This is a genomic window from Sporofaciens musculi (genome assembly GCF_009830285.1).
Lineage (GTDB): Bacteria > Bacillota > Clostridia > Lachnospirales > Lachnospiraceae > Sporofaciens > Sporofaciens musculi.
Window position 1 is genome coordinate 1 of record NZ_WUQX01000001.1, and the last position, 57,671, is coordinate 57,671.

At 42.9% G+C, this 57,671-nt stretch carries 56 protein-coding genes and 7 pseudogenes (1 of these 63 running past the window's edge); 13 read left to right on the top strand and 50 right to left on the bottom strand.

The genetic code is table 11. The annotated features are described in order from the left end of the window. Positions 1-375: 375 nt before the first annotated feature. The 33 genes and pseudogenes from GN277_RS29650 to GN277_RS32280 all read right to left on the bottom strand — a co-directional run bounded on the left by GN277_RS29650 (position 376) and on the right by GN277_RS32280 (position 25,893). Positions 376-675, bottom strand: coding sequence for a chemotaxis protein CheW (locus GN277_RS29650; protein WP_244324517.1), 300 nt, complete (start codon positions 673-675; stop codon positions 376-378). A 110-nt stretch (positions 676-785) separates the two neighbouring features. Continuing rightward, a pseudogene (locus GN277_RS00010) lies at positions 786-1,267 on the bottom strand (chemotaxis protein CheD). 261 nt (positions 1,268-1,528) lie between these two features. Further along, positions 1,529-1,675, bottom strand: a complete 147-nt coding sequence (locus GN277_RS29655) for a hypothetical protein (protein WP_244324518.1) — start codon at positions 1,673-1,675, stop codon at positions 1,529-1,531. A gap of 5 nt (positions 1,676-1,680) precedes the next feature. Further along, on the bottom strand, positions 1,681-1,842 hold the full coding sequence (locus GN277_RS29660) for a chemotaxis protein CheC (RefSeq protein ID WP_244324519.1): 162 nt from the start codon (positions 1,840-1,842) through the stop codon (positions 1,681-1,683). A gap of 58 nt (positions 1,843-1,900) precedes the next feature. Continuing rightward, complete coding sequence (locus GN277_RS00020; protein WP_159748800.1) at positions 1,901-2,611, bottom strand: flagellar hook-basal body protein; 711 nt, start codon at positions 2,609-2,611, stop codon at positions 1,901-1,903. 72 nt (positions 2,612-2,683) lie between these two features. Then, a complete protein-coding gene (locus tag GN277_RS00025; protein WP_159748802.1) occupies positions 2,684-3,430 on the bottom strand; it encodes a flagellar hook-basal body protein in 747 nt (248 codons plus the stop codon). After that, positions 3,411-4,124, bottom strand: coding sequence for a sigma-70 family RNA polymerase sigma factor (locus GN277_RS00030; protein WP_244324520.1), 714 nt, complete (start codon positions 4,122-4,124; stop codon positions 3,411-3,413). The genes GN277_RS00025 and GN277_RS00030 overlap by 20 nt, the downstream gene beginning before the upstream one ends. A gap of 122 nt (positions 4,125-4,246) precedes the next feature. Further along, positions 4,247-6,330, bottom strand: a pseudogene (flhA, locus tag GN277_RS00035) (flagellar biosynthesis protein FlhA). After that, entirely contained in the window at positions 6,327-7,130 is an 804-nt protein-coding gene (locus GN277_RS00040) for an EscU/YscU/HrcU family type III secretion system export apparatus switch protein (protein WP_244324522.1), read from the bottom strand. The pseudogene flhA and the gene GN277_RS00040 overlap by 4 nt, the downstream one beginning before the upstream one ends. Next, complete coding sequence (locus GN277_RS29665) at positions 7,106-7,393, bottom strand: EscU/YscU/HrcU family type III secretion system export apparatus switch protein (RefSeq protein WP_244324525.1); 288 nt, start codon at positions 7,391-7,393, stop codon at positions 7,106-7,108. The genes GN277_RS00040 and GN277_RS29665 overlap by 25 nt, the downstream gene beginning before the upstream one ends. 59 nt (positions 7,394-7,452) lie before the next feature. Next, positions 7,453-8,173, bottom strand: a pseudogene (locus tag GN277_RS00045) (flagellar biosynthetic protein FliR). Positions 8,174-8,189: 16 nt separating this feature from the next. After that, on the bottom strand, positions 8,190-8,450 hold the full coding sequence (locus tag GN277_RS00050) for a flagellar biosynthetic protein FliQ (RefSeq protein WP_159748804.1): 261 nt from the start codon (positions 8,448-8,450) through the stop codon (positions 8,190-8,192). A gap of 17 nt (positions 8,451-8,467) precedes the next feature. Beyond that, the gene (fliP, locus tag GN277_RS00055; RefSeq protein WP_159748806.1) at positions 8,468-9,124 is read right to left on the bottom strand and encodes a flagellar type III secretion system pore protein FliP; all 657 of its coding nucleotides are present in this window, start codon (positions 9,122-9,124) and stop codon (positions 8,468-8,470) included. Beyond that, entirely contained in the window at positions 9,124-9,474 is a 351-nt protein-coding gene (fliO, locus tag GN277_RS00060) for a flagellar biosynthetic protein FliO (protein WP_159748808.1), read from the bottom strand. Before fliO ends, fliP begins: the two co-directional genes overlap by 1 nt. Positions 9,475-9,494: 20 nt before the next feature. Then, entirely contained in the window at positions 9,495-10,940 is a 1,446-nt protein-coding gene (gene fliN / locus GN277_RS00065) for a flagellar motor switch protein FliN (protein ID WP_159748810.1), read from the bottom strand. A 39-nt stretch (positions 10,941-10,979) separates the two neighbouring features. Beyond that, positions 10,980-11,381, bottom strand: coding sequence for a flagellar basal body rod protein FlgC (gene flgC / locus GN277_RS00070; protein WP_159756215.1), 402 nt, complete (start codon positions 11,379-11,381; stop codon positions 10,980-10,982). A gap of 53 nt (positions 11,382-11,434) precedes the next feature. Then, positions 11,435-11,794 (bottom strand): response regulator, encoded by a 360-nt coding sequence (locus tag GN277_RS00075; protein ID WP_159748812.1) that lies wholly within the window; start codon positions 11,792-11,794, stop codon positions 11,435-11,437. Positions 11,795-11,874: 80 nt separating this feature from the next. Beyond that, entirely contained in the window at positions 11,875-12,921 is a 1,047-nt protein-coding gene (locus GN277_RS00080) for a flagellar motor switch protein FliM (RefSeq protein WP_159748814.1), read from the bottom strand. Between the two features lie 23 nt (positions 12,922-12,944). Then, positions 12,945-13,700 (bottom strand): OmpA/MotB family protein, encoded by a 756-nt coding sequence (locus tag GN277_RS00085; RefSeq protein ID WP_159748816.1) that lies wholly within the window; start codon positions 13,698-13,700, stop codon positions 12,945-12,947. A gap of 12 nt (positions 13,701-13,712) precedes the next feature. After that, on the bottom strand, positions 13,713-14,528 hold the full coding sequence (locus tag GN277_RS00090) for a motility protein A (protein WP_159748818.1): 816 nt from the start codon (positions 14,526-14,528) through the stop codon (positions 13,713-13,715). A gap of 33 nt (positions 14,529-14,561) precedes the next feature. Then, positions 14,562-14,819 carry a flagellar FlbD family protein gene (locus GN277_RS31940; protein ID WP_334296659.1) on the bottom strand — a complete coding sequence of 86 codons (258 nt, stop codon included), beginning with the start codon at positions 14,817-14,819 and terminating at the stop codon, positions 14,562-14,564. 48 nt (positions 14,820-14,867) lie between these two features. Further along, entirely contained in the window at positions 14,868-16,247 is a 1,380-nt protein-coding gene (locus GN277_RS00100) for a flagellar hook-basal body complex protein (protein WP_159748822.1), read from the bottom strand. Positions 16,248-16,369: 122 nt separating this feature from the next. Next, positions 16,370-16,777 (bottom strand): TIGR02530 family flagellar biosynthesis protein, encoded by a 408-nt coding sequence (locus GN277_RS00105; protein ID WP_159748824.1) that lies wholly within the window; start codon positions 16,775-16,777, stop codon positions 16,370-16,372. 42 nt (positions 16,778-16,819) lie between these two features. Continuing rightward, complete coding sequence (locus tag GN277_RS00110) at positions 16,820-17,389, bottom strand: flagellar hook assembly protein FlgD (RefSeq protein ID WP_159748826.1); 570 nt, start codon at positions 17,387-17,389, stop codon at positions 16,820-16,822. A 14-nt stretch (positions 17,390-17,403) separates the two neighbouring features. Then, positions 17,404-18,645, bottom strand: a complete 1,242-nt coding sequence (locus GN277_RS00115; RefSeq protein ID WP_159748828.1) for a flagellar hook-length control protein FliK — start codon at positions 18,643-18,645, stop codon at positions 17,404-17,406. Positions 18,646-18,797: 152 nt separating this feature from the next. Then, positions 18,798-19,250 (bottom strand): flagellar export protein FliJ, encoded by a 453-nt coding sequence (gene fliJ, locus GN277_RS00120; RefSeq protein WP_159748830.1) that lies wholly within the window; start codon positions 19,248-19,250, stop codon positions 18,798-18,800. Further along, positions 19,247-20,547: pseudogene (fliI, locus tag GN277_RS31945) on the bottom strand (flagellar protein export ATPase FliI). Before fliI ends, fliJ begins: the two are co-directional and overlap by 4 nt. Positions 20,548-20,559: 12 nt before the next feature. Next, a complete protein-coding gene (locus GN277_RS00130; RefSeq protein WP_244324528.1) occupies positions 20,560-21,315 on the bottom strand; it encodes a FliH/SctL family protein in 756 nt (251 codons plus the stop codon). Beyond that, positions 21,299-22,350, bottom strand: a pseudogene (gene fliG, locus GN277_RS00135) (flagellar motor switch protein FliG). Before fliG ends, GN277_RS00130 begins: the two are co-directional and overlap by 17 nt. Further along, on the bottom strand, positions 22,337-23,926 hold the full coding sequence (gene fliF / locus GN277_RS00140) for a flagellar basal-body MS-ring/collar protein FliF (protein ID WP_159748832.1): 1,590 nt from the start codon (positions 23,924-23,926) through the stop codon (positions 22,337-22,339). Before fliF ends, fliG begins: the two are co-directional and overlap by 14 nt. Before the next feature lie 86 nt (positions 23,927-24,012). Continuing rightward, a complete protein-coding gene (locus tag GN277_RS00145; RefSeq protein WP_159748834.1) occupies positions 24,013-24,357 on the bottom strand; it encodes a flagellar hook-basal body complex protein FliE in 345 nt (114 codons plus the stop codon). A 127-nt stretch (positions 24,358-24,484) separates the two neighbouring features. Further along, positions 24,485-24,859: a flagellar basal body rod protein FlgB gene (gene flgB / locus GN277_RS00150; RefSeq protein WP_159748836.1), complete on the bottom strand. Its 375-nt coding sequence runs from the start codon at positions 24,857-24,859 to the stop codon at positions 24,485-24,487. Positions 24,860-24,949: 90 nt separating this feature from the next. Beyond that, positions 24,950-25,893: pseudogene (locus tag GN277_RS32280) on the bottom strand (lytic transglycosylase domain-containing protein). Between the two features lie 427 nt (positions 25,894-26,320). Here GN277_RS32280 and GN277_RS00160 point away from each other — a divergent pair. Further along, the gene (locus GN277_RS00160; protein ID WP_204162681.1) at positions 26,321-28,183 is read left to right on the top strand and encodes a methyl-accepting chemotaxis protein; all 1,863 of its coding nucleotides are present in this window, start codon (positions 26,321-26,323) and stop codon (positions 28,181-28,183) included. 117 nt (positions 28,184-28,300) lie between these two features. Here the strand turns inward: GN277_RS00160 and GN277_RS00165 are convergent, their stop codons facing one another. The 6 genes from GN277_RS00165 to GN277_RS00190 all read right to left on the bottom strand — a co-directional run bounded on the left by GN277_RS00165 (position 28,301) and on the right by GN277_RS00190 (position 33,322). After that, complete coding sequence (locus GN277_RS00165; protein ID WP_159748838.1) at positions 28,301-30,328, bottom strand: glycosyltransferase; 2,028 nt, start codon at positions 30,326-30,328, stop codon at positions 28,301-28,303. Further along, positions 30,325-30,558 carry a hypothetical protein gene (locus GN277_RS00170; protein ID WP_159748840.1) on the bottom strand — a complete coding sequence of 78 codons (234 nt, stop codon included), beginning with the start codon at positions 30,556-30,558 and terminating at the stop codon, positions 30,325-30,327. The genes GN277_RS00165 and GN277_RS00170 overlap by 4 nt, the downstream gene beginning before the upstream one ends. Continuing rightward, positions 30,555-31,559 (bottom strand): hypothetical protein, encoded by a 1,005-nt coding sequence (locus tag GN277_RS00175; protein WP_159748842.1) that lies wholly within the window; start codon positions 31,557-31,559, stop codon positions 30,555-30,557. Before GN277_RS00175 ends, GN277_RS00170 begins: the two co-directional genes overlap by 4 nt. A gap of 47 nt (positions 31,560-31,606) precedes the next feature. After that, positions 31,607-31,762 carry a hypothetical protein gene (locus GN277_RS00180; protein ID WP_159748844.1) on the bottom strand — a complete coding sequence of 52 codons (156 nt, stop codon included), beginning with the start codon at positions 31,760-31,762 and terminating at the stop codon, positions 31,607-31,609. A 174-nt stretch (positions 31,763-31,936) separates the two neighbouring features. Continuing rightward, positions 31,937-32,395: a glycosyltransferase gene (locus GN277_RS00185; protein WP_159748846.1), complete on the bottom strand. Its 459-nt coding sequence runs from the start codon at positions 32,393-32,395 to the stop codon at positions 31,937-31,939. A gap of 99 nt (positions 32,396-32,494) precedes the next feature. Next, positions 32,495-33,322, bottom strand: a complete 828-nt coding sequence (locus GN277_RS00190) for a flagellin N-terminal helical domain-containing protein (RefSeq protein ID WP_159748848.1) — start codon at positions 33,320-33,322, stop codon at positions 32,495-32,497. A 267-nt stretch (positions 33,323-33,589) separates the two neighbouring features. Here GN277_RS00190 and GN277_RS00195 point away from each other — a divergent pair, with 267 nt between their 5' ends. Beyond that, on the top strand, positions 33,590-34,096 hold the full coding sequence (locus GN277_RS00195; protein WP_159748850.1) for a hypothetical protein: 507 nt from the start codon (positions 33,590-33,592) through the stop codon (positions 34,094-34,096). Positions 34,097-34,260: 164 nt separating this feature from the next. Continuing rightward, positions 34,261-34,524 (top strand): hypothetical protein, encoded by a 264-nt coding sequence (locus tag GN277_RS00200; protein WP_159748852.1) that lies wholly within the window; start codon positions 34,261-34,263, stop codon positions 34,522-34,524. Between the two features lie 346 nt (positions 34,525-34,870). Here the strand turns inward: GN277_RS00200 and GN277_RS00205 are convergent, their stop codons facing one another. From GN277_RS00205 to GN277_RS00220, 4 genes and pseudogenes are all read right to left on the bottom strand, one after another. Next, positions 34,871-36,910, bottom strand: a complete 2,040-nt coding sequence (locus tag GN277_RS00205) for a tetratricopeptide repeat-containing glycosyltransferase (RefSeq protein ID WP_159748854.1) — start codon at positions 36,908-36,910, stop codon at positions 34,871-34,873. Between the two features lie 136 nt (positions 36,911-37,046). After that, entirely contained in the window at positions 37,047-38,990 is a 1,944-nt protein-coding gene (locus GN277_RS00210; protein WP_159748856.1) for a glycosyltransferase, read from the bottom strand. Between the two features lie 83 nt (positions 38,991-39,073). Further along, a pseudogene (locus GN277_RS00215) lies at positions 39,074-39,904 on the bottom strand (flagellin N-terminal helical domain-containing protein); the annotation flags it as partial. 155 nt (positions 39,905-40,059) lie between these two features. After that, positions 40,060-40,677 carry a recombinase family protein gene (locus GN277_RS00220; protein ID WP_159748860.1) on the bottom strand — a complete coding sequence of 206 codons (618 nt, stop codon included), beginning with the start codon at positions 40,675-40,677 and terminating at the stop codon, positions 40,060-40,062. A gap of 171 nt (positions 40,678-40,848) precedes the next feature. Between GN277_RS00220 and GN277_RS00225 the strand changes: the two genes are divergently transcribed. The 6 genes from GN277_RS00225 to GN277_RS00245 all read left to right on the top strand — a co-directional run bounded on the left by GN277_RS00225 (position 40,849) and on the right by GN277_RS00245 (position 47,207). After that, complete coding sequence (locus GN277_RS00225; protein WP_244324529.1) at positions 40,849-41,598, top strand: glycosyltransferase family 2 protein; 750 nt, start codon at positions 40,849-40,851, stop codon at positions 41,596-41,598. 17 nt (positions 41,599-41,615) lie between these two features. Next, positions 41,616-41,927 carry a hypothetical protein gene (locus GN277_RS29675; protein WP_244324530.1) on the top strand — a complete coding sequence of 104 codons (312 nt, stop codon included), beginning with the start codon at positions 41,616-41,618 and terminating at the stop codon, positions 41,925-41,927. Between the two features lie 209 nt (positions 41,928-42,136). After that, positions 42,137-42,970, top strand: a complete 834-nt coding sequence (locus GN277_RS00230) for a flagellin N-terminal helical domain-containing protein (protein ID WP_159748862.1) — start codon at positions 42,137-42,139, stop codon at positions 42,968-42,970. 96 nt (positions 42,971-43,066) lie between these two features. Beyond that, positions 43,067-43,375, top strand: coding sequence for a glycosyltransferase (locus GN277_RS00235; protein WP_159748864.1), 309 nt, complete (start codon positions 43,067-43,069; stop codon positions 43,373-43,375). Beyond that, complete coding sequence (locus GN277_RS00240; protein ID WP_159748866.1) at positions 43,348-45,183, top strand: hypothetical protein; 1,836 nt, start codon at positions 43,348-43,350, stop codon at positions 45,181-45,183. Before GN277_RS00235 ends, GN277_RS00240 begins: the two co-directional genes overlap by 28 nt. Further along, a complete protein-coding gene (locus GN277_RS00245; protein ID WP_159748868.1) occupies positions 45,180-47,207 on the top strand; it encodes a glycosyltransferase in 2,028 nt (675 codons plus the stop codon). The genes GN277_RS00240 and GN277_RS00245 overlap by 4 nt, the downstream gene beginning before the upstream one ends. A 22-nt stretch (positions 47,208-47,229) precedes the next feature. On the opposite strand, the gene GN277_RS00250 is transcribed toward GN277_RS00245, so the two are convergent. The 4 genes from GN277_RS00250 to GN277_RS00260 are packed head-to-tail and all read right to left on the bottom strand — an operon-like array spanning position 47,230 to position 49,684. Next, positions 47,230-47,565 (bottom strand): hypothetical protein, encoded by a 336-nt coding sequence (locus GN277_RS00250; protein ID WP_159748870.1) that lies wholly within the window; start codon positions 47,563-47,565, stop codon positions 47,230-47,232. 5 nt (positions 47,566-47,570) lie between these two features. Further along, positions 47,571-48,056, bottom strand: a complete 486-nt coding sequence (locus GN277_RS00255; protein WP_159748872.1) for a hypothetical protein — start codon at positions 48,054-48,056, stop codon at positions 47,571-47,573. A 34-nt stretch (positions 48,057-48,090) separates the two neighbouring features. Next, entirely contained in the window at positions 48,091-48,576 is a 486-nt protein-coding gene (locus tag GN277_RS31075; protein WP_322101233.1) for a PD-(D/E)XK nuclease domain-containing protein, read from the bottom strand. Next, a complete protein-coding gene (locus GN277_RS00260) occupies positions 48,563-49,684 on the bottom strand; it encodes an AAA family ATPase (protein ID WP_322101234.1) in 1,122 nt (373 codons plus the stop codon). The genes GN277_RS31075 and GN277_RS00260 overlap by 14 nt, the downstream gene beginning before the upstream one ends. Before the next feature lie 275 nt (positions 49,685-49,959). Between GN277_RS00260 and GN277_RS00265 the strand changes: the two genes are divergently transcribed. From GN277_RS00265 to GN277_RS00275, 3 genes are all read left to right on the top strand, one after another. Further along, positions 49,960-50,823, top strand: coding sequence for a flagellin N-terminal helical domain-containing protein (locus tag GN277_RS00265; RefSeq protein WP_159748874.1), 864 nt, complete (start codon positions 49,960-49,962; stop codon positions 50,821-50,823). Positions 50,824-50,902: 79 nt separating this feature from the next. Then, entirely contained in the window at positions 50,903-52,990 is a 2,088-nt protein-coding gene (locus GN277_RS00270; RefSeq protein ID WP_159748876.1) for a glycosyltransferase, read from the top strand. Next, positions 52,975-55,002 (top strand): glycosyltransferase, encoded by a 2,028-nt coding sequence (locus tag GN277_RS00275; RefSeq protein WP_159748878.1) that lies wholly within the window; start codon positions 52,975-52,977, stop codon positions 55,000-55,002. The genes GN277_RS00270 and GN277_RS00275 overlap by 16 nt, the downstream gene beginning before the upstream one ends. Before the next feature lie 400 nt (positions 55,003-55,402). On the opposite strand, the gene GN277_RS00280 is transcribed toward GN277_RS00275, so the two are convergent. The 3 genes from GN277_RS00280 to GN277_RS00290 form a co-directional block, all read right to left on the bottom strand. Continuing rightward, entirely contained in the window at positions 55,403-56,491 is a 1,089-nt protein-coding gene (locus GN277_RS00280) for a hypothetical protein (RefSeq protein WP_159748880.1), read from the bottom strand. A gap of 250 nt (positions 56,492-56,741) precedes the next feature. Then, positions 56,742-56,894 (bottom strand): hypothetical protein, encoded by a 153-nt coding sequence (locus tag GN277_RS00285; protein ID WP_159748882.1) that lies wholly within the window; start codon positions 56,892-56,894, stop codon positions 56,742-56,744. A gap of 336 nt (positions 56,895-57,230) precedes the next feature. Beyond that, positions 57,231-57,440, bottom strand: a complete 210-nt coding sequence (locus GN277_RS00290) for a hypothetical protein (RefSeq protein WP_159748884.1) — start codon at positions 57,438-57,440, stop codon at positions 57,231-57,233. A gap of 131 nt (positions 57,441-57,571) precedes the next feature. Between GN277_RS00290 and GN277_RS00295 the strand changes: the two genes are divergently transcribed. Beyond that, positions 57,572-57,671 carry the 5' end (the start) of a helix-turn-helix transcriptional regulator gene (locus tag GN277_RS00295; RefSeq protein WP_159748886.1) on the top strand. It continues 146 nt past the right edge of the window, so 100 of the gene's 246 nt are visible here — the first part of the coding sequence; the start codon lies at positions 57,572-57,574; its stop codon lies beyond the right edge, outside the window.

Sequence of the window (57,671 nt, forward strand, 5' to 3'; positions counted from 1 at the left end):
TCAGACGATGTCCATCCATCTCCGGGAAGAATTAATAAAGTAATCAACACGCCATTCTTTTTGCATAGAAGTCTGGCTCTGCTTCTAATACTCTCAAGAAATTCCCATGCTTCCCGTCATTATTGAAGGGCCACAGATTAGTGTATCCTGTCGAAAAAGAGAACTGAGATTTGCCTTGGTCAGCAGAATCGAATCCTCTGCAAGAATACTCTGGTCTTGTTGAACCTGTCGCCCAGTTTGTCAATATCTGATACTTTGAATACTGTTTTGGTGTACTTCTGCAACAATCTTCTAAATCAATGTAGAATTTGAAATAAGAGCTTATCTCCACACTGGGCGATACCTGTAGCAACGCCGTCTTTGTTTGTCAGCGCCTTATCCGGCTGGATGGCCTCCCTGGAACTCCCTGTTGATACCAACCACAGAATGTACACGGATCACAATGTGCATCTTATTGAAATTCGTAATGATAAACAGATCTCTGTCCTTCTTATCTCCACATTCTCCTGTCAGGTATTTAGGAAGATTAATCACCGTCAGCGTCTCTCTTGGCTTAAAGATCCCTTCAACAGCATCGTGGGAATGTGGGATTGGCTTAACTTTATCCGCCATCATAATCTCCAGCACCTTTGCCACATTAATTCCATACAACTCACCGAATATGGTAAACTGCATAACTTCAATTTCATTTGTTCAGATTCCAATAAAATTTCTGTATTAGCCATACACTCACTCCTTTACATTCTATGTATATCTATCGACGCAATATTCATCCGAAATAAGAGCTAAAGCATCTTCTCCGGCTTTCCTGCTGACCGGACGTATACATTCCCCGTAGTCACATCCAAAAGCATGGTTCTCGCATAATTTGCCCCGACATCTTCACTGGTAAACGTAACCCCTCAGCCATCAATATCCTTTTCACATTCTGTGCATTTCTCTCGCCGATATTCCCAAGACCTCCATTGCCCTTCATCTCGAACATCTTGGCTCCACCTGCAATCTTGCATACCATCCGCGATTTTGACCCCCCAAACGCAGTAAGTTTGCGAAGTGTCTCACGGATACCTGTATCCATGAACTTAAATACATTTCCATCCTTCGCACCGCTCTTTTCAGGAAGCATAATATGAAGAAGCGCTCCTAGCTTAATCATCGGATCATAAAAAGAAACACCGATGCAAGACCCCAATGCATACGTAATCAGTATGCCCTCCTGTCTCGTCATCTTCATATCAGCAATTCCAACTGATATCTTCTTCTCCATCTATCATTCCACTCCTAGTTTTCATAAGAACATTTAAAGACTCTACATCAGGCAGAAGCAGCATATTACTATTTAATGCTTTTCCGTCTATTTTGAATTTGCCAGTTATCATCATAATAATCCTGTCTGGATTTGCCCCATCATCGCGATTGGCACGCTCATAATTCCACCTAACATATTCACGGCAAGCTGCGGAACTGACAGTTCTACACTCATATTCACCAGGAAGCCATTGCAGTAATATAGGATGAAATAACTATATTACCAATCTCCCATGAGAACAGACGAATCAATCTCCTCTAATTCAAAGAAATCTTCCTTCGTCTTACCCAGCATTCTCAAAAAGATTTCATCAGAAAATTCTTTCGTCAGAATGAACAGCATGATACCGCCCAATTCTCCCGACATCTCAACTAATATAGCCGCGACCACTTCCTCCGGATCTCCACATTGACCAGCGCCTCATTAAAATCCAGAATCTCCACTTTGGGAAGGGACATGTTCACCTTCGCATTTATCATACTGGATAGGGCTGTTGCGGCGTTACCGCCGCCAATACTGCCGATTTCCTTCAAATAATAATCTCAGCTCATAGTTCATTTCTTCATATGTTTTATCCCCATAATCCACTCTCTATCCCCTTAATGTATTAACCGTGCCCACAATCTCATCGGATGTCTGAACCATCTTCAAGGCATAGGAATACGCTCTCTGCGCCTCAATAATGCGGGTAAAATCATCAGAAACACTTGCGCCTGACATCTCCAATGCATGATCCACCACTTTTGCACCTGGCATCAAAAACGGCTGCCCGTTCTTTACAGACGGCACATATTCGTTATCTCCGACACTTAACATCCCGTCCATTATGTTGAAGCCGTAGACTCCAATCTGCCCGCTTAGCTCCCCGTCAATAATCTGAATTGGGTTACTGTTCTGGTCCAGAACAAAGTTCCCTTTATCGTTCACGAGATAGAATTCATCTCCGCGCTTTGACATACTGAAATGTCCGTTCCTTGTATATGTAATCTCATTGGTAATCGGACTTCTCATCATGAAAAATCCGGAATCAACGATTGCATAATCGAAATCTCCCTGTGTCGTTACCAGTCCCTTAGGACTGAAATCCGTCTTCGTCTGTTCTACAAGGATTCCTGTCCCCGCTTTCATCGGGGTATCGTCCCCGTTATAGTTATTCAGATTATAATACATCAGATCCGAAAATACCGGCGTTTTTGCTTTATAACCATAGTTATTCACATTTGCAAGGTTGTTGGCAACTACATCCAGCTTGCGCTGTTCCTCCATTGCTCCTCTTGCAGCAGTATAAAATGATGTGTACATATGCCTCTCCTCTCTGTCCTGCGTGTCAAACCGCCATATACAGCCTGTAGCTGGTCATCTGTTAGCTGCGCCCTACGTTGCAGAACCTATTGTAACCATCTTTGCTTCCAACTGATCATAAATCTTAAGAATCTGAGCCGAGCTCTGCAGAATTCTCTGACTGCTGATCATCCGTGTCATCTCCTCCGCCATGGAAACATTGGAGTCCTCCAGATATCTCTGTGTAACTGTGGTTCCACCGTCTGCCGCCTGAGGCTGTGCATTGGCTCTGAACACGCTTCCGCTAATCTTGGTCAACTGACCGTAATCCGCAAAATCTACAATCTGCAGCGTTCCGAAAAACTGATTTCCCTCCTCGCTGAAGATATTTCCCTGTTTATCGATAATGATATTATCTGTAGTCAGACGAATGGCTCCATTGGTCCCCTGCACCCTTCCGATTCCCGGCAGGGTTAAGTATCCCTCATTATCCAGGTTAAATGAACCGTCCCTCGTATATACAGGCCCTTCGCCGGTATCAATAACGAAGAAGCCATTGCCGGTCAGTCCCACGTCCAGAGCATCTCCTGTCTCCCGAATACCTCCTTCTGTATAGTCCGTTACCCTCTCGTCCGCGATGTTCATCCGTGATACCATACCTACTGCAGTCTTACCATCCCTGTCATATCGGTAGATCATCTCGTCCCGGAAGGTACTCTGCATGATTCTGTCCATCTTATATCCCGGAGTGGATACATTCGTCATATTGTTGCTGACGACATTCAGATTACGGTTCTGTGTGATCATATTAGAAGTTAGATCATAATACCCTTGAAACATTCCTGCTCTCCTTTTCTTCGTTAAATCTCTCCATGTGTTTCCTTAGTTTCTTTATTGCATTCGTATGAATCTGAGAGACACGCGGCTCACTGACACTCAGCACATCCGCAATCTGTCTCATATTCAATTCATCTATATAGTATAGTGAGATCACAAGCTGCTCATTCTCCTTGAGCGTACCGACCCCTTCCGCCAGAACCTGCGTAAGCTCCTTCTTAAGAAACTTACTCTCTGGCTGCTCACTTTTATCCCCCTGCGGCAGCGTCACTCCAACCTCATTCCCCTGTGCCTCCGCCAATACCATATCCAGTGAAAGAATGTTAAACAGTGATGCCTTGCGCATCGTCTCCTGATACTTCTCAGGGGTAATGTTCAGATAGTCTGTCACCTCCTGTACAGAAGGATAATACCCAAGTTTATTATATAACGTTGTGACCGCTTCTTCAATATCTCTAGTGCTCTTTCTTGTACTTCTTGGCACCCAATCCTGCTTTCTGGCAAGATCAATAATCATTCCTTTGATTCTTTTGGAAATAAATGTCTCGAATTTTACATTTTTATCCATATCAAACTTATCAATGGAGGACATAATCGCAATAACGCCCTCGCTGATGATATCATCTACCTGAGAAAACTCATATAAATATCCCGCATTTGAAGCGCAATGCTTCTTCACAAGATAGATATAGCGCATAACGATCTCCTGCTTTACTTCCAGGCTGCCCGTCTCTTTATACAGTTTTAAAAAAGATCTTCGTTCGTTTTGTCTTTATACCGTTCCTGCGTGTTCATATTGCACTCCGTTAAATTTTTGTTCTACATCGCTATATTGCCAACTGCCTGTATCTGGATATTGTTGCTGATCTCATTAAACGACAGCACATACACATCTGGGAAGAATTGCTCTATCAGACGGTAGACATGGATTCTTACCACCTGACTTGTCAGAATAATTGGCGTCTGGCCAAGCTCCTGAAATTTCTTTACTTCCTCAGACATCTGTGTAATCACATTCTGCATCACATCCGGACTAAGCGCTAAGTATACGCCATGGTCGCCGTTTGTTAAGCTGGTAATAATATTTTTCTCCAGCTCGGCATCCAATGTCACGACTCTCATGCTGTTGCCCTCGCAGAATCTTCTGGTAATCGTACGTTTCAGCGCAACACGAATATTCTCCGTAATGGAATCCAAATCCCGCACCGTCATGGAAGAATCTACAATGGTCTCCATGATCGTCTCCATATCCTTAATTGGAATACCTTCTTTCAGCAGATTCGTCAAAATCTTCTGGAAGTTACCGTAAGAGATCAAATTCGGGATTAATTCGTCTACAAGCCCTGGCGACTGCTTCTTCATATTGTCAATCAGACGTACAACCTCCTGACGGTTCAAAAGCTCATGAGCATGCTTCTTCACAGTCTCTGACAAATGTGTCAGCATAACAGACAACGGATCAATAACCGTATATCCATAGATCTCAGCCATTTCTTTCTTATCCACGGTAATCCATTTACTAGGAATACCATATGCAGGCTCAATGGTATCTATTCCATCGATCTCCTTCTCAAGATTCGGCGGCTCTAAGGCAAGGTAGTAGTCTACCAAAATCTCTCCTTTCGCAACTTCCTCTCCCTTAATCTTAATAACATACTGGTTCGTGTTCAGGCTTGAGCTGTCACGCAGCCTGATGGACGGAATGACAAGTCCCATCTCCTGTGCATACTGACGCCGGAAAATTACGATACGGTCGATCATCCTTCCGCCGCTTGCCTCGTCTACGAGAGGAATCAGGCTGTACCCAAACTCCATCTCGATTGGCTCCACTGAGATCAAAGAATATACGCTGTTGATATCTTTGAAATTTTCTTCATCCTCCATTATATTCATCGGATCAGCTTCCGCAACCCCCGGACTGCCCATAGCCATTGGTCCCTGTTCCGGAACCGCTGCAAACGACTGCATACGACGAAGGAGGTAAAAACCACCAAGCATCATTATAAGAGCAATCACTGAAAGCTGGAGCTTTGGCATCCCCGGAACTGCAATCAAAATAGCAAGAACGCCGCCTGCAATCATAATTGACCTTGGCTGTGCTGAGAACTGTCTTGTCACATCAATGTTCAGACTGTCTTCCGCAACCGCACGGGTTACAATCATACCGGTCGCCGTTGAGATAAGGAGTGCTGGTATCTGCGATACCAGACCGTCGCCAATGGTCGCAATGGAATATACTTGAAGTACTTCCGCAAATCCCATACCGCCCTGTACCATACCGATGATACAGCCGCCCAGGAAATTGACTGCCGTAATGATCAGGGACATGGTTGCATCTCCCTTAACAATCTTCGTAGCACCATCCATGGAGCCATAAAAGTCAGCTTCCTTCTGAATCTTGTAACGCCGCTCCTTCGCCTCATCCTCTGCGATAAGTCCGCTTCCCAAGTCAGCGTCAATCGCCATCTGCTTACCAGGCATAGCGTCCAACGTGAATCTCGCCGCTACCTCAGCTACACGCTCCGCGCCCTTAGTAATAACAAGGAACTGTACTAATACAATAATCAGGAAGATAACAACTCCGACAACCACATTTCCCTGGAGAACAAAGTCACCCATGGATTTGATTACCTGTCCCGCCGTACCTGAATTACTAAGGATACTTCTCGTGGAAGATATATTGATTCCGATACGGTATAAGGTTGTGATAAGAAGCAAAGAGAGGGGAAAATAGAAAATTCCAGCGCCTCTTTGATATTCATACTGATCAAAAGGATAATCAGCGATACCGCAATATTCAAAATAATCATAACGTCCAGAAAAAACGGACTTAACGGTATAATCAACAGCAGAACAATCATGACTACGATCAATGATACCGCATTATTTAATATATTTTTCATCCTCTACACCAACTTTTATTCATTCGGAATACCTCAACCAGTATCTCCGCTACCACTCCATAATACTCTGCTGGAATCTGTCCTCCAAGCGGAGTCGAAGCATAGATTCCCCTTGCAAGGGGCTTATTTTCAATCACCGTGACATTGCTGTTCTCTGCAATCTCTACGATCTTAAGAGCAATATAATCCTGGCCTTTTGCCACGACGACAGGGGCATTGTCATGGTCTATATCATATCGAAGCGCAACTGCAAAATGCGTAGGGTTTCGGATAATAACATCTGCATCCGGAACTGCCTGCATCATTCTGCTCCTGGCCATGCTCTGCTGGAGACTCTTAATCTTACCCTTGACCTTAGGATCTCCTTCCATCTGTTTGTATTCTTCCTTGACTTCCTCTTTGGACATCTTAATATCTTTTTCATATTTCCATCTCTGGAAGAAAAAGTCAAAACCCGCAACAGCTGCAAAAATCATCCCTATCCTTAAAACCATGCTTATAATCTCATTCAGAACATACGTAGCAACGCTAATAGTATTAATATCCATCATCTGCGCAATTACTACAAGCTGCTCCTTCAAAATCCTATATATAACTACTGCCAGAACAATAATCTTTAGAAGCGATTTAAGCACTTCCACAAGCTGTCTCGTAGAAAACAGATTTTTAATACCTTTTATCGGATTAAGCTTACTAAGTTTAAATTTTAACGGCTTCTTAGTAAAAAGGAACCGTGTCTGTATTCCAGTGGTAAGCACGCCAATAGCCAGACTAATTACACCAATTGGAAAATACACCATGCCAACGTTTCCACCGCTTTCATACCTACAAGCTGTAGATTACCAAGAGAAAGCTCATTGATATCTGCAACCGAGGAGATCTGAAAGATTAAACTCTCCCGAAGTCTGCGGTAAATAGTTGGAAAAAATAATTTTATACAATAGAAACACCCTACAAGCGAAGCGACCGCGATAACGTCCTTACTTACAGGAACATTACCTTCCTTACGTTGGTCGTTTCGCTTCTTAGGTGTGGCTTTTTCGGTTTTTTCATCTGACGCCAAAGGTGTTCACTTCCTTTATAAAAATGTCAGTATTCCCTGGACCGTCTTCATCATCGTTGTCATGATCTTCTCGATGAATTCGCCTGCAGGCGCATATAGAAGCGCCAAAGGCCCAGACCAACAATTAATTTCATCTGAATATTAATTACAAATATACTAATCTGCGGCACGACTTTATTCAGGATTCCAACTCCCATCTCCACAAGAAACTCTGCGGCAATCATGGGTAACGCAAGCTTCACTCCCATGCTCACACATTCCAGAAAGATATCAATAATTTTCAGCGCAAGTCCCTGGGTAAGCACAATTCCGCCATATGGCACGATTTCTGCCGAAGTCAGCAAAATTTTCATCAGCGCCAGGTGACCGTCTACTGCGAAAAAGCATAATCAACCATGCCTGATACACACTACCTGTTATAGGCATCTGTGCATTACTCTGGGGATCATACACTGTAGCCATAGACAAACCAATCTGATAGTCTATAATATATCCTGCAAAACTAACAATAAAAAAAAACAAGTGCATGACATATCCTAACACATATCCTGCCGCAAATTCTTTGATCAGAAGGAATCCGAACTCAATCGTACTCACAATCTCTACCGCCTCTTCCATCGAGGCCGAATATACCATCATCGTTAAGATAAAAATAAATCCTCCCTTAACTCTAATCGGTATATTATTTCTTCCCAATATCGGATTCATTAAGATAAACCCTGACATTCGCATCATAATCAGCGAAAATAAGGTAAGCTGTGCGGTATTATCTATCGACATGTCATCACTCCTCGCATCAGCCTTGTATCATCCGAAAGATCTTCGTGGTAAAATCCTGTAATGACTCTAACATAGAACTGCCGGAAAAGACAAGTATGACACCTATTACCAATAATTTCGGCACAAATGTAATCGTCTGTTCATGAATCTGCGTCGCTGCCTGTATGATGGAGATCAAGATGCCTACCAGCATACTGATCACCAACATTGGACCTGCCAGTTGGATAATCAGTATGAATACCTCATACATCAGGTCCGCCACTTCTCCATTCGTCATCTATATACTCCTTCCCGTCATCGGAAACTATTGACAATCGTGGAAAACAGAAGCTCCCATCCATTTACAGTTACGAATAACAGCAGCTTGAACGGCATTGAGATCATCGCCGGAGGCAGCATCATCATACCCATAGACATAAGGGTAGATGAAACCACGATATCGATCAAAAGAAATGGAATGTATAACAAAAATCCTGCAGTAAATCCTCTTTTCAACTCACTCGTCATGAAGGATGGGATTACCACTGTCATAGGAAGATCTACTCTGTTTTCTGTTTCCTCCACCCCCGACATATCCACAAATAGCTTAAGTGAACTCTCCTCCGTATTCGTCAGCATAAATTCCTTCAGTGGAACCTGAGCGCGGGAAATGGCTTCTTCCTGAGTAATCTCCTGGTTCTTATATGGCGTATAAGCTTCTGTATTGATCTGCTTAATGACCGGATCCATAATAAATAAAGTCAAAAAGATTGCAATTCCGACTAATACCATATTTGGCGGCGTTTGTTGGACACCCATCGCATTTCTCAAAAAAGAGAGAATGATTACTGTTCTTGCAAAAGACGTCACCATGATTAAAAGAGAGGGCAGAAGTGATATGACTGTCAACATCAGCAGGATATCCAGTGTAGGAACCTGATTGCCATTCACATTGATTAATGAATCGTACACTAATTTCTACCTCCTCTTTTCGTTATGTCACCCAGTTTATCCATCATCGATTTAAAGTCTGGTATCTTCCCAGCTCCTTCTTCTCCATCCGGCTCCAAAGGAAACAGATCCTCATCCGAAATCTCGGACAGGAGACTGACCTGGCCTGACGTGACACCAACGAGCAGATATTTTCCACCCACCTGCACAATCGCAATGTGTCTGTCCTGGCCAAGGGTGATCTGATCGATCAGGCGCATATAACGAGAACTGCCGTTTCTGCCCAGCCCTTTGCCTATGTATTTGCTGGCCAAATAACTCAGATATATAATCACTATTACCGCAACAAAGGTGGCAATCACTCTCCACATATCTTTCCTTCCCTACTCTCTTAATGCTGCTCTAACGCAATCAGATTCACTTTCATGATCTCTGTAATTCTTATTCCAAAGTTGTCTTCCACAACTACAACATCACCCTTTGCAATGCACTGACCATTGACATATAAGTCTACCTGCTCGCCCGCCAGTTTGTCCAGAACTACCAGGGAACCTTTTGTAAAGTCAAGTATATCCTTCACCAGCTTCTTTGTCCTGCCAATCTCAACGGAAACCTCCAGAGGCACGCTCATGATCAGTTCCATGTTTTCTTCCTGTTCGCCCTCCAGTACGATTCCGGTATCCGCCTTCAAATTTGGCTGCATTGGAGGCTGTACATGGATCATCTTCGGCTCAGGCGGCGCTGCCACCGGCTTGGGCGCACTATTCTGCTCCTGCATCTGCTGCTGCATCTGCTGCATCTGCTGCATCATCTGCTGCATCATCTGCATCTGCATCATAGAAACATCGGGACTCACCATGGGCTGTGCTGCCCCCTGCATCATCGGCATCATCGCAGGCTGTGCTGCTGCACCTGCCGTCGGTTCAGCTACGGGCGCTGCCGCAGCCTGTGCTGGAACTGGCGCCGGTTCTGGCGCTGCCGCTGGTGTCGGTGCGGGCTCTGCTGCTACTGGTGTCGGCGCAGAAGCTGGCTCTGGCGTTGGTGCTGGCGCCGGTTCTGGGTCTGGCTCTCCGCCTACCATACCTGCAAGCATTCTCTCAATTTCCTCCTGAGACATCTTGCCCCCCGAAGCCTCTGCTGCCGGTTCGCTCGCTGCCGGCGCTGGTTCCGGTACTGGCGCTGGCGTCGGCGCTTCTGCCTGCGGTACGCTTTCCTGTCCGCCTGGAACATAAGGAATAATATCCTCCGGCGGAAGGAAACCTTCCACCAGTCCCTTTGCCAGTGCAATCGGCATAACATTAAAGAATTCGCTCTCCAACTTATCTGCAATCTTCAAAGTGAATCCAATTAATACCTTTGGTTCTTCATCTATAAAATATTTATCTATAAACTGCTGCTCATTCTCCACCTCAAAAGAAATTGGCGTGGAGATATCTACTACTCTACCTAAGAATTCAGACAACGCTGTCGCAGATGCCCCCATCATCTGGTTCATGACCTCACAGACTGCACTGATGTTGATCTCATCTAACTCAAAATCTTCATCCGCAATCTCCATCCCCATAGCCATCTCGACGATTACTTTAATATCATGCCTCTTAAGAAGCATAACATTCTGACCCTCCAGACCAGCAACATAAGTAATCTCGACACAGACTGCCGGATCAACCCTGTCTAATTCAAACTCTTCTTTTTTCACGATGTTGACAATAGGTGTCGTTATATCTACCCTTGCACTCAGCATCGTGGAAACTGCTGTTGCCGACGCACCAAGGCTGATATTGAGTATCTCACCTATCGCATCTATTTCCAGTTTACTAAAGCAATCTGAATTCATATAAACCCTTCTCTCCTTCCGGGAAAATCACCCCTTTTTCTATTTGCCGATATCCAACGCTTTCTGCGCCATCAGCTTCATGGCATTAAAGGCCGTAATGTTTGCCTCATAGGCTCTCGTCGCAGACATACCGTCTATTGTCTCTTTTACAAGATCTACGTTCGGCATCATAACATAGCCTTCCTCATTTGCATCCGGGTGATCCGGATTATAAACAGGATTCAGGTCTCTCTGATCTTCCACAATCTCCGTTACTTTCACTCCGCCCTTGGACGCAGTCCGGTTTAGGAGGCTGTTAAATTTGGTACGAAAAGAGGTGGTCGGTACCTCCTGCAAGACTACCATCTTTCGGCGGTAAGCTCCCCCGCTGGCCGTCCTGGTTGTCTCAGCATTGGAGATGTTCTCTGCTGCAATATCAAGCCGCTGCCTCTCTGCCGTCATCCCTGATGCACTTATATCAAATGAATTCAAAAAGACATACTAACCTCCTTAAACTAGCCAAGGATCTTCTTCACAGTTGATAAGACACGCTCCGGCTTAAATGGCTTTACAATAAAATCCTTTGCTCCTGACTTAATGGAATCCATAACCATGGTCTCCTGTCCCATAGCAGAGCACATAACAACCGTTGCTCCTGGATCCATCGCCTTGATCTCCTTTAATGTCTCAAGACCGTCTTTGTTCGGCATGGTAATATCCATGAATACAAGATCCGGCTTCTCAGCAGTATAAGCCTCCACCGCTTTTACACCGTCCTCTGCTTCAATCAGATCCGTATACCCTGCCTGTGACAGCGTATTTTTTAACATCATTCTCATAAACGCCGCATCATCCACTAATAAAATCTTTGCCATTTCTTCTACCTCACTTTTGTTAATGTTATTGTTATCATTATAATTTATTTACTCAGATAATCCTTGGATTTATCTGGTAGTTATACTGCCACGTCTTCTTCCGCCTCTTCAAGCAACTTGTTCGGCTCAATCAGACGATCCTCAATCTTGACTGCTACATTCTTGTTATGTACGCCAAGCTGGCCATTGAACCATGGCTGGCCCTCGATATAGAGGGAAATCAGCGAATCCTGTGGTTTGTTCAGGTCGATGACGTCTCCCACATGGAGATTGTATACATCGTCCAGATTCAGCTTCGCTATGCCAAGCTGCGCCATAATATCCATCTTGGATTCTCTGATATTCTCCAGAATATCCTCCTTGGTGTTCCGAAGATGCGCCGCATCGATCTTCTTTGCCAGATGCTTCGTCTTATCAATGATTTCAAACATGTTGCTTAAAAGCGTGCCTGGCATACAGATATTCATACTTCCATCAATTCCGCCAAGGGATATGTGCAGCATGATAATTACTACTGTCTCATCTACACTAATTCCCTGGAACATACTTGGTTTCTCTTCCACCCGCTCGAACTCAACATCCAGATTGATATAACCAGCCCAGACATCTTTGGTAATCATAACCAAATACTTTATAATTTTTGCATAGAGGGCAAGCTCAATATCCGTATAAGTATAAGACATATCTACCGACATATCCATCCCCGTCCCTCCAAGCATACGGTCAATCATAGACGCCATCAGCAATGGACTAATATGCATCAGCATTGGAGGGTTACTGGACCGATCGGGCAAGTCTATATTAGCGATTGTGAGTACGTCCGACTCATTCAACGCATTTCCAAATTCGTAATAACGCTGCTCCTCAACCCCCATAACCTCAACTTCACTGGCAGCCCGGAACAGACCATTGATCTGTGAAGCAGCTATCCTGGAGTAGTTATCGTAGATACTGCTGAGCATCTTCAGCTTATCCTTCGTATACTTCTTTGGACTGAAGAAGTCGTACTTTTTGTACTCCTTCTCCTTTACTACCTCCTTCTTTTCCTCTACCACCTCATCCGCACCGGAATTCTGCATGGAATTCAGCAATGCGTCTATCTGACTTTGCGATAATACATCTGCCATCCTAAACTCCCACTTTCCTTACTTTACTCGGTTGTTCTGTTCATCATCTGATAATACTCTTCCAGAGAATGTTCTACTGCGTCAGACTTGGTGATCAGTAATTCAACCCTCCGGTTCTTCGCCCGATTCTCCGGCGTATCAAACGGTGCAACAGGCCTGAACTGTCCATATCCCATCGGAACAATCTTATCTGGCGTTACTTCCGTCCGCTGTTGGATGAATGCCGCAACCCTTGCCGCTCTCTCCGATGAAAGAACCCTGTCATTCTCCGGATTGTTCGGAATCACTGGGTCTGCCTGCGTCGTATGTCCCAACACCTGAATCTCCTTCACAGAGTCCTTGACTCCTGAGATAATCGACGCAAACTGCGCCAAAACATCCATTCCCTCCTGTTTAATCACAGAACTGTCTCCGTCAAAGAATACATTATCCTGAAATGTGATAAAAGTATAGCCATCCCCTTTAAACAGCTCTACTTCGCTATTCATATTCGCTTCATCCACTGCGGCTTTCAGACTCTCATACAACTCGTCAAATGCCTCTGCCTCTACTGCTCCCGACACATCGTTGGGCGCGCCAGGGTCAGTCTCATCTGCAATCTGGGACAACTCCTCGGCTTCAGGGTTGAAGCTCTTAACAATCATAATCCATTTCGACTGGTCCAAAGTAGAGATGGAGTATAGTAATACGAAGAAACATAACAGCAGAGTTACCAGGTCTCCATAGGTGTCCATCCAATTGGCGCCGCCACCGCCGCCGCCTTTGTTCCTCTTCTTCATAGCTCCCTCCTGTTATTCTTCTGCCTTTTTGCCCTTTGCAGCAACTGCATCCGGATCCAGAAGCTTCTGGCGCTCTTTCTGGGACACGAATGTAACCAGCTTCTCACGCAGGAACTTCGGATTGTCTCCCGCCTGAATTGCAAGGATTCCCTCAATCATAATCTGCTTATACAGTAATTCCTCGTCATTCCTTACTCTCAGTTTCTTAGCAATTGGTGAGAATATCAAGTGGGCAAGTATACATCCGTAGAATGTCGTAATCAACGCTGTTCCCATGGCAGGGCCAATGTCTCCCGCACCGCCTTCATCAAGATTCATACCCTTCAGCATGTTGACCAGTCCGACCAGCGTACCAATCATACCAAAAGCAGGCGCTTTCGCATCCAAAGTATCATAAATCCCGATACAGTCCTCATGTCTTGACAGCATGGCTTCCACGTCACTCTCCAGAAGGGTACGTACTTCTTCCGGTTCTGTTGCATCCACAATCAACATGATGCCTTGCTTGAAAAACATGTCATCAAGCTCATTCGCTTTCTCCTCCAACGCCAGCAGACCATTCTGTCTCGCAAGCTGAGCCATCTCAACCAGTATATCAATCAATTCACCGATGTTATACTTCTTCCCCTGAAATAGCATCTTCGTATGCTTGGGAAGAGTCAGCAACATATTGAAGGGATAACATGCGATTCCCGCTGCAAGCGTACCTCCAATAACAATCGCGATACTGGGAAGGTCCCAGAAGTTTCCAAGCTTTGCCGGTCCGATACCTACGAATACGATCAGCACCGCACCGATAACCACACCTAAAATACTAGTTATGTCCACTTATCTTCACCACCCTATTCCTTAATTACTATACTATCTATCTCCACGGTAGCAATGTATCTTACCATTGTACTCAATTGTTTTCCTGATTATCTCTTCCGCACCTTCTTTTACGATGTAAAACTTGCCGTTAGTCATAAGGATCTTTGATTCCGGTATCAATTCCACAGATTCTATATGCGCACAATTCAATACGATCTTTGTGTCATTTAATTTCGTCAGCATTATCATATCATAGTTCCTCATAAATTTCAAACATATCCCAGTATATGGTGAAGATGTATTCGCCATATACTGGAATATGCTGTCAAAATCACATCTATTACTTGCCGGCGGTTATTAACGCTTCATATTAACAAGCTCCTGTAACATTTCATCCGTTACTGTGATAATCTTTGAGTTGGCCTGGAACCCTCTCTGGGTTGTAATCATGTTGGAAAATTCATTCGCAAGGTCTACGTTTGCCATCTCAAGTGTTCCTCCTAAAAGCTTTCCAACCGGACCGCCGTTGGGTTTGATCGCCTCTACATCCCCGCAGTTTGGACCCACTGAGTAATAGTAACCGTCCTGCTTCTCAAGGCCGTTGGGGTTCTCTACGGAAACCAGGGCAATCTGTCCGACCGGAATAGTACGGTTGTTTCTGTCGGTTCCCATAATAGTTCCGTCTTCATTGATTCTCCAGCTCTGGATATCATACCGCTGACCTGTTTGTTCATCAATCGGAATACGAATGGCAGTCAATTCGTCCGCATACTCTGCCGCTACGCCTGGAATCAAATCATTTCCCTGATTTCTTCCATCTTCTACTGGCTCAACAAAATCCACATTTGGCGTACCCACTGGACCATTACCATCATTCACAAACATCGCTCCATAAATTCCAGTACCCGCAGCGCCAATTGTTGTAGCAAATGTATCGCCAGCCTCTTTTGCTGTAATTGTAAGCGTTGCACTATTAAGATATCTTCCGATACGGTCCAGGCTGACATTGACTTTCGTGAAATCCAGTCCGTTACACTCTGGCACAAGTTTTCCATTTTCATCCAGCTTCTGCTTTGACACATATGTTACCCAGTCATTCACGGCATCTTCAAAATCATTTACCGAAGTAACGTTTGTGTCAACCTTTACACCAGCTATTGTAATCGTCCATTTTGTACCTGCCGCAGCACCCTGAGCCGGCTTCTCCAGTTTAACAGGAACATCTTTAATCGTAACAGAGCTGGCTGACGCCGGTGTCTCCGGCGTTCCTGTTCCCTCAATCGGCGCATATCCATACACATAACTTCCCTGATTATCTACCATATATCCATTGTTATCTACACGGAAGATGCCGACTCTTGACAAACTAAGTCCTGATGACTCCACGTTATCAAACGCACCGTTTACCATATTACCTACCAGGAAGAAGCCTGTTCCGTCAATCATACAATCCAGATTGTTGGAGGAGGGCGCCGGGGCGCCGGTGTTAAACTCCGTAGAGATTGATGATAACTTTGAACCGTAACCTACCTGAGAAGCGTTATGTCCTCCGGCTGCTCCCGCCAACTGGCTTCCGCCTGTACTGCTGATAGAATTCGTATACATTCCGTCCTGAAAGTTATAGCTAAAAGACTTAAAACTCCATGTATTAACGTTCGCTATATTATTACCGATAACGTCCAATTTGGACTGATGTGCCTTGAGTCCTGCAACTCCTGCAATCATTGATCTAACCATTTGTTATACACCCTTTCTTTATTATATCCTGCGCGTCTTTGGGAAACCTATGGTATTCTCCATCGGCTCCACTGTGTATCTGCAAGTCATACAGATACGAAACCCCCATCAAATGGTCCGGCTTACATTAAGACCGCGCTGTCAATATTGGTAAATATATTTTCCCTCATCTCTGTTCCTGACATTGTTGTCACTACGACGTTATGTGGAACATTTACTATAAAAGCCCCGCTCTCGCCGATGATAACCACGTCTCTTGCACCTTTTTCCCTGGCTTTCGATACTGCCTGGTTCAAGTCCTTAAGGAGACCGTCTGTCATCTCGATTCCCCGCTCCCGGACTCTCTGTACCGCATGTTTGGAGAACTGAACGGACTGAGCTTTGTCGGCTTCTTTCTGCAAAACGTCTGCGAACTGCACCTTAGTGACTGTATTCGCACCTGCACCTGTGATTCCCTGTGTCTGCAGCTGCGCTGACGCATGCTGCAGCTTAAGCGCTCCGGCATTGGTAATCTGGTTCATCTTACTCATCACTTGCACCGCCTTTATCTCTAATCCCCTTAATCCCCTTAACTACTCTTTATCCTTATCACCTGTCGTATTGTCAGTATCCGTCTTATCGGTTCCTTCCGTCTTGTCTGTGTCATTTTTATCCTTGTCTTCATCCTTCACCGGAACTTCACCGATACCCATTACTTGTGACAACTCGTACTTTTTTCCGTCGATATATACTGCCGTAGCGCCAGTTAAATCTACGCCTGTTACCGTTCCCTTCTTGGTTCCGGTTACTTCGCCCTCCTCATTCGTAATCGCAACGGTTACTTCTTTTCCGAGCAACCCTGTAGAATAGGTGGTCAAGGTTACCTGCGACAGATTGTTGGAAACGGTTGCAAAATTAGATACTGCCGACGTCACCTGAGTCATAGCATTCATGGTAGCCATCTGTGTCATCTGATTCATCATTTCACTGTTACTCATCGGATTCATGGGATCCTGATATTGAAGCTGTGCCGCCATCAATTTCCAGAAATCATCCATGGTCATATCGCTCTTGTTAGATACCGCCGACGTCTGTGTAGCCTTCGACGCATCGTATTGATATTGGGCGGCATCGCTCTTTAATACATCTTCAACTCCTGCCATATTCTTCTCCTTTCTTATCCAACCAATCCCAGACGCAGCTTCTGCAAAAATTGTTCTGCATCCTCACCGTCCTGGTTCTGATTTTTGTCTTTCTTCTCCTGCTTTGCGTTCTGGTCTGCCTGCTCATTTTCATCCCGTGTCTGATTCAGGTAGTCAGTCTCCTGCTTCTCCACAATAATGGTCGTCTCCCCGCCAAGATTCCGGTCAATGATGTTGCCAATCTCACGCGCGTTCTGACTAAGTGCATCCATAGCACGCTTTTCTGAACAAACGATCGAGATTGTTGCCTGATTCCCTTCATACAGTACTTTTACAGCAATCTTTCCAAGATTTACAGGTTCAATATGAATCTCAAACTCCTTCACACCCTCCACAAGCTTGGAAAGCATTGTATCTGTAACCTTCTCTGGAAGTTCCTCTGGCTGCTCTACATAAACTCTGGCAATCGTCTCCGGCTTTTCCACCTCTGGCTGTGGGATCCTCTCCGCCTCTGGTCTTACTGCCGCCGCTGCCTGCTCCGGCGTAAACTGCTCTGACTGTACCTCCCCCTTTTCCTGGGGCTGTTCAGTTTTCACTGCCTCTTTTAAATTCGATGAGAAATCCTGGGGCTGCTGCTGTGTCTCAGACGCGTCTTGTGTCTGTACAACCGACATCGCTTCCGCCGCCTTCACCTCTGTTTTCCCTTGCATCTGCTCTGGACGAGTCTCAGCCTGCTTCGGTAAAACCGTCTCAACCCTTCCGGTTTCCGGCATCTGAACCTGCTGAGCTTCTGCCTCAGTCTGCACTTGAACCGCCTCTGTTTCTTTAGCGTCCGTCATCTGCATCATCAGTTCTTTGCCTTCAGCTTCAGTCTGCACCTGAACCGCCATCTCTGGCGTTGGGGCCGGGGCCTGTTCTCCCGTCTTCTGCTCAACAACAGCGAAGCCACAAGAGAGCCGTTGGCACATCTGCGCCGCAATCATTGCTTCCGCCTGACTGGTATCTGTCTCTTTGCTGTCTGTCTTATCCGTCTTGTCCTTAGACACTCCTTCTTGCTTCTGCTCGCCTGATGCCTCGGTCTTATCTGTCGCTGTATCCTGATCTTTATCCTTGGTTACTTCCTTACTATCCTGTTTCCCTTGTGCATCCTCATCCTTGCTCTGAAGCATCTTCCGGAAGTCATAGTCTCCAGATACATCCCCAGTCTGATTAGGCGCTTTCGTCTTTCCTGCAGCCTGAAATGCAATATCCATCGTCTTCATACTCAATTTCTCCATGGGCTTCCTCCTCCTTTCTTAATAATATTGGTGTAACTCTTGACACTCTAATTTACAGCCACGCCCTATAATATATGAGAGAATACTGTTTTTGTGTCTTCGTTACATTTATAGTAATCTGTCCGGAACAATATCCATCATCCCTGACAGGATTACCCGACAATTCTCGCCATCGCCCTTTTTGTGGCAACAAATTCTTCTATAAATTGTTCTTCTTCCTTCTGGACTTCCTTCTCGTATTCCTTGTACTTCTTTTCCTTTAATTTATCTATGGAGGAAGTTTCTTTTTTTGCTTCCACCACCTCGTTGCGCTTGGCTTCTTCCTTCTCCTGGAGCTTCGCCAGTTCTTCATACTTCTTCTTAATCTTAATCCCCAGCGCCTCCAGATAATTCTCATAGGTATGGATATCACAAATCTTCATTCCACTCATCCGGCTATTCCGAAATTCTATCGTACAACGGCGATGCTCCTCCTCCATTGTCTCAATGGTTCGTTCACATTCCCTAACCTTCGCAAGAATCCTGGCATGCTCTGCTTTTAGTCCATCAAGCACCTGCTCCTTATAATTAAGTACAGTATCCAATGAAAAAAAGAACTTCTTCATCGCAATATCTCCTTCATCATCTCTAAGGATTTGTCACTCGGAAAACTCTCGTCTATCTTCTGCATGAGAAAAGCATTGACTCTGTCAATCTTGGAAATAGCCCCGTCAAGCCTGGGATTCGTCCCTGACTTATAGGCTCCAATTGAAATCAAATCTTCATTCTTAGCATATATGCTCAAAATATCTCTCATCTTTGCTGCCGCTTCACGGTGATCCTCTGGTACAATATTCGTCATCAGACGGGAAATACTGGCATTTACATCAATCGCAGGAAAGTGATTTTCATTCGCCAGTTTTCTTGTAAGTACAATGTGTCCGTCCAGAATACCACGGACGGTATCTGCAATCGGTTCGTTGGTGTCGTCACCCTCCACCAACACCGTATAGATACCAGTAATCGAACCCTTCTCGAATTTCCCGCTTCTCTCCAATAGCTTCGGGAACTCTGCATATATGGAAGGGGTATAGCCTCTTGCAACCGGCGGCTCTCCGGTTGCAAGCCCAATCTCACGCTGCGCCATTGCGAAACGGGTAAGAGAATCCATCATCAACAGAACATCCTTCCCCTGATCTTTAAAATACTCTGCAATGGTCGTCGCCACAAGGGGACATTTCATGCGCAGCATTGCGGGCTGATCAGAAGTCGCAACCACAAGTATGCTGCGTTTCATTCCCTCCGGTCCGAGATCCTTTTCTATAAATTCACGAACTTCTCGGCCTCGCTCTCCCACGAGAGCAATCACATTAATATCGGCTTTAACATTTCTCGCAATCATTCCAAGTAATGTACTCTGCCGACGCCACTACCTGCAAAAATACCGATACGTTGCCCCTTCCCAACCGTGTTCAGCCCATCAATCGCTTTCACGCCAAATTCCAACGGGTCCGTAATCGGAGGTCTTGCCAAGGGATTGATATAATTATTCTCTACATAGTAATAACGTGAAGAAGGAAGCGGTCCTAAATCATCCATAGGATTCCCTGTGGCATCTATGATCCTTCCTCTCAAAAATTCACCTACCGGAATCTTCAAACGCTTCCGGGTATTTCTCACAAAACTGCCGGCAGCCACACCATTCAAATTCTCGTATGCCATAAGCTGCATCTTGTCTCCACGGAACCCCACAACCTCCACGGGAATCTGCCTGTGCTTTTCTTCGTTGTAAATCATGGCAATATCCCCGATACTTGCACGGTTTCCGGAAGACTCCATCGCCATTCCAATGACATTCTCTATCTTTCCTATGTAACTGATCGTCTCTGCTTTCTGTATCAGCTCCGGCAATTTTGAAAACATCTCTCTCCTTGATTACACCCTGACATTGTTCAGTATGTCTTTGATGTTCTCTAACTGCGTACCGACGCTAGCGTCAATAATCTCATCGGGCAATTCTATAATACATGTGCCTTCTTCTCCATTATCCATAGTAACAATCTTAATATTCTCAGAAAGTTTGGACAGTTTATCCAAAAATTCCGTATCTACATCCATAGAAACAGCCGTATCACACTTCGTTATATAGATCTTGGCCCACTGTTTTTTCGTGATCTTATCGGTAGCCGCAAGAATCATACGCTTCACGATGTCGCCGCTGGACTGCAGGCTGGTCTGGATCACCTTTTCCGCCACAGTAAGGGAAATCCGTTTCAAATCATCCACATACTGCTCAAGCAGCTTCTCCTTCTCCACCGAAACACTCTGGATTACCTCTGATATATTATTCTGAAGTTCCTGTATCTCGGCGTCTAAAAGCCTGCGCTGTTCGTCATAAGCTTCCCGCGTCCCATCCTGGCGTCCCGTCTCCTGCCCTTCCCGATAGCCCTGATCCCGCAGGTATTCTGCCTGGGAGCGGGCATCATTAATAATCTGCCTGGCCTGAGCCCTCGCTTCCTCCAGAATTTCTTCTACCGAAACAGCATTTTCTTCATCTTCTTCAGCATCGCCCTCTGAGTCTTCATCTTCCTCTTTCGGCTCCTCAATGAGCTTGAAGCCGGCAAAGAAGTCGTACGGCTTAACGTCCTCCTTCTTCTCCGGTTCTTTTACAATCCTAGGCAATGATTTCATCCTTTCCGCTCTTAACAATAATCAATTCTCCGGCTTCTTCCAGTCTCCTGATTACGCCGACAATTCTCTGCTGCGCTTCCTCCACGTCTCTCAGACGTACATTAACCGTAATCTCAAGGTCAGACTGAATACTCTCAGCCATACGTGAAGATACATTGGAAAATACAAGCTCCTTGATCTTCTCGTCGGACCCTTTGAGCGCGTATACGATATCCTTGACATCGCACTCGCGGATAAATCTCTGAATTGATCTGTTGTCCATGGACACAATATCCTCGAATACGAACATCTTCTTCCGAATCGTCTCTGCCAGTTCTTCGTCGTTTTTGCCCAATTCGTCGAAAATGTACTTCTCGTTCGCTCTGTCCATATGATTCATTACATCTGCTATGTAATCAATACCGCCAATGGTGGTAACATCTGTCGTAAGAATGCTGTCAAACCGCTTCTTAAGCGAATCCTCCACGACCTTAATCGCTTCCGGAGACGCGCTCTCCATTCTGGCAATAGCTTCCACAACCTTAATGCGCTTCTCCTTGGGAAGCTCGCTAATAACCATAGACGCCTGATCTGAATCCGCATAGGACAGAACCAATGCAATCGTCTGCGGTCTTTCATGCTGCAAAAATGATATCAAATTCTTTACATTACTCTTACGTATAAATTCAAAGGGCCGTATCTTCAGAGATTTTGACAACTTATCCAGCAGCGATTGTGCTGTGCTTTCCCAAATGCCTTCTCAAGCACTGCTCGCGCATACTCCATACCGCCGTCAGTTACGACCTTCTGGGTCAAGCAGGTCTTATAGAACTCATCCAGAACAAGCTCCATCTCATCAGGGCTGATATGCCCTAACTTTGCCACTTCAATCGTCAGCCTCTCAATATCACTCTCGCTCAGATGCTTATAGATCTTCGACGCTTTATCAGCCCCAAGGGAAACAACGACAGCAGCAGCTTTCTGCTCAGGCGTCAGCTTGCTCTCTTTAACTTCCTTAGTTTCCTTGGTTTCTTTGCTTTCTTTATTCTCCTCCATCTGCAACGCCCCCATTCAGCCAGTTCTTCAATAACTGAGCAGAAATCTCTGCATTCTGTTCCGCGAATTCCCGTACATTCTTCTTGAGTTCCATACTCCTGTCGTTCTGAAGCTGAAGAAGCTCCTCATTCATATCAAGCACAGCCGGAATTTCTTCCACTGTCTCAGCTTCTTCGACCAGCTCCTCAATTTCCTCTTCATCCTGCTTCCGCCTTCTGACTATCAGGATAATAATAACTATAATTAACAGCAAGAGCAGAGCTGCGGCTGCAATAATTGCCCACAACGGTATACTCTCCAGAATTCCGCCAGACGATACTTCTTCAGATTCATCGTCTGCATCGATTCCATCAAACGGCGCGCTCACAATCGCAATCTTCTCTTCCTGGGCGTCTGCCGCGATACCCGCCGCATTTCCCACCAGAGAACGAATCTGATTCTCTCTTAAGCTTCCATATCCATTACCGTTAATCGCAACAGATACCGTAAGGTCCTCCAATTCGCCAGGATCAATCTGCCCTTCCTCTTTCAACTCGTTGACCAAATAATCCCGAACCGCGCTTTCACTGTATGCATTCGTTCCGTCAGCATCCCCATCTGTATTATATTCAGGTGTATCTGCATTTGTCTCAGTCCCCGCAACTCCTCCAGCGCCATCTCCCGTTCCAGCCTGTTCCTCATAAAGCTCCTCATGGCTGATGATTCCCGACTTATCCTCCTCGTTAATCTTATCCGGAGTCGTATAAGTCGTCTGCTGGCGAATTAACCTTTCCATATTCAAACGGGCATGCGCAGTAACACGTACATTCTCCTGCCCATAGATTGGACCAAGTACCTTCATAACACTGGCAGAAATAGAGTTCTCCACCATTCTCGCAAGTTCTTCCGTGGTAGAACTATTGGAGGAATTCCCATTTCCATCTACAGAAACGTCATTTCCATTTCCATCAATAACCGCCACATCTTCAAGCTCCATCCCAGGGATACTTTTGGCCACCAGCCGCTGAATCGCAACGACCTGGTCTTCCGTCGGCGAACCGCCGTCCTGCATAATCGCAACAACCGAAGCGCTGGATTTTTCTTCCTCGTCATTCAAGGCATACTTACTTTCTTCTCCCAATGCAATCGTAACCTTGGCATCCTTCACACCATCAAACAGACGAATGGTAGAGCCGATACGATCCTGCAGTTCGTAGAGCTTGTAGGTCTTCTTATCCGAATCAGTGGTCAACATACTCGCATTATCCTTAAACGTATCATATGTAAATCCATTCTTTGGATATCCTGCCTGAACAAGCGTCGCCTTCGTCTGGTCCACCGTGTCCTCTTTAACCATAATCGTCGATTCGCCATTAAACTTATAATCTATGCCGTCTTCCGTCAATTTCTGCGCAATCTGCTGCATTTCTTCCTGCCCCAGTCCGGAAAACAATTCCGTATACGGCCGGTTATTCAGGATGATCGCAATCGTCACCGCACCACCAATCAACACCACCGCACCGACAATGATCATAATCTTCACTTTTCTGCTTAAATTGCCGACAAATTCTTTAAACTGCTCAAACTTTTCCTTCATTGTCCAAAACTCTCTTACTTTCCGATTCTATGTATCATCGTTATTTTTTACAGTAAAAAATATCCGTCTACCATGTACACATCGTACTATAGACTGATACGCATAATCTCATTATAAGCCTCTAACGCCTTGGTACGCAACGACACCAACATATCCACGGCAAGCTGAGCCTCTGAAGACGCAATTCCAACCGTATGCGGATCTTCAATCTGCCCTGTTGCCAGTTGATACTGCCTCTTTGCCAATGTATCTTCTGTTGACCTTACATTATCAATCGCTTCCTCAAAAATAGATTTAAATGCGGAAATCCCTTCCTGTCCCTTTATTGTGTCCGAGTCCGCAACTCTTGCCTCTCCATTCACATTTCCCAGACCTGATACAGCCGCCATACTCCTCAACGGCTGTAATGGTGTAATGAATCTATCTTCCATATTATATCAACCCTTTCTGCTGCGTTATTCTTATTTACACATCACGACTTTTACCTATTATAAATACATTCTTATAAATATATTTTGTAATGCAGATCTTCATAATACATCAAAGTTCACATATCACTTACTGCGCTTTAATCGCCGTCTGATAACGCTTCACATCGTTAGTCACTGACTGAATCAAATACTGATAATGCAACGTTGTTCTTGCCATCTTAGTATTCTCAACATCTGCATTAACATTGTTCTCATCCACTCTTCCAGAATTATCCCTGCTGTATACCAGACAATCCGCCTCATCAATCGCCTGACGAACCTTCCCATTGTCCTTCGTCTTACTTGCCGCCATCAGACGCTTACGGTAGATATCCTCAAAACTAACAGACTGGCACTTATACCCCGGAGTATTCACATTCGCAATATTCAAATCTATGATCTCCTGCTGCTTCCACAAGAAATCCAAAGATTTGTGTGCCATCGAAATCGTATTTCCAAACATCCTATGTCACTTCCTTTTTTATTAATTGATAACTTTTCCGTTTTAAAGGTTGACATTCTCCAACCACTCTTGTTCATTATAGACTTTATTCTACAAAAAGTCTACACTTTTCGTTAGAAAATAACATTTACTTAGTAAGAAAATCCTGGTAAATTTATCAGGCTTTTTCCAGCAACTTTTACAAAACGTACTCTGTCCATTCATCTCAGAAAGAGAGCGCGTAATCACGCTGGCCCTGTTCATCATCTGAAGCCTCATCATCTCAACAAAATACTGGGCGTTTTCCTGAGACAAGGTATATGTACCGCTTTTCGAGGTATTGTTCTTCACCCCTGCTTCCTCTCCTCTAAGAGCCGTTCCATAAGCAAATGTCTTCTCTGCGCCTGTGTTCACATTCTTTTCCTCTACCGTCTTGCCTGTCGTCAGATTAGAATTCATATATCCCTTAATTCTTTGGATATAGTTTCTCGTCTCCTTAAACGGGGGAACACCTCCATATTTTGCAACGTTCCCGCTACCCGCATTGTATGCAGCCAACGCCAAATCTATGTTACCATTATACTTCTTAAGCTGCTGAGAAATATATTTGGCGCCTCCCATAATATTGCTTCTCGCGTCAAAGGGGTCCTCCACCCCAAGCGACCTCGCCGTAGCAGGCATCAACTGCATAACCCCTGCGCTCCAGCCGAAGATACCGCATTCGCATCGAAGCCAGACTCCGCTTTACCCATAGCTTTCAGCAAATTCAGCGGCACATCATATAAATTCGCCGCTTCTTCAAAAATCGCATCCATACTCGTGCTTCCTGTCTGTATGGAAGATGTATCCTCCACCGCACCGGTATTCTTTACGGAATTCAATCTCATCATCGTATTATATATGTCTGCAAAGCTTTGACTTGCAGAAGACGTCTGCCCCGTATACGTATAAGACGGATCATCTGATATCCCTTGAATCTGGTTCAGAACATTACTCATATACTTGTACCAATTATTATAAATCGTATAATCCATTCCCATTGTCCTTCTCTCCATCCACAATTAAAGGCATAAATTATGTCCTACTCCCAAGTACATTTACATATTATATTGTATAACTTAGCTTAAAACATACTTATACCACTCTATCTTATATTTATACCACGTTTTTTTCGTTTTGAAAAGGTTTTTTAGGCCAACTTTTTTACAATTTATGCTATTATACGCCTTTAGGAAAGCAGAATAAAGTGTAAATGATTAAAAATATATTTAAATTATCATTTTACATCCATCTTTTTCCCTCTTATAAAATTATAAATTTTATAAAACAAATTTACAGATACTGACAAAAATTTACCACAAAATATGACAGGAAACTTTTAAACAGATATTTACTTTTATAGCAAAACGTTATAAAATAGAAAGTGCATATTACTCGTTATTTTATATTTTAACTATTATTATGTACTAGGAGGAATGAAACGTGTTTAGAAACTTAAAAGTGAGGAGCAAGCTGCTTCTCTCATTTGGAATTATGATGGGATTTTACATTGTCTCAATCATTGTAGCCAACTTCGGGCTCGAACGTGTTCTCGAAGGATTAGAGAATTTTTACGACCGTCCTTATCCAATGGTTCGGTATTCTTTGGAGGCTGAGTCTTCCACACGTCAGAATCAGTTAAATATGTTCCGTGCACTGACCACCGAAGATGAGACAAAGAGACAAGAGCTGCTGGGACAGGTCAACGACCTTGCACAAGTCATGAGCAACGCTCTTGATAAACTGACCGAGGTTTACGGCTCAGATGATGCTTTAGTATCCGCAGCTTTGGACGCGGCGTCCAAGTTAAAGACAGCCCGTGAAAAGTCTTTATCTTATCTGGAAGCCCACCAGGGAAATCAGGCGCTTTCTGTATTGAATGGTGAATATGCCGATGCCGGTATTGAATTCCAGGAAGCCATTGACGCAATTATTGAAAGAGCCGAGACAAATGCTGAATTATTCTACGAGGAAGGTCATGACACCAAAAAATTCTGTACAATCCTGTTGGTAGGCGTTGCACTTTTCAGCCTTTTTGTGATTTGTATTCTTGCACTCCGACTGACAAAGAGCCTTACCTCCCCAATCGTAGAGATTGAAAACGCTGTGAAAGAAATGGCAAAAGGTAATATGCATACAAAAGTTACATACGAATCTAACGATGAACTGGGCGGACTCGCTGATAATCTTCGTTCTTTATTAAAGACTTTGTCCGGTTACATTGAGCATATCAGCCAGAGGCTTGGCTCTCTTGCAGATGGTGATTTGTCCGTTGAGATGGATATGGACTACCTTGGAGATTTCCAATCTCTTAAGCGTTCCTGCGGCAAGATTATTGAGTCTCTGAACGATGCCATGAGCCAACTCCATCAGGCATCCGACCAGGTTGCCGAAGGTTCTGAGCAGGTATCCAGCGGCGCTCAGGCGCTTAGCCAAGGCGCAACAGAGCAGGCAAGTTCCGTGGAAGAGTTGGTTGCTACTCTTAACGAATTATCTGACAAGGTCAACAAAACCGCTCACAATGCTCGTGATGTCAACGATCTTATGGGCCTGACTGTGGGCGAGATTGACAACAGTAATAAGATGATGGAATCTATGATGACTGCCATGACCAGAATCAATGAGTGTTCCAGCGAGATCGAAAAGATTATTAAGACGATTGAAGATATTGCATTCCAGACCAATATCCTGGCATTGAACGCTGCTGTAGAGGCTGCACGTGCCGGAGAGGCTGGCAAGGGATTCGCAGTAGTTGCAGATGAAGTAAGAAGCCTTGCTTCCAAGAGCCAGGAGGCTGCAAAGGATACAACTGCACTGATCAGCAATTCTCTTACCGCTGTTTCAGAAGGAAATCAGATTGCATCTGATACACAGGAATCTCTGTTGAAGGTTGTGTCAAGCGCACAGAAGATTTCCGAGAATATGGCTGCTATCACAGAGGCGTCTGATATGCAGGCAGAAGGAATTCAGCAGGTTACACTTGGTATCGACCAGATTTCTTCCGTTATTCAGACGAACTCCGCTACGGCTGAGGAAAGCGCTGCGGCAAGCGAAGAACTTTACAGCCAGTCCAGTCTGCTCAAGAGCTTGGTAGGACGTTTCCGTTTGAAGACTATGGCGGGACCTATGACGCCAGTTGCAGCAAGAACTCCAGATCCTATTTCGGTTTCTGCTCCTGTTTCAATTCCAGATCCTATTCCAGAGCCTATTCCAGAGCCCGTTTCGGAGACAGTGGTAGTACCTGCACCAGTTCCGAAGACTCCGGTAAGCAGCGGGGCTTTTGTGGATGATATGGCGAAATATTAAGAGCTTTGAATTTATAATCAATATTATATTAAAGGGGGACTCCTTCCATTGCAGAAGGAATCCCCTTTATTTTTTACTTTAAAAAGACAGCATACGCCGACGAAAACAAAATAAACCTCATCCTTGTTTCCCCAGTCGTAATATTTCCTGTTTCATCCGCAGAACCTCCAGATCCTCCGGTAAAAGCGGCAATAACTGCTCCATCACCCCATATGCTTCATTCCACTGTTTTACCTCTATCAATCCCCGTAAAACCTGCTTCACCTGTCCTCCAAGCACTGTAAACTCCTCTGGCGCCCTCTTACTCTGGGCTTCCAGTTCTTCCTCCAGATTCCTTAGTAATTGACTTACCGCTCCCGACATTTGCGGATAGATCAATCCCCCTTCTTTCAAAAGAGTAAGGCTATCTTTAAATCGTCCCTCATCTATATGATCTAAAGCCTTTTTCAGAGCCACGGCGAACCGATATCTTGTCGGAAGGGCATAAGTCTCTGGAGCCGCTAAAGCTTCCTCTTTATATACTGCCTGTGCATCAGTCAGCACGCTTTCACAGTAACCCATTAATAAATCTCTTAATCTGGACGCCTCCAACAACTCCCTTGTCAACAACTTCTCCAGGTAGCACTGGTCTAATCTCCTCCTATAAAAGGGAAATCCATCTAATAAAGGCATGAGCTTCGGATAAAACGCTTCCATTTCCGTCCATTTCTTATTCCCTGTTACAGCTTCGGCATATTCGTTCCAAGCCTCCGGCGGCATCTTCTTCAACATGGGCTCCAGCAAAAATTGATTCCGTACGGCAATCTCTATCAATTCCCACTGAAAACCATCCGGACAGTCATCAGCGCACTTCCGCCATAACGCCTTCGCTTCTTCCAAATGTCCCTGGCTCTCAGCATATAGTACTTTCTGGATACGCACATATGGGTTTTCGGTATCCAGACTGGCATACACCCCCAAGATTGCCTCCCTTTTCCCTTGATATTCCTTTTTCCATTCTTCCAACCGAGGATAATGCGGAAAGACTCGTTCCCTCTCCTCCCAGGGAATCCAGGTAAGAAGCTGGCTTGCCATCTGGAAATCCATGGCTTCCAAAGCAAAGAACAATCCGTCCATATACACCGGAACCATTTCCTTCGCGGCCATATCAAACGTGACTTCGGCAGCGTTCTGCAGCATAGCCTTTTCCCTATGCGTCAGAAGATACATAAGCTTCTCATGATAGAGTCTGACATATTTTAGCCCTTTCCTATATTCTCTAAGCTTTCTACATACCGTTACCAGCATTATGCTAAGATGAAGGGCGCCGGCCTCCAGAGTCCGTGGATGCTTAAGGATACGCTCACCTTCCTCCAGGGCAAGCCTTAAATCGTCAGTATAGAAAATCAATAAGGGCAGGTTCACCTGTAACCATAGCTCATAGTTATAGATGCGTTTCTCCCTCCTGGCAAGCCAAAGCCCCTTCCTACAGTATTCAACCGCCGAGTCAAACTCACTCACACTTCTGTATTCCTGGGCAAGCTGCATACAGCATAATGGGGATGTAGGGTTATTTTCATACATTTCTAAAAGCAGCGGCAGGTTACGGCTGGTCCTCGTGTCCTTCTCCTCAAACCGCTCCTTCCTTGCATATCCGTAATGATGGACAAATGCTGACAGATGTTTACATGGTTCTGCAAGAGGAATAAGATTCTCGTGGATTGGAAAAACAAACTCTGTTTCCGGTGTCAGACGACACATTCTGCCTACGCCTCCATCGGAATAACGCTTCCCCTGAAAATCTAAATAATTTCGTGCAACATAAAAGGCAGACTGATACTGCCGATATTCCCCACTCTTAAAAAACTGGATAATTTCTGTTGTATCTTCAAACCACTCATCGTCGTCAATATACAGAAACCATTCTCCCCGCCCTTCCTTCAGCCCTGCATTTCGAGCTTTGGCAAAATCATCACACCAGGTAAATGGAATAATGTGGGATGTATACTGACGTACAAGCTCCAGCGTTTCTTCATTTTTACCGGTAAAGACAACAATCAATTCACTGTCCAGCTCCCTAAGAAGTGGCTTCAAAGAAGCAAGACACTTCCCAAGGGTCTCCATCCGGTCCGATACCAGCATGGAAATTGTAAGCTGTATATTCATAGCTTTCTCCTCCTTATTAATTCCTGTCCTATCCAGATTAATTCCAGTTCTTCGGGCATCAGCGGAAGGACCTGCTTAAGAATCTGGGAAGCCTGTACCGTCTGGCTTGTATCTAGCAGAGCATAAAGTGTGTCCTTCATCTGTCCGGCAAGCTTAAGGAATTCTTCTCCTGCATGCAGGGCAGGGTTATCCATCCTTCGGGCAGCCTGGCGGAATAACTCTGTAATCACCCCGTCATATCCGGCATAATATGGAGCGCCTCTCCCAACAGCCGGACAGCCTCCGGCATCTGCATCTGCTCTAATTTCGCTAACGCTTCCAGGACAGTGGATGCAAAGCGGTATTCATTTGGCAGAGAGGAAATATTTTTCACTTCAAATATTTCGTCATGGTATAAGCCTCTATAAAACTCCATGATACACAGACAGTAAGCTTCTAATGTTTGTATCAGTTCTTCCCAAAGAGGGAAGCCCTTGGATAATTTCTGCCTTAGTCGATGCTTTTTCAGGCATAGACTGTGAAACGGATAATCTTCTTTTAGATTTTCTTCACACGCCTGAATTCGACTGTTTAATGTATAGGGCAATTCCTCAACCACTTTTGCGACAAAAACCCATGTATCCCAATCTGCCTGTTTGGCCAAAAGTGACACACTAATCTGATGACGGATGGCTTCTTTAAGGAGTAACTTCCTTAGATATGCTTCATCTGAATCTGGGTGAGTCATGCAGTGAAGAAGCAACGCACCTCCTTCATCAGTTTTATTATCTTGGAGCAAACACAATGCTTTTTGGAATAGCAGATAAACCGGTAACGCTTCTCCTTCCCTGAGAGAATTCGACGCATCTGAAGGAATGGAAGCATCTGTCCAAAATTTAGAAAACACTTTTCTAAAAGAGGATGTATATATCTCTTTCCAGCGTTCAAACTCCGGATAATAACGGCATAGGATATCCCCTTGTTCCCATGGCAGACGCTTTAAAAAGAAGAAAGCATCTTCCTGTGCATCTAATTTTAATGCACAAGCAACACAATCCACCCGTGCCCCATAGAGGTGGTCTGGAGTTTTAATATAACCTTCGCAAAACTCCCCATAGGTTTGCTGTTCCCAAAGCTTTTTGTTTTCGTCCATTTCTTTCAGAAGCTTTTCAAATTTGTACCCATAACATACTGCCTTTTCTGGTTCTTTTGCCTCTCTGCACAGATGAATAAGCTGCTGATAAAGCACCAAACAAATCAACTCCGTTAGAGCTTCCTGTGTTATGAGGGTTTCGAGTTCTAAAACGGCTGATCTGTTCCCTGGTTTGTTAGAAACAAGGTAGGAAAGATAAGCCTTAAACCACCCTGATGAATACAAGTCCCCCGATTCACGGCAGACGCAAAGCCCTCTTCGGCAGTATTCTTCTGCCGCTTTCCAATCTCCTGCCAGTTCAAGCTCTTTGGAAATCTGTATATAATTTTTTACCTGCTTTGGATGACTCTCAATAGCTTGTAAAAGCAGGGGAATATTTCGGGATGTTTTTTGAATATTTCTATTTTCAGCATCCTTTACATAACCGTAATGATGGACGCAGGTTTGTAAATATTTACAAGGCTCTATACGCGGGACTAATTCTTCATGAATTGCCCCTGAAATCGGCTTTCTGGATATCTTTGCACCATCCGAAAAGCGGAAAAGTCAGAATATTTTGTTCCATTCCAGTTCTCATAATTCCGTTGTATATAATGGGCGCTGTGATAATGCTTATACTCACCGCTTAGGAAGAACTGGCAGATTTCTTCCACATCGTCAAACCACTCATCATCGTCAAGATAGAGGAACCATTCTCCCTGTGCAGCCTTTAAGCCAATATTTCTGGCGGCGGAAAAATCATCACACCATTCAAAGGTTATGACCTGGGGCGTATACTTTTGGGCAATTTCCAGAACCTTTTCGTCTGTTCCGGTAAATACAATAATTAATTCACTTGGAATCTTCACAAGGAGCGGTTTTAAGGAATCCAGGCAGCGTTCCAGGGATTCCCTGCGGTTGGAAGCAAGAAGGGAGATGGTAAGTATAATATCCATAAGAAATATAATCCTCCTGTGGGAAAAAGAAAGCGCCCATCCAATGGACCGGCGCTTTCTGTAATCATTAAATTGAAAATCCGATATAGCGTTACTAAATTACTGTAACAACTGAAGAACTCCCTGTGGAACCTGATTAGCCTGAGCAAGCATAGCCTGAGAAGCCTGAACCAGAATGTTGTTCTTAGTGTAAGCCATCATTTCCTTAGCCATGTCAACGTCACGGATACGAGACTCAGCAGCAGATAAGTTCTCTGTCTGAACACCTAAGTTGTTGATAGTGTGCTCCAGACGGTTCTGTAATGCACCGAAGTCGGAACGCAGAGAGGAAATATCATCAATAGCATCATTGATTGTATCAATAGCCTCTCTGGCAGTATCAGCCTCGCCGATATCAAGCGCATCGATTCCCAGACTATTTGTATCCATTTTTTGAAGCGTAATTGTAATCTGGTTATCAGTCTTAGATGTCTCACCAGCATGGATAGCAACTTCTTTTGTATCTCCGCCAAGGCTTGAGAATAAAGTAGTTCCATTAAAGTTAGCAGTATTACTGATTCGGTCAATCTCATTTCTTAACGCAACAATTTCCTTCTGCATCTCACTACGGTTAGCGCTTGAATAAGTTCCGTTAGCAGACTGAGTAGCCAGCTCAACCATACGATTCAGCATGGAGTGAACCTCTGTCAAAGCGCCTTCAGCCGTCTGTACAAGAGAAACACCGTCTTCGGAGTTCTTCTGAGCTGTCTGCAGACCAGTGATCTGAGCACGCATCTTCTCGGAAATGGCAAGTCCGGCAGCGTCGTCGCCAGCGCGGTTGATTCTGTAACCAGATGATAGCTTCTCCAGGTTCTTTGTTAAAGAAGAATTGTTGTTAGTTAAATTTCTGTGTGAATTTAAAGCTGTAATATTATGTTGGATTCTCATAGTTTTTCCTCCTTGAAATTGGTCAGGGACTTCCTTTTCCCTGCATGATTATTCATTATTTTTTTATAAAAGCGAAGTGTTCGGGAGTGCAAAAATATACTGTCCGGACCTGCCGGCGAACTGTCCAGAAAAGTACGCATTGATGGAATCACAGCATAAATTACTGATATAACTATACCGAATTCCAGATTGTATTTTCCTATGAATAATGCTAAACTTATCTTATAAACAGAGTCTTTTATCTCTGACGGGGAGGATTGATAAAACATGGGTACTGCCAATACACCTTACGATGACGTATTCCGTACCTTACTGAATGACTGTAGCGGCCTGATTATCCCGGTGATTAACGAAGTGTTTGGAGAGAACTACACAGGGAAGGAAGATATTATATTTTCGCCAAATGAGCATTATATAAATCAACAGGATGGCCATGAAGCGGAACGAATTACAGATACCTGCTTTAAAATCATCGGCACGAAAACCAAGAAATATCATCTGGAATGTCAGAGCAGCGCAGACAACAGTATGTTAATCAGATTCTTTGAATATGATACCCAAATCGCGTTGGATGAGGGGGTGATCCAAGGAAATGTGCTACGGGTGACGCTGCCTCATTCTGCCGTATTATATCTGAGAAGCGGCAGCACAACGCCGAATCAGTTAAAGACAGAGATTATCACGCCGGGAGGCAGTATTTCCTATGAGATTCAGGTGATGAAGTCACAGCAGTATACGTTGGGAGAAATATTTAAAAAAGGCTTTTATTCCTGATTCCCTTTTATATTTTTTCACACGAGAGGAGATTTGAAGAATATAACCAGGATGAGTCAAAGCTGGAGAAACTGAAAGGGGAATATGAAGAAATCAGGAGCCGGCTGGAAGATCTGCTGAAAGACCATGAGATCAGCGAATACACGAAATGTACGATTATAGATATGTCGGGTAAGGTATTGGAGCATATCGCAGGAAAATATGAAGCGGTCAGGAGAGGAGTGAAATCGGTTATGGGAGGAAAGGTTCTTGAATATGAGGCAAAGACGATTTTAAGGGAAGGGAGATTAGAGGGGCGTAAAGAAGGAAGATTAGAGATGCTGTTTGATCTTGTTTGCGGTAATCTGTTATCCATTGCAGAAGCAGCCGCCCAGGCTAACCTATCAGAAGAACTGTTTAGAAAGAAAATGCAGGATTACAGCAAGTAAGTATACCCAAAGGGCACACCGTAATGCATACCCTTCGGGTGGGTGGACTTCGTCCAACAATGTACGTTAATATGAGAATACACCCTGCAAAATACCTAATAAAGAGGATTATCATATCGCAAAAGCTATGTATCGTCCCAGGCTTTTCTAAGTCCAGCGATACGTGCCAAATGGAACTGCCGAGAAATAAATAGACCGATGTAGTGGAGGCAGTGATATATACATCATTGTCTCCACTATAAACTTTATCTTAATCTTTTGAAGCAGCTACCCGTAATTGCAGGAATCTGTCCTAGAATCCCTGCAGAGAATATGATCATCAATCCAATCGCAAAAGGAGTTTCTTCTAATACAAGTTCTGTATCCCTGCGCCCTGCCGTAAAATCTCCTGCTTCATTCGCAGAATCTCAAGATCATCCGGCAGAAGTGATAACAACTGCCCCATGACTCCATATGCCTCAGTCCACTGTCCACCATCTATCAACCCGCGCAGAACTTGTTTTACCTGCTCACCAAGCAACATAAATTCCTCCGGTACAGCCTGCTTTGGAGATTGTATTTCTTCCTCTAAATACCGCAGCAACTGTCCAACTGTTCCTGACATCTTCGGATAGATATGAAGGGCATCCTTCAAAAGTGGAAAACTCTCAATAAATTTTCCAGCCTCTATGAGTCTCAAAGCATCCTTGAGAGGTGCAGCAAAGCGATATCTGGTCGGAAGGGCAAAAGCCTCAGGCTTGGCAAGAACCTCCTCCTTGTATAAAAATGATGCATCGGTACAGATGCTTGTACAATATTGCTTCAACAATTCAATTAATTTAACTGGCTCAAACAGTTCCCTTGTTAGAAGCTTCTCCAAAAAACATTGCTCCAGCTTCCTTTCATAGAACGGACGTACCTTCAATAACGGCATAATCTTCTGATAGAATGCCTGCATTTCTGCCCATTCCTTGCGTTCCGTTACCGTTTCCGAATATTCATTCCATGCCTCCGGAGACATGTGGTCAAGCAATGCTTCTAATGAAAACTGATTACGCACAGCAATCTCAAATAACTCCCACTGGAACCCCGGCGGACAGTTGGCTGCACATTCTCTCCATAATTCCTCCGCCTTTTGCTTTCGCTTTTGTTTCTCTGCAAAAAGTACCTTTTGAATACATACGTATGAATTAGACGTCTTTAGATGCTCATACTCTCTCAGAATAGCATCCTTTTGATTTTCAAAGGTATTTTTCCATTCCTCCAACCGTGGATAATGAGGCATCATCTGATTTTCATCCTCCCAGGGCATCCAAGAGAGAATCTGCTTTGCCGTCTGAAAATCTTTATCTTCTGCGGCAAAAAACAGTCCGTCCATATAGACAGGAACCGTTTCTTTCTTGGCGCTGTCTAAAGTCAGCCCCGGCGCTCTTTGCAGTATAGCTTTTTCAGGATGCTTTAGAAGATACAGCAGCTTTTCATGATACAGGCGAACATAACGCAAGCCTTTCCGATATTTCTTCAATTTTAGACATAGGGCCGTAAGCGTTACACTCAGATGAAGGGAGCCTGCCTCCAAAGTTCGTGAATGTTTAAGCATTCGTTCCCCTTCCTCCAACGCAAGTTCCAGATCACCAGTATAAGAAATTAGAAGCGGAAGATTCACTTGTAACCATAGCTCATAATTATAGATTAACTCATCATTTCGTGCTAGTGAAAGCCCCCTCCGGCAGTATTCGACCGCCTTATCATATTCTCCCACACTTCTGTATTCTTGAGAAATCTGCATACAGCATTGAGGTGAATTAGGATTTTCTTCATACATTTCCAAAAGAGGCGGAAGATTCCTGCTAGTCTTAGTAGCTTTTCGTTCATATGTTTCTTTCCTTGCATAACCAAAATGATGCACAAACGCAGTAAGTTTTTTGCATGGCTCGGAAAAGGGAATCAGATTTTCATGAATGGGAAATACGAATTCCGTTTCTGGTGTCAATCGGCACATTCTCCCTACATCTCCATCTGAAAATCGTTCACCCTCAAAGTCCAGATAATTTCGTACAATATAAAAGGCAGACTGGTATCGCCTATATTCACCACTCTTAAAAAACTGAATAATTTCCCTTGTATCCTCAAACCATTCATCGTCATCCAGATACAGGAACCATTCCCCCTTCGCTTCCTTCAATCCGGCATTTCGGGCCTTTGAGAAGTCATCACACCAGGTAAATGGAATGATATGCGTCGTATACTGCTGTATGAGCTCCAACGTTTCTTCATTTTTTCCAGTAAAAACAACAATCAGTTCGCTGTCCAATTCTGTGAGAAGCGGTTTCAAAGATGCAAGACATTTTCCAAGGGTCTCCATTCGGTCTGACACTAACATGGAGATAGAAAGCTGTATATTCATGACCTTGTCCTCCTTATGAATTCTTGACGTATCCAAATCAATTCCAGGTCTTCCGGTATAATGGGAAGAAGTTGGTTCAAAATTTCGGCAGCCTGTTCTGTCTGATTAGCATACAACAGAGTACGCAGCATCTCTTTCATCTGGCTAGCAAGCTGCTGAAGAATTCTGTTCCCCCATGCAATGCCGGATCGCCAAGCCTGCGTACAGTCTGTCGAATTAACTCTGTAATCACTCCCGACATATCTGGATTGATATGAAAAGCGTCTCCAAACAGGCGGACCGCCTCTGGTATCTCCTCTTGCTTTAAGGCTTCTAACGCCGTTAAAGCTATTCTGGCAAAACGATATTCAGCGGGGAGAAATACACTGTTTTCTTTCTTTAACCAATCTTCACGGTAAAGGCCCTTATAGAACTCTGTGATACACATGCAATAATTTTCTAAATCTTCTGTAAGACCATCCCACAGAGGGAAGCCCTTAGATAATTTTTGTTCAAGCCTCTGTTTCTCCAAGCAGAGGCTATGGAGTGGATAGCGAGTCTCTATCTCCTTTACACATACTTGAAGGCGGTCATTTAGAGAAAACGGCAGCACCTTCACCACTTTTCCTACAAGCTCATTCCAGATATCCAGAGCCATCTGTGCCGCTAATGGAATCACACTGACCTGATGATAAATGGCTTCCTTAAGCAGCAGTTGTCGTAAACACTCATTATCCGTATGCATTATGCAATATGTAAACAGGCTTAGACCTTCGTTTTTCTGGCCCTTATTAAAATATGCTAATGCTCTTTGAAACAGCAGATAGACAGGAAGGGACACGCCGGAAGCTTCATTAACATCAAAATAAAGGGATATACCGGAGTCATTCATTATATCCTCCAATATCTGAAGAAGCAGGTCAGTAAAAGGCTCGTTATATGTCTTTCTCCATTTTTCAAAAACTGAATAATACCGCTGCAGGATATCCTCCGTATCCCAGGGAAAGAGCTTCATAAAATATAGCGCATCCGCCCAATCCTGCATTTCCATCGCACAGGCAGCGCAATCCATCCGCGTGTTGTAAAGGCGCTCCGAACTTTTAATATAATGTTCACTAAACTCACCATAGGTTTGCTGCTCCCAGAGCTTCCCGTCTTCATCCATCTTTTTCAGTAACTTCTCAAATTTATGTCCGTACCCTACTGCCTTCCCCGGTTCCTTTTCTTCTGCACACAGATGAATCAGCTGCTGGAAAAGCGTCAGACGAATCAGCTCCGTTGGAGGCTCCTGTGTTAGAAGCATTTCAATCTCTGAGATTGCCGGTATATTACCAGGTTTTTTAGAAATAAGATAAGAAAGATAAGCCTTAAGCCACCCTGTTGAATACAAGTCGCTTGATTCATGGCAGACACTAAGCCCTTTCCGGCAGTATTCCTCTGCTGCTTTCCAATTACCAGCCAGATCGAACTCCTTAGCAAGCTGGATATAGTTTTTCACCTGCTTTGGCTGATTCTCAATGGCTCGCAAAAGCATGGGGATGTTTCGGGAAGTTTTGGAAATATTTCCATTCTCAGTATTCTTCACATAGCCATAATGATGGACACAGGTTTGAAAATATTTACAAGGCGCTATACGCGGGGATAATTCCTCATGGATTGCCCCATAGAAACAACTTCCTGGATACCTTCGGGTCATCCGGAAGGCAGAAAAGTCAGAATACTTTGTCCCGTTCCAGTCCTCATAATTCCGCTGTATATAATGGGCGCAGCAATAGTGCCTGTATTCCCCGCTTAGGAAGAACTGGCAAATTTCTTCCACATCATCAAACCATTCATCATCGTCAAGGTAGAGGAACCACTCCCCCTGTGCGGCTTTTAAGCCGATATTTCTGGCGGCAGAAAAATCATCACACCATTCAAAGGTCATGACCTGAGGCGTATACTTTTGGGCAATTTCCAGAACCTTTTCGTCTGTTCCGGTAAATACAATAATTAATTCACTTGGAATCTTTACGAGGAGCGGTTTTAGGGAATCCAGGCAGCGTTCCAGGGATTCCCTGCGGTTGGAAGAAAGAAGGGAGATGGTAAGTGTGATATCCATAAGAAATATAATCCTCCTGTGGGAAAAAGAAAGCGCCCATCCAATGGACCGGCGCTTTCTATAATCATTAAATTGAAATTACTCTGTAACAACTGAAGAACTCCCTGTGGAACCTGATTAGCCTGAGCAAGCATAGCCTGAGAAGCCTGAACCAGAATGTTGTTCTTAGTGTAAGCCATCATTTCCTTAGCCATATCAACGTCACGAATACGGGACTCAGCAGCGGATAAGTTCTCTGTCTGAACACCTAAGTTGTTGATAGTATGCTCCAGACGATTCTGCAATGCACCGAAGTCGGAACGTAAGGATGATACTGCATCAATTGCATCGTTTATAACGTTAATTGCGGCTGTAGCGCCTGTCTGGGTTGAAATATTAACACCCGTAACACCAGTATTGGTATCGCCGATTCCGGTTGAACTCATCTGCTTCAAGGTAATCTTGATCTGATTGTTTGGAGAAGAAGTTTCACCTGCATGGATAGCAACTGCTTTTGAGGTAAATCCTTTGAACAATGTCGTACCATTGAAGTTAGCCGTATTACTGATTCGGTCAATCTCGTCCTTTAACGCAGTAATTTCCTTCATCTCATTACGGTTTGTGGAAGAATAAGTTCCGTTTGCAGACTGAGTAGCCAACTCAACCATACGATTCAGCATGGAGTGAACTTCTGTCAAAGCGCCTTCTGCTGTCTGTACAAGAGAAACACCATCTTCTGCGTTCTTCTGAGCTGTCTGCAGACCAGTGATCTGAGCACGCATCTTTTCAGAAATAGCAAGTCCGGCAGCGTCATCACCAGCGCGGTTGATTCTATAGCCAGATGACAATTTTTCCAGGTTCTTTGTTAAAGAAGAATTATTGTTAGTTAAATTTCTGTGTGAATTTAAAGCTGTAATATTATGTTGGATTCTCATAGTTTTTCCTCCTTGAATTTGCGTCAGGAAATTCCTTTTTCCTGCATATTTATTAATTTTTTTCTTTATAGAAGTGTTCGGGAGAACAATTAAGTATATCTGCCTAAACCTGCCGGCGAACTGTTTAAAAAGGTACAGATAAGTGGACAAAATCCTTAATCTTCAAAATGAATTAGTTCCCGATATTCTCGAATACGTTTATATAAAGTACTTCGTCCCACGTGACATAACGCCGCGAAATCTTCAGTAGATATGTAATCCATTTCCCATTGTTGATATAGTTCCTGAAAATTATCCGGCATAGGTATTTTGGGTTTTCCAAACCGAATTCCCCTTGCCTTGGCCGCCGCAATGCCTTCTGCCTGCCTTTGGCGAATATTGTTGCGCTCATTTTCTGCAACAAAAGAAAGAAGCTGCAATACAACATCACTGATAAAAGTCCCCAGCAAATCTTTTGTCCGTGTAGTGTCTAACAAGGGCATGTCCAGAATACGGATATCAACCTTTTTTTCTTTTGTAATGACACGCCATTGTTCCATAATCTCCTGATAATTTCGGCCCAATCTGTCTATACTCTTTACAATAATCAGATCTCCTTCCCGGACACGCCGCATCATTCGCACATAAGCAGGTCGTTTGAAATTCTTCCCACTCTGTTTATCGATGTAAATATCTTTTGTGTCCATCCCCGCATCAAGGAGAGCAATCATTTGCCGTTCAATATTTTGTTCCTGCGTAGAGACTCGGATATAACCGTATACCTTATTGTTCATTTCATACCTCCTACATTGAATTTACCTGATTTTGAGTATACATAAAAATATCCTGATTGCATAATCTTTCTTGATATACATCCATGAATCTTCACATGTTCCCAGAGGTATGGCAGTTGAATTCTTGATTGTTAAACGTTATAATAGAAAAAACGAATGGGGAGGATGAAAATGACTACAATAGGACTTGTTATGATTGTAAGAAATGAAAGCCGCAGTTTGGAAAAATGTTTATCATTGGCAGAAAAGCTCGTAGATGGAATCTACATTACAGACACCGGCTCAACTGACAATACAATAAAAATTGCTCAGGAATACAATGCACATATTTCAGAATTTGAATGGTGCAATGATTTTTCGGCCGCCAGAAATTTTGCTCTTGAACAATCCCCTTGCGACTGGAATCTAATTCTGGATGCTGATGAATATCTGGTTTCGGGAAAAAGAGCAGATATCCAGCGATTTGTAGACTCCGGCAGACATGTGGGTGCAATTGAGAGGCACGACAGCTATAGAGAAGCTAACGGAGAAATTAGCCAAAGCTGTGTATTCACAACCCGGCTGGTTCCCAAAGGAACTTTTTATGAGGGGAAAGTACACGAACAGATTATAAGCGATCTTCCAATTGCTCCTCTTAATCTGGTTTTTGACCATGACGGCTATCTCCAAGGCGGTAAAGGGAAACGGAATCTGGAGATTCTTTTAGAAGAACTGGATAGCAATCCTAATGACTCCTATCTTCTGTACCAGGTTTCACGGACATTATGGCTTATGAAAGAATTTGCAAGGGCAGACGGTTACTTTGAAAGATTCTATCAGCTTGTGCCTGACTCCGGAACAGGTTACCGTTCAAGCGGCGTGATATCGTATATCTATAATCTATTAGAGCTTAAAAATATGAGAAGGGTTTTCAGCTTATAGCCGCTGAAAAACAAAGCTTGGGCGCCTATGCAGACTTTCATTTCGCATGCGGAGCTTTCTATACTCAGGCCATTTTCGCAGATATACAGCATTATATTGGATATCTTCCGGAAATAGAGCAATCCTACCGAAGATGTCTGGAAATTGGGGAGGTGCCGGAGCACGAGGGTGTGTTTGGAAACGGTTCATTTAAAGCCGCATATAATCTGGGCGTCTGGTTTGAGGTGAACGGCAAGGCCAAAGAAGCCTCGGCTTACTATAAAATGGCGGCAGAAAAGGGCTATCAGCCCGCCAAAGAGCGATTGAAAAAAATTATTTTAAAAAATTGAGAAAAAGACTTAAGATATCTCAAAAACATACGATAATATAGGTGTCAAGAAGTTTTCGGTGCAGTCCAAATAAGTGTACTTTTCTGGACAGTTCGCCGGCAGGTCCGGACAGTATATTTTTTGCACTCCCGAACACTTCGCTTTTATAAAATAATGAATAATCATGCAGGGAAAAGGACGTCCCTGACCAATTTCAAGGAGGAAAAACTATGAGAATCCAACATAATATTACAGCTTTAAATTCACACAGAAATTTAACTAACAATAATTCTTCTTTAACAAAGAACCTGGAGAAGTTGTCATCTGGTTACAGAATCAACCGCGCTGGTGACGACGCTGCCGGACTTGCTATTTCCGAGAAGATGCGTGCTCAGATCACTGGTCTGCAGACAGCTCAGAAGAACTCCGAAGACGGTGTTTCTCTTGTACAGACGGCTGAAGGCGCTTTGACAGAGGTTCACTCCATGCTGAATCGTATGGTTGAGCTGGCTACTCAGTCTGCTAACGGAACTTATTCTTCTACGAACCGTACTGAGATGCAGAAGGAAGTTAAAGCATTAAAGGCAGAAATTGATAGAATCAGTAAGACAGCTAACTTTAACGGGACAACATTATTTACAGGTACTACAACAAGTGTGGTTATCCATGCTGGTGAGACATCATCTCCAAATAATCAGATTACTATTACTTTGAAGACGATGAACACAACTACGATGGGAGATAATACGGTGGGTGTTAGCACTGTAAACATTGGGACTCAAGCACAGGCTACAGCTTCGATCGATACAATTAATAAGGCTATTGATGCCGTATCTTCTATGCGTTCCGACTTCGGTGCATTACAGAACCGTTTAGAGCACACCATCAACAACTTAGGTGTTCAGACAGAGAACTTATCCGCTGCTGAGTCTCGTATCCGTGACGTTGACATGGCTAAGGAAATGATGGCTTACACTAAGAACAACATTCTGGTTCAGGCTTCTCAGGCTATGCTTGCTCAGGCTAACCAGGTTCCACAGGGAGTTCTTCAGTTGTTACAGTAATTTAGTAACACTATATCAGATTTTCAATTTAATGATTACAGAAAGCGCCGGTCCATTGGATGGGCGCTTTTTTTCCACAGGAGGATTATATATCTTATGGATATCATACTTACTATCTCCCTCCTTGCTTCCAACCGCAGGGAATCTCTGGAACGCTGTCTGGATTCCTTAAAACCACTCCTTGTGAAGATTCCAAGTGAATTAATTATTGTATTTACCGGAACAGACAAAAAGGTTCTGGAAATTGCCCAAAAGTATACTCCTCAGATTATAACCTTTGAATGGTGCAATGATTTCTCTGCCGCCAGAAATATCGGTTTAGAGGCTGCGCAGGGGAGTGGTTCCTGTACATTGATGACGACGAATGGTTTGATGATGTGGAACAGATCTGCCAGTTCTTCCTAAGCGGTGAGCATAAGCATTACCACAGCGCCCACTATATCCAGCGAAATTATCAGGATTGGTTTGGAACAAAATATTCTGACTTTTCCGCCTTCCGCATGGTACGCAGAATTCCTGAAGCCTGTTTTAGAGGGGCCATACACGAAGAATTAACTCCCCGCAGAGAGCCATGTAAATATTTCCATACTTATGTCCATCATTACGGATATGCAGGAAATGGCGAAAACAGGGAGGGACAAAAAACAGCCAGGAATATACCCCTGCTCTTGAAAGCTATACAGAACAATCCAGGGCATGTCAAGAATTACATGCAGACCACTAAGGAGTTTGACCTGGCAGGGGACTGGAAAAAGGCGGAGGAATACTGCCAAAAGGGGCGTGCTGTATGCCGGAAGTTTGGTGATACATTTTCAGAGGGGTGGCTTCAGGCTTATCTGTCCGGCTTGTTGTGCAAAAAGTCTGAAAAAGGAGAAGCGATTCTGGAGATAGAGTCTATGCTTAAGGCGGAGCATCCCAAGGAGTTGATTTCCCTTGTTTTATACCAGCAGTTGGTTCATCTGTGTGCAAATGGAGACGAACCAGAGAAAGCTGTCTGGTACGGCCGTAGATTTGAAGAACTGCTGGATTACATGGAGGAAAATCCCTGCCTCTGGGTACAGCAAGGTTATGGTGAGTTTTGCGAAGATTATATTAAAGCCCCCGACCACCTCTATGGATTAAGAATGGATTGTTCTGCCTCTGGGCTAAAGTTGAAGGACCAGAATACGGCGTTATTTTTTTTGAAACGGCTGCCCTGGGAACAAGGGGATATCCTATGCCGCTATTATCCGCAGTTTGAGCGCTGGAAAGAGAACTACGCTTCTTCTTTTTGGGAAATATTTTCTAAGCTTTGGTCACACGAGTATATCTGTTCAGATACGGCTGGTTCCCAAGCAGCTAGACTGCAGAAAAGCAGAGAAGCAGACAATTCGCTCAAAGATGGACGTCCTGTTTCGGTTTATCTGCTATTCCAAAAAGCGCTGTATCTGATGGAAAATGATAAGCCCACAGAAGGAAAGGAGTTGTTTTCCCATTGTCTGGGTCATCCAGATTCATATGATACATATCTAAGGCAGTTATTCTTAAAAGAAGCCATTGGTCACCAGATAAATATGTCACTGTTGGCAAAGCAGATGGATTTAGCGGCATGGGACCGTTGCACGGACAAAGTCATACAGGAATTACCGTATACATTAAACAGCCGGATTCAGGCGTGTGAATTACATCTGGGAAAAGAATATCCGCTTTACAGCCTGTGTCTAAAAAAATATCGGTTAGAGCAGAAGTTATTTAAGGGCTTCCCTCTCTGGGAAGAACTGATACAAACACTAGAAGATTACTGTCTGTGCATTATGGAGTTTTACAAAGGCTTATACCGTGAGGAGATGTTTGAAGGGAAAAATATTTCCTGTCTGCCAAAGGAATGCCGTTTTGCAGCCACCGTTCTGGAAGCATTAGAGAAATTAGAGCAAATGCAGATGCCGGAGGCTGTTCGTCTGTTGAGTGATGCAATCCATGTCAAGACGGACATGTGGGGAGTGGTTACAGAGTTGTTCCGCCAGGCCGCCCGTCGGATGGATGACCCTGCCCTGCAGGCAGGAGACGAGTTCCTTAACCTTGCTGGCCAGATGAAGGAGACGCTTTATACTCTATTGGATGCAGGCCAGACGGCACAGGCTTCCCAGATTCTTAAGCAGGTCCTTCCGCTGATACCGGAGGAACTGGAATTAATCTGGATAGGCCAGGAATTAATAAGGAGGAGAAAGCTATGAATATACAGCTTACGATTTCCATGCTGGTATCGGACCGGATTGAGACCCTTGGGAAATGTCTTGCTTCGCTGAAACCACTTCTTAGGGAGCTGGACAGTGAATTGATTGTTGTCTTTACCGGTAAAAATGAAGAAACGCTGGAGCTTGTACGCCAGTATACGTCCCACATTATTCCCTTTACCTGGTGTGATGATTTTGCCAAAGCTCGAAATGCAGGGCTGAAGGAAGGGCGGGGAGAATGGTTTCTGTATATTGACGACGATGAGTGGTTTGAAGATACAACAGAAATTATCCAGTTTTTTAAGAGTGGGGAATATCGGCAGTATCAGTCTGCCTTTTATGTTGCACGAAATTATTTAGATTTTCAGGGGAAGCGTTATTCCGATGGAGGCGTGGGAAGGATGTGCCGTCTGACGCCGGAAACGGAGTTTGTGTTTCCAATCCATGAGAATCTCGTCCCACTTGGGGAGCCTTGCAAACATCTGTCAACATTTGTACATCATTACGGTTATGCAAGGAAGGAGTGTTTTGATGAGAAGGACACGAGGACCAGCCGTAACCTGCCTTTGCTTTTGGAAATGTACGAGAAAGACCCAGATTCTCCTCGATGCTGTATGCAGATTGCCCAGGAATACCGGAGTGTGAGCGAGTTTGGTCCAGCGGTTGAATACTGCAGGAGGGGGCTTGGGCTTGCCAGGAAGGAAAAACAGATTTATAACTATGAGCTATGGTTACAGGTCCATCTTCCATTATTGATTTTTTATACGGGTGATTTAAGGCTTGCCTTGGAGGAGGGGGAGCGTATCCTTAAGCATCCGCGGACACTGGAATCCGCCGCCCTTCATCTAAGTGTGACACTTGTGGCGGTATGCCGTGGGCTGAAAGAATATAAGAAGGGGCTGAAATACGTCAATCTCTATCATGAGAAGTTTTGTTATCTTCTGGAGCATAAGGAAAAGGCTGTGCTGCAGAGCGCTGCAGGGATTACGTTTGATATGGCCGCGAAGGAAATGATTCCGGTCTATATGGACGGGTTGTTTTTTTCGTTAGAAGCAGAAGATTTCCAGATAGCAGGCCGGATTCTTTCCTGGCTTCCCTGGGAGGACAGGGAACAGCTCCTTCCTTATTATCCTCGGTTGGAGGAATGGAAAAAGAAGTATCAGGGGAAAAAGACAGCAATCTTGGAAGCGTATGCCAAGATGGATACAGAAAATCCTTATGTGCGTATACAGAAAGCACTTTATGCTGAGGGCCAGGGACATTTAAAAGAAACGGAAGAATTATGGAAAAACTGTACAAAGGACTGTCCGCCTGGTTTCCAGTGGGAATTGATAGAGATTGCCGTACGGAATCAATTTTTGCTGGAACCCATGTTGAAGCAAATGACACCGGAAGCCTGGAACGAGTATGCAAAGGCTGTGACGGACCATAAGAAATGGGTGGAAATGCAGCAGTTTTATCCGAAGATTATGCCTTTATTGGATGGATTCCCTTTTTATAGAAGGAGATTGGAACAGTGTTACCTTGAGAAGCTAATGACAAGGGAATTGTTGGAGGAAGTCAGACTAAGGGGCTTTTTGAAGGACTACTGTGAAAGCGTACTGGCTGATGCACAGGCAGTATATAAAGGGGAGGCTTTAGAGGCTCCAGAGACTTATGCCCTTCCGACCAGATACCGTTTCGCTTCAGCTCTCATAAATGCATTGAACCTTATAGATGCAGGGAAACTAATTGAGAGTTTTCCGTTTTTAAAGGAGTCCCTTAAAATCTATCCCAAGATGTCCGGAGCAGTTGGGCAGTTGCTTCGTTACTTGGAGGAAGAAATACAATCTCCGAAACAAGTCATAACAGAAGAATTTATGTTACTTGGAGAGCAAGTCAAACAAATCCTGCGTGGTCTAATAAATGGAGGACAATGGGACGAGGCTTATGGAGTCATGGAACAACTGCTGTCACTACTTCCAGATGACCTTGAAGTTTTGCAGATGAAACAGGAGATATTGCGGCAAGGGGCTAAAGCATAATGCGATAGCCCCTTGTTATTAATTATGCATGCAAATCTACAATATTTTCCGCCGCATCCAACTGGTCAAAACTAATCTGCTGATATCCTTTTAGATTTATCGCAGAATTCATTGGTTTCACAGAATCTAAAGTATAATTATAAATCACATGTGAATCCCATTTTATCCCTGAAAAATCCTTTTCAGTCTTATATGTATAAGGCGACAGTTGGTTACCCGTGTAATCCGCATATCGCTGTTCAGCGATATGCGCCTGCTTCATTAAATCTTCCTTTGCTTTGGCAAGCCGCTGTAATGCATCTTCTGTGCTTTGCGCGCCTTTTAAGCCTTGAAGGATATTTTCAGTATTGTCATGCAAATCAGTTAGTTGCTTCTTCGCTCCTCCTCCCCAAAAGCTTCCCCATACAGCTTAGAGGCATTATCAATGCGAAAATGGGAAATACCTATAACGGAACTCATCTGCCATGACATATCCGCATATTGATTTTTCATCCATTTCGACAAAGTTTCTGATTTGACATCATCTCCTTGAGATACGGCTTTGTCATATTCTGATTGCATATATTTGATCTGTTCTTCCATACAGGTCAGGTTATCTACCGCATTCCCAACTGCATTATAATAACGGTCCATCTCACTTGCGACTTTTATAGGGACTTCTGTTTCTCTGATAAAAGACATGAGAGGCCCATTACTCTTGCGGGTAAGCTCTGACATCTTTTGATGTAATTCCTGTTTCCATTCCCTTTCCTGAGAAACAGGTTTTTTGATAAAGCTGTTAAAAAATGAATGAAACGTATTTTTTCTAGCCGACTGCGTAAAAAGTAATCCTTGTGTGTTAATTTTCATAAGACACCTCTTTCCTTAAATTTTTATAGAGATTCTATTTTGCAGAAATGCCTTTTGCTCTTTTATTATAGCTGATTCCTACTGCAAGTATTTTACCTGAATATCGGGGTTCCTCGCCCAATTTGCCCCTAAAGCAAAGTGCATAATTTTTATTTTTTATTTGCTGTATTGCATCTTCGGGCGTGCTGTCTATTTTTAATTCAAGAATGATCGCATCAGCATGACGACGTTCCGGATAAAAAACAAAATCAACAAAACCCTTACCCGCTTTATCTTCACGTTCTACGCGGTATTTATCCCGTGCAGACAGATAAACCAGATTAACTACGGCTGATAATTCTGTCTCATTATTATATTCAAAAATAGGGGACTCCGTATTATGCACAAACTCCAATATCTCTGTCATTGTATCCGTGTCATGGCTAAGTGTAGCCCGCAGCATTCTTTCGGATTCCCTGGCTAAACGGTACACATAGCCAAGCCCCTCGTTTGACAGCAATAACTGATTAAATTGCTCCATTAGTTCCCTGTTTGGAATAAACATCTCCATCCTCATAGGTGAGGAGTCCGTAAATGACCATCGCTGAATAAATCTGCGCCTTTGTGTTTAACTCTTTGGCTGTTGCAGCGTATTCCTGCATTTTTGCGTTCACACGTTCACCGGTAATCATTAGAATAAAATCTTCACGGATTTCTTCTACATTGTCTTTGATATAATAAAAAATCTCATCGTAGGGTCCCGAACTCGTCCAGTAATTTCTTAATTGATTATTTGTTAAAGCGCATACTATAGAACGAGGATTATATACCTGCCTGCCGCTTGCTGTATGATATCCATTATACCATAAACGTAAGTCTTTGCGGGAAATTTTCGGATTATTAATGTTTTGTTTGTAAATATTGTAAAGGTGATCGACCTCTGAATCCAAAAATCCAAAATATTCGCTGAAGCGTTCTGAGGTAGCAATATCGTATTCTAAAAACATGTTAAGTTCCGAACCGCTGGAATATTTTGCAATTGGAAGTACTCCGGTCATATAGGCAAATTCTACGTATACCTGACCTTTTAATAAATTTTTTAAAAATTCCAGGTATTTTTCCTGCTCAGAAGGTGTAATAAAGGATTTATGGAAAATAGCATCCCATTCATCTATTATAAAAATGAATTTATCATTCGTGTGTTGAAAAATATTTAAAAGATTATCCCACACTGCGCCTTCTATATCAATAGCAATTTGTGGATAAGCCTCTGCCAAGTCGCGGTTAAGCCCATTCTGAAAACGGTTAATGTATGATGTATAGCTCTCACAGTCTCTTGGCATTCGGCTGAAATCAATGAAAAATATATTGTGCGTATTTAGGTGTGCTGTATATTTTTTATCCTTCAATATTGTCAGATTATGAAATAATTCTTCTGCGTCTGCTGCTTTGCATAAAAATGCTCCAACCATATTAGCCATAACGCTTTTTCCAAAACGTCTTGGTCTTGTAATACAGTAATATCGGTCTTCTGTGCCAAATGCAGGGATTAATTCACCTAGCAAGTCGGATTTATCTACAAAATATACTCCTGCTTTTGTTGCCTTGTATGCTTCAAAAGGTGCAGGACTATTTAAAAACATTCCCATATTTGAAAACCTCCTGGTTTTACACCTCATTTAAATGTATTAGTATATCTTATTGCCATCATATCATATTTATTTTTGTTTTTCTATGCATAAATAGAATTTGTTATACAGTTCCTTAACTGTAATATGTATTAAAGTGTACTTTTCTGGACAGTTCGCCGGCAGGTCCGGAGAGTATATTTTTTGCACTCCTGAAAGCTTCAATATTATAAAAAAATAATGAATAATTATGCAGGGAAAAGGATGTCCCTGACCAATTTCAAGGAGGAAAAACTATGAGAATCCAACATAATATTACAGCTTTAAATTCACACAGAAATTTAACTAACAATAATTCTTCTTTAACAAAGAATCTGGAGAAGCTGTCATCTGGTTACAGAATCAACCGCGCTGGTGACGACGCTGCCGGACTTGCTATTTCCGAGAAGATGCGTGCTCAGATCACTGGTCTGCAGACAGCTCAGAAGAACTCCGAAGACGGTGTTTCTCTTGTTCAGACGGCTGAAGGCGCTTTGACAGAGGTTCACTCCATGCTGAATCGTATGGTTGAGCTGGCTACTCAGTCTGCTAACGGAACTTATTCAAGCGCTAACCGTGCTGAGATGCAGAAAGAGGTCGTTGCTTTAAGAGAAGAAATAGACAGAATCAGCAACACTGCTAACTTTAATGGAACTACTTTATTCTCAAACCTTGGCGGCGATACAAAAGAAGTTGCTATTCATGCTGGTGAGACATCTAAGACTGATAATCAGATTAAGATTACACTTAAGTCAATGAGTGCAAGTTCTATGTCAGCTAAGATTGGTAATAAGACAGAAACTATCGATCTTACGACAGATGTAGATATCTCAAAAGCTAGTTTAGCAAAAGATTCCATTGATAAGATTAATACTGCTATTGACATTATTTCTTCTCTGCGTTCCGATTTCGGTGCATTGCAGAACCGTCTGGAGCACACCATCAACAACTTGGGTGTTCAGACAGAGAACTTATCCGCTGCTGAGTCCCGTATCCGTGACGTTGATATGGCTAAGGAAATGATGGCTTACACCAAGAACAACATTCTGGTTCAGGCTTCTCAGGCTATGCTTGCTCAGGCTAATCAGGTTCCACAGGGAGTTCTTCAGTTGTTACAGTAATTTCAATTTAATGATTACAGGAAAGCGCCGGTCCATTGGATGGGCGCTTTCTTTTTTCCACAGGAGGAATAGAACCAATATGTATATCGCACTTACTATATCTTTACTTGCATCAAATCGCACAGCTTCCCTGGAACGATGCCTTGATTCCATAAAACCGCTTCTTGTAAAAATCCCATGCGAATTGATCATCGTACTGACAAACACAGATGCAGATGTAAAAAAAATTGCGGAAAATTATACGCCTCAGCTTATACCCTTTAAATGGTGCAATGATTTCTCTGCCGCCAGAAATATCGGCTTAAAATCCGCACAGGGGGAATGGTTCCTGTACATTGATGATGACGAATGGTTTGATGATGTAGACGAGATCTGCCAGTTCTTCCTGAGTGGTGAATACAGGCATTACAACAGCGCCCACTATATACAGCGCAATTATCAAAATTGGGAGGGCACAAAGTATTCTGATTTTTCTGCATTTCGGATGATAAAGAGAATTTCTGCAAGCCATTTTCAGGGAGAAATCCATGAAGAATTAACGCCTCGTATAGCTCCCTGCAAATATTTCCAGACCTTTGTACATCATTATGGTTATGTAACAGACAGCGCTAACTCACCAAAAGCTTTTCGGAATATACCTATGCTTTTGCAGTCCATTGAAAAACATCCAAAACAGGTTAAAAATTATATCCAGATTGCTAAGGAGTTTGGTTTGGAAGGAAACTGGAAAGCAGCCGAAAAATACTGCCGAATAGGGTTAGATATTTGCCAAAAATCTAAAGATTCATATTCAATGGGATGGCTTCAGGCATACCTGGCGTATCTGACAGGAAAAGCGCCGGGGAAAACTCCGGCAATCCAAGAGATTATAAATATTTTGAATGAGGAAAGTCCTTCTGAGCTCGTCAGGCTGATTCTGTACCAACAGCTTATCTATCTTTATTTCGAGGCACAGGAATCAGAACAGGTCGTCCGGTACGGATGGAAATTTGAAAATTTATTGGACGAAATGGACAGCCAAGCGTATCTCTGGAAAGAACAGAGTTACGGAGAATTCTGTGAAAATTATGTAAAAAATCCGGAACGCTTATTTGGAACAAGAGCGGCTTGCGTTGCCAGTGCATTGGAACTCCAAGAGCAAAAGAGCGCCGCATACTTTCTCAAACGGTTTCCGTGGGATACAGAGGAGATTTTGGGCAGATATTATTCTGATTTTGAAAAATGGAAAACAAAATATGCTGCTCCTTACGTTCAAATTCTCTTTGAGATATTACAAGATATAATGATTAGCTTTAATATACCCGAAGTTTCCTGTATTTATAAATATCCGGATATACAAATTCCCATCTATCTTTTACTTCAAAAATCGCTGGATTCTTTGAGCAAAGAAATAAATACAGACGGTTTGAACTTATTTATATACTGTATACTGCACACAGACAACGCCTTTCTACAGCAGCAATTATTTAAGGAAGGAATCCGCCATCAGATAAATGTAATGCCTCTTGCGGAAAAGATGGATTTAGATACATGGAATATCTGTACTGCAAAAGCGATAAAAGAACTTTCGTATGATTTGAATAACCAACTCTGTATATGCGAAGCTGAACTCCATGAGAAATATTATCTTCACAGCCTTTGCTTGAAAAGGCACCGGCTAGAGCAAAAATTAAACAAAGGCTTCCTTCGCTGGCCAAAACTGATTGAAACATTAGAAGAATACTGTCTGTGTACCCTGGATTTTTATAGAGGATTGTACCGAAAAGACTTACTTTGTGAGGAACGGATTGGTCTTTTGCCGTGTGAAATTCGTTTTTCAATGACAGTCTTAAATGCATTGGAAAAATTAAAACAGGAAAAGATGGCAGAAGCGGTGCGTTTGTTCGGTGATGGAATTCACATTTATCCGGATATGACCGGTGTAATCACAGAGGTGTTCCGCCAGACAGCACGCCGAATGGATAATCCCATGCTGCATGCAGGAAATGAATTTCTTCAGCTTGCAGAAAAGATGAAGGAAACATTAAAGATTCTGATGGATGCAAATCAGACGTCACAGGCATCCGAAATTTTGGCGCAGCTTCTTCCCTTAATGCCGGAAGACTTAGAACTAATATGGACAAATCAGGAATTAATAAGGAGGGCAAAATTATGCGCATACAGCTAACTATTTCTCTACTGGTATCTGATCGTATGGAGACGCTTGGAAAGTGCCTGAACTCCCTGAAGCCGCTTCTACGTGAACTAGACACTGAATTAATCGTTGTATTTACCGGTAAAAGTGACGAGACGCTCGCACTGGCGCAAAAATATACTTCTCATATCATTCCTTTTACCTGGTGTAACGACTTCTCAAAAGCACGAAATGCGGGACTTAAAGAGGCACGCGGGGAATGGTTTCTCTATCTTGATGATGATGAATGGTTTGATGATACTGGAGAAATAATAGATTTTTTTAAAAGCGGCGAATATAGGCATTACCAATCTGCCTTTTATGTTCAACGCAATTATCTGGATTTGGAAGGAAAACGTTACTCTGACACAGATGTCGGCAGAATGTGTCTGTTGACCCCTGAGACCGAATTCATTTTCCCGATTCACGAAAATCTGGCGCCTTTTCACAAGCCAAATAAAAAATTAACAGCCTTTGTTCACCATTTTGGTTATGCAAGAAAAGAAAAATTGGGAGAGTCCGAAACAAAAACAACCCGAAACCTTTCCCTTTTGCTGGCTATGCTTGAAAAAAATCCGAATTCTGCACAATGTTATATGCAGATTACACAGGAGTACAGAAGCGTAGGGGAGCCTGGCATTGCAGTTGAATATTGTCGAAAAGGACTTGCCCTTGCCAGACAGGAAAGCCGCATTTACAATTATGAGCTATGGATGCAGGCAAACCTTCCGCTATTAATTTCTTATACCGGTGATAAGCGGCTTGCACTAGATGAGGGCGAGCGTATCCTAAATCACCCACGGACCTTGGAAGTGGGAACGCTTCATCTGTGCGTGACACTGACGGCGCTGTGCAGGGATTTGAAAGAATTCAGAAAAGGTATTAAGTATGTTAATTTATACCGCAAGCAGCTTCTTTATCTTTTAAATCATCCTGAAAAAGCCGAACAGCAAAGAGCAGCAGAAATCACTCTGGAAAGCATTGCAGCAAAGGAAGTCTCTGTATATATGGAAGGATTATTTCTTACCACAAAGGCAGATGACTTTCCATGTGCCTGCCAGATTATGTCCTGGTTTCCGTGGGAAGATGAAGACCGCATCCTTCCCCAATATCCCCGTCTGGAAGCATGGAAAAAGGATTATAAAGGAAAATATGATACAATTCTAAGGGAATATGACCGATTAAACACAAATAACCCCTATGTCTGTATTCAGAAGGCTCTTTACGCAGAACATCAAAAGGATTTTCAGAGAACAAAAGGCTTATGGGAAATCTGCGCTCAGAACTGCCCGCCCGGCTTTCAGTGGGAATTGATTGAAATTGCTGTGCGCAACCAATTTTCATTGGAAATATTGCTTAAAAGGATGTCTCCAGAGGCGTGGAATGAATATACAGAGGCAGTAACAGAACGCAAAGAATGGGAGGAAATGAAAAAATTTTATCAAAAAATCATGCCGTTATTGGAGACATGCCCCTTCTATGCAAGAAAATTGGAACAATCTTTTCTGGAAAAGCTGCTGACAGGGGAAATGCTGAAGCCTGCTAAATTGATAGAATTGTTAGAACAATATTGTCGGAGTGTCTGCAGCGATGCAAAATTTGTGTACAGAAAGGAGGCCCTTGAGAATCCTGAGGCTTATGCCCTTCCTGCCAGATATCGATTCGCCGCAAGGCTCAAGGATGCTTTGGGTCTTTTACAGGAGGGGACGTTTGCTGAGATTTTTATGTTATTAAAAGATGCCATTCATATCTATCCTAAGATGTCGGGGGCAGTTGGACAATTGCTGCGGAACTTGGAAGAAGATATACAAAAGCCTAAGCAGCCTGTATCGGAAGAATTTATGGCGCTTGGCGGGCAAGTGAAGCAAGTTCTTCGGGGATTAATTAGTGCGGGCCAATGGGATGAGGCGTATGGAGTCTTGGAACAGTTGCAGGCGCTTCTGCCGGATGATTTTGAGGTTCTGCGGATGAAACAAGAGGTATTGCGGCAGGGGGGAAATTTATAGAAACGGGGGGGGGAATCGGCTAATGCCGATTTCTTCCGATTTTAAAGCTAAATAGAGATACCCCGCGGAAATGCGCGCCGTTTGGTACTGGCATATCCTTCATGGTATCTCTATTTATCGGGGGAATACCCCTTCCCGGAATACTAAGCTAATAAATCTGTATAATCCATCTCCTCCATGACTTTTTTAGGGTAAAGATTGGATCGTCGTTAGATAAACTCAATTCATAAAATTAAAGTTAATTTTCTGTTGCCCTAATTCAAAAATTGATCATAATAATTATGTTTTAGCATAGTTACATTATAATATGGAGCGGAGGAAAACAGGTTATTAAGCTCATTCTCAAATCCTCTTTTCTTTTTATTCATCAAAGTATTCATTGCTATTCTTCCTCAATGTATCACTTCAATTTATTAAATTCCAGTAATCGATTAATTAAAGACTTTACTTCATCATCATTTACTTCTACATCAACAATAATAATAATATCGTAGTAATCTTCATTTCTAAAATTTTTTAATCCACCAAGTTCATTACAGACATAATAATCGTTAAAATCAACCTCGCCGTCTATTCTTCTATTATAGTTAATTCCAAATTTTAATATATCTATTGCTTTATGCTTATATTTATCCAAGTGTTTCAAAGCATATCTTAAACAATTATTAATTATTGGGTTGATGGAGCGATATGTAATAGAATCAACTTGTTTTTTTCTTCTACCAATATTCCCCATCTTAAGCTCATAAGGTTTTATTTCAAATATTGAATTAAACAAGTCATCATTGTCTAGCATTATTTCCAAATATTCATCTTGACAAAAAATACAATCTTCTGTAGCATAGTGGCCATTTGTAAAAAACATATTGTATGAGTCATAAATATTGTTGAACAGTTCTACATCATTCATACTTGCAACAAGACGAGCAAACTCTATCCCGTTTTCAAAATGAATCCATGTTATACCTTTATCTTTTCTAAATTCAAATTGATTATGAGACCATTTCAATTTTATTCCATATTCATCGTGAAGATATCTAACACCATTAACTGAATGATATTCAACTACATAATCGAGGAAGTTTTTACCAAATTCATCAGTTTGAGTAAGGATAGATTTCCCATCATTTGTAAGCAACACATCAAATTCATCCTTATATAATTTCGGATCATCTAAATATGCGTAATATCTAAAACCTTTATTGAAGGGTACATTTCCCTTTTCAGCAGGTAATTTATACGCATCTTCATATAGTAACCGAGCCAATGAAATACCAAATATTTTTTCCAAAGGGATAATAAAATCGTATTTAAGTGATCTTTCTCCTTTTAACATTTTTGAAAAGTTAGATTTTTCTTTGTCTGCAAATTTATATGCTTCTTGTCCTTTAATTCCTAATTCATGAGCAATATCAACGAGTAAATGACTATACATTCTAATTCCTTTTAATTCCATGTAACGGTCAATATTACTTTTTAAATTTTCCATATCTTAACCTCCACATTCATTGTGTTTACATTGTATCACGAATTTCGTCGTTTTATCAGTCATTCACGACAACTTTTGTGGTCTTTTTGGTTTTTATTATAATTTATGTAAAAACGTATATAGTCAAATTTGACAACACATTTTTAAATTTTCCGTCCAATTTTATGTTACTGTATCAAGCAACATAAAATTAGAAATATCTTTCACATACCAATCTTTTCTATGTACCATCAAAAGCACAAATATAATCTCATACATCTGTTCCTGCGCCAGATGTCTTATCAAGGTATTCATCATTTTGATATTCCTCGTCATTTGGCGTACAAATCAAATACCACCATCCCGGATATTTCTTTACCCATTCAAAAAGTCGGAGCATTTGTCTATCCCTATTCCTTATCATGGTTTCTCTCCTTGAAAGTATTTGTTTAAAGAAGTTCAAAAATCAAATTCGCTCCCAACTGTATTCCCAACTCTGTATACACTTCTTGATTAGCAATAATGGCCTTGCATATTATGTCATAGACATTATCTTTTTTCTCTCCATCTTGATAAAGATTTTCTAAAAATCCCCAAAGGGACGCTTCATCTCTTTGAAATTCCTCATTTCCTGCATATTCATCAACCTTTTATTCTCGAAATCAAATATAGAAACTGCTTTTACTATCAAATGTGGAATTTATTTTCACCTCTCTTTTCATGCATTGTCTTTTTCTTTTTTTCATACCCTTTTCATCTTTTATATGTTTAAAAGCAAGGCAATCCCTAAATTATCTCTGTTTATAATTGCATGCTCCATATATCTTTCCCACTTCTCTTTCTGCATAGCTTTTCCCTTGCATATATGGTTCACAAAATCAATATTGTCTGCAATCAAGAGTACAATCTCTTTCATTTCGGATGACAGCTTGTTCAGCTTTTCTATACGGCCAATTTCTGTTTCGTCCATAGCATTGTTTCCTTTCTTCCTTTATTAAATTATTCTATGGAATGATTTCATTCCAATATTACAACGTTTCTACTGTAAAATCATTAACGAAATAAATTTATTCCAAAAATATTTGAGAAAGGAAAACCATTATGTCCTCTGTTATCAATCAGGATATATCCATAGGCTCAAATTTAAAATCCTTACGTCTTCGTAACAAATTATCTCAAGAAGATGTCGCTGCACAATTAC

Bases quoted from the DNA above. Each gene is read 5' to 3' on its own strand.
- GN277_RS29650 (WP_244324517.1), bottom strand. From the start codon at position 675: ATGCAGTTTACCATATTCGGTGAGTTGTATGGAATTAATGTGGCAAAG.
- GN277_RS29655 (WP_244324518.1), bottom strand. From the start codon at position 1,675: ATGTCGGGAGAATTGGGCGGTATCATGCTGTTCATTCTGACGAAAGAA.
- GN277_RS00020 (WP_159748800.1), bottom strand. From the start codon at position 2,611: ATGTACACATCATTTTATACTGCTGCAAGAGGAGCAATGGAGGAACAG.
- GN277_RS00025 (WP_159748802.1), bottom strand. From the start codon at position 3,430: ATGTTTCAAGGGTATTATGATCTAACTTCTAATATGATCACACAGAAC.
- GN277_RS00030 (WP_244324520.1), bottom strand. From the start codon at position 4,124: ATGCGCTATATCTATCTTGTGAAGAAGCATTGCGCTTCAAATGCGGGA.
- GN277_RS00040 (WP_244324522.1), bottom strand. From the start codon at position 7,130: ATGGTGTATTTTCCAATTGGTGTAATTAGTCTGGCTATTGGCGTGCTT.
- GN277_RS00050 (WP_159748804.1), bottom strand. From the start codon at position 8,450: ATGACGAATGGAGAAGTGGCGGACCTGATGTATGAGGTATTCATACTG.
- fliO (WP_159748808.1), bottom strand. From the start codon at position 9,474: ATGTGGAGAGTGATTGCCACCTTTGTTGCGGTAATAGTGATTATATAT.
- fliN (WP_159748810.1), bottom strand. From the start codon at position 10,940: ATGAATTCAGATTGCTTTAGTAAACTGGAAATAGATGCGATAGGTGAG.
- flgC (WP_159756215.1), bottom strand. From the start codon at position 11,381: ATGACGGCAGAGAGGCAGCGGCTTGATATTGCAGCAGAGAACATCTCC.
- GN277_RS00075 (WP_159748812.1), bottom strand. From the start codon at position 11,794: ATGGCAAAGATTTTATTAGTGGATGATGCGGCGTTTATGAGAATGATG.
- GN277_RS00080 (WP_159748814.1), bottom strand. From the start codon at position 12,921: ATGGCAGATGTATTATCGCAAAGTCAGATAGACGCATTGCTGAATTCC.
- GN277_RS00085 (WP_159748816.1), bottom strand. From the start codon at position 13,700: ATGAAGAAGAGGAACAAAGGCGGCGGCGGTGGCGGCGCCAATTGGATG.
- GN277_RS31940 (WP_334296659.1), bottom strand. From the start codon at position 14,819: ATGGCGAATACATCTTCACCATATACTGGGATATGTTTGAAATTTATG.
- GN277_RS00100 (WP_159748822.1), bottom strand. From the start codon at position 16,247: ATGGTTAGATCAATGATTGCAGGAGTTGCAGGACTCAAGGCACATCAG.
- GN277_RS00105 (WP_159748824.1), bottom strand. From the start codon at position 16,777: ATGAGTAAGATGAACCAGATTACCAATGCCGGAGCGCTTAAGCTGCAG.
- GN277_RS00110 (WP_159748826.1), bottom strand. From the start codon at position 17,389: ATGGCAGGAGTTGAAGATGTATTAAAGAGCGATGCCGCCCAATATCAA.
- GN277_RS00115 (WP_159748828.1), bottom strand. From the start codon at position 18,645: ATGGAGAAATTGAGTATGAAGACGATGGATATTGCATTTCAGGCTGCA.
- fliJ (WP_159748830.1), bottom strand. From the start codon at position 19,250: ATGAAGAAGTTCTTTTTTTCATTGGATACTGTACTTAATTATAAGGAG.
- GN277_RS00130 (WP_244324528.1), bottom strand. From the start codon at position 21,315: ATGAAATCATTGCCTAGGATTGTAAAAGAACCGGAGAAGAAGGAGGAC.
- fliF (WP_159748832.1), bottom strand. From the start codon at position 23,926: ATGAAGGAAAAGTTTGAGCAGTTTAAAGAATTTGTCGGCAATTTAAGC.
- GN277_RS00145 (WP_159748834.1), bottom strand. From the start codon at position 24,357: ATGGAAGATAGATTCATTACACCATTACAGCCGTTGAGGAGTATGGCG.
- flgB (WP_159748836.1), bottom strand. From the start codon at position 24,859: ATGTTTGGAAATACGATTTCGATGGCACACAAATCTTTGGATTTCTTG.
- GN277_RS00165 (WP_159748838.1), bottom strand. From the start codon at position 30,328: ATGAATATACAGCTTACAATTTCCATGCTGGTATCGGACCGGATGGAG.
- GN277_RS00185 (WP_159748846.1), bottom strand. From the start codon at position 32,395: ATGGATATTATACTTACCATCTCCCTTCTTGCTTCCAACCGCAGGGAA.
- GN277_RS00190 (WP_159748848.1), bottom strand. From the start codon at position 33,322: ATGAGAATCCAACATAATATTACAGCTTTAAATTCACACAGAAATTTA.
- GN277_RS00195 (WP_159748850.1), top strand. From the start codon at position 33,590: ATGGGTACTGCCAATACACCTTACGATGACGTATTCCGTACCTTACTG.
- GN277_RS00200 (WP_159748852.1), top strand. From the start codon at position 34,261: ATGTCGGGTAAGGTATTGGAGCATATCGCAGGAAAATATGAAGCGGTC.
- GN277_RS00205 (WP_159748854.1), bottom strand. From the start codon at position 36,910: ATGAATATACAGCTTTCTATCTCCATGTTAGTGTCAGACCGAATGGAG.
- GN277_RS00210 (WP_159748856.1), bottom strand. From the start codon at position 38,990: ATGGATATCACACTTACCATCTCCCTTCTTTCTTCCAACCGCAGGGAA.
- GN277_RS00220 (WP_159748860.1), bottom strand. From the start codon at position 40,677: ATGAACAATAAGGTATACGGTTATATCCGAGTCTCTACGCAGGAACAA.
- GN277_RS00225 (WP_244324529.1), top strand. From the start codon at position 40,849: ATGACTACAATAGGACTTGTTATGATTGTAAGAAATGAAAGCCGCAGT.
- GN277_RS00230 (WP_159748862.1), top strand. From the start codon at position 42,137: ATGAGAATCCAACATAATATTACAGCTTTAAATTCACACAGAAATTTA.
- GN277_RS00235 (WP_159748864.1), top strand. From the start codon at position 43,067: ATGGATATCATACTTACTATCTCCCTCCTTGCTTCCAACCGCAGGGAA.
- GN277_RS00245 (WP_159748868.1), top strand. From the start codon at position 45,180: ATGAATATACAGCTTACGATTTCCATGCTGGTATCGGACCGGATTGAG.
- GN277_RS00255 (WP_159748872.1), bottom strand. From the start codon at position 48,056: ATGAAAATTAACACACAAGGATTACTTTTTACGCAGTCGGCTAGAAAA.
- GN277_RS31075 (WP_322101233.1), bottom strand. From the start codon at position 48,576: ATGGAGCAATTTAATCAGTTATTGCTGTCAAACGAGGGGCTTGGCTAT.
- GN277_RS00260 (WP_322101234.1), bottom strand. From the start codon at position 49,684: ATGGGAATGTTTTTAAATAGTCCTGCACCTTTTGAAGCATACAAGGCA.
- GN277_RS00265 (WP_159748874.1), top strand. From the start codon at position 49,960: ATGAGAATCCAACATAATATTACAGCTTTAAATTCACACAGAAATTTA.
- GN277_RS00270 (WP_159748876.1), top strand. From the start codon at position 50,903: ATGTATATCGCACTTACTATATCTTTACTTGCATCAAATCGCACAGCT.
- GN277_RS00275 (WP_159748878.1), top strand. From the start codon at position 52,975: ATGCGCATACAGCTAACTATTTCTCTACTGGTATCTGATCGTATGGAG.
- GN277_RS00280 (WP_159748880.1), bottom strand. From the start codon at position 56,491: ATGGAAAATTTAAAAAGTAATATTGACCGTTACATGGAATTAAAAGGA.
- GN277_RS00285 (WP_159748882.1), bottom strand. From the start codon at position 56,894: ATGATAAGGAATAGGGATAGACAAATGCTCCGACTTTTTGAATGGGTA.
- GN277_RS00290 (WP_159748884.1), bottom strand. From the start codon at position 57,440: ATGGACGAAACAGAAATTGGCCGTATAGAAAAGCTGAACAAGCTGTCA.